Raw genomic sequence first — 57,671 nt, 5'->3', positions numbered from 1 at the left:
GCCCGTGCGGTCACCGGCGTTGTCGGCCGTCAGATAGGACACCGAGTCGATATAGCTGTGCACGGGCAGCGCCCGGACCGTGCCCGGCAGGTGGATGCTCACCAGGAGGTCGGCGCCCTCGGGCACGCGGAATCCCAGCGGGTCGCTGAACTGCTGCGCTCCCGCGGGCAGTTCGGCCCCGGGGCGGCCGCCGAAGGTCAGCGCCCGGGGCGGGCCGGCCGCCGCCGCGCCGCGCTCCTGGAGCGCCACGCTCGCGTGCCCGACGCGCACCGGGCGCGGCGCGAAGGTGTTCTCCAGCCGGATCCTGGTGCGCGGCCCGCCCGCGCTGCCGTGCACGACCAGCCGCAGCGTCCGGTCGGTCCACGGCCCCACCTTGGCGTAACCCGAAGGTGAGGCCGCCCAGCTGCCGGTCCACCCGTTCGTGGGACCCCGCAACGCCATCGAGAAGACGTGCAGGGCGGTGTCCGGATCCGCCTCGTCCGGCAGCACGACCGAGTCGACCTCGCGGTCGCGCGCGACCGGGACCGTCACCGCGTACAGCCGTGTGGTCTCCGCCCGTTGGCCGTCGGGCGCCGCGAGGTGGGGGAGCCCGACGGCCTTCGTCGTGAGGGGGCCGCGCCGCCAGTCGGGCGCGGTCAGCCGGTAGGTGCCGCGGGAGCCGTCGCGGTAGCGGACGGTGCCGGTGCCGGTGACCTCCTGGCCCGGCGCGCCCTTGGTGGTCCCCGCGACAAGGAAGGAGAGCGCCTCCCCGCTGCCGCGGAGCCGGACGGTCTGCCCCGCGGCCCGCACATTGTCCGGCTGACCTGCGGCGGAGCGCGGCCAGCGGAGCGGGGAGCGGTCGATGGCCAGGGCGCGGCCCGGGCTCCAGCCCGCGGCGTCGAGGTCCTCGGCCGGCAGCGCGTTGCCCGCGCCGTCGAAATCGGCGTCGCCCGGACGGGTGTCCCCGCGGACCGCCGTGTTGTCGAAGAGCCGCTCCAAGGGGAGCGGCTCTCTCGCACGTCGCGCGGTGTCGGCGAGCGCCGGGGTGTTCGCTGCGGCAACGGCGCAGACGGCGCCCGCCGCGACGAACCCCGCCGCCGCCCACCGTCTGTGCCGTACCCCGCCGAGCCTCGATGTCCGGAGCATGTGAGTCATGCCTCCCAGCGTTCCCCGCTCTGAATGTGGCGGCATGAAGCTAAGGAGACGCCTGGGGAACGTCAAGGAGGCCAACCGGCCACGTCGGGCGCCGCGCGCCTGTGGTGAGGCCATCCGTGCGAGTGCGATCCTGTCCGGTATGAACATTCCCTTCTTGGACAGTTGGCGCAAGCGGCACGCCCCGGGCCACGGGGTGGCGCTGGCGGACGCGGTCGACCGGGACCCGGAGGGCCTGGCCGAGCTGTTGTCGGAATGCGAACTGCTGCGCGCGCACGCGGAGTCGGCGGGAGCCGTCCTCGACGACTCGCCGATGTCCCTGGGGGCACTGGACCAGCTCCAGCCGCGCTGGCGCGAGGACCCCGAGCTGCTGCCGTGGCTGGGCAACGACGCGGGGCTGTATCTGGGCACGGTCGTCGTGCGCACGGTCGAGGGCGCCGGCTGGTGGATCCGCTCCGACGGGCAGCCGGTCGTCCGGCTCGCCAACGGCCGGGAGATCGACGTGGTCGAGGCGGGCCAGAGCTGGGCGGCCGACGGCGCGCCGGAGCTGTCGCAGATCTACGGGGAGCTCGCGGAGAACTGATCCGCCGCGCCGCGCGATGGCCCGGCGCGGGCCGTCCTGCCGCCCGCGGCGCCGGGCGATCCCGGTCTCCGGCTGCCGCTGGGGGAGGCCCCCACGAGCTTGATCCGTCGCGGGCCGATGACGTGCGGCACATCCAGCCCGTCCGGCGTGTGAGGACACCGCCGCGGCGCGGGGGACGCGGCCGCGCAGTCCACGCGCGGAGTCCGCCCCGCGAGGTCAGCTGATGAAGGGGATGTCGTACTCCAGCCGCCAGCGGTCGGCGCGGACCACGATGTCGGAGGTCTCCACCGCCCGGCCGTCCCCGTCGAAGTGGGTGCGCTCGACGACCGTGACGCACTGCCCGGCCGCGCAGCCGAGTGCCTCCGCCTCCGGTGTCGTCGCCGGGCGCGAGCCCACCAGCTCCTGCGCCCGTACGACCCGGATGCCGATCGCCGCCAGCCTGCCGCGCACGCCGCGCCGGGCGTAGGGCCCGCGCTCGGGGAGCACCACGTCGGTGCCCTCGGTGATGGCGAGTGGTTCCCAGCTGGTGGCGAGCTGCACCGGGTGCCGGTTGGCGAGGTACTCGTACTGCGTGCAGAGCACCCGCTCGCCCGCTCCGATCCGCAGCCGCTGGGCGACCCGGTCCGAGGCGGGCGCCTCGCTGGAGGACGCCTCCCAGGTCAGGGCGGTGTCCCGGGCCGTCATCCGGGCGGCGAAGGGGGAGTCGACGGCGCCCGTCGAGCGCAGCAGACTGCCCAGCGGCACCCGGTCGGTGACGAAGACGCCCCGCCCGAACTGGCCCTCCGCGTATCCCGCCGCCTTCAGGACGCGCACCGCGCGGTCCACCGTCTGGTCGCTGGCCGCGTACGCGCGCTTGAGCTCCGACCGCGAGGGGATGCGGTCCCCCACGGCGAGCCCTCCCTCGTCGATGCGGCGGCGCAGATCGTCCGCGATGCGCAGATAGACGGGCCTGCTGTCGCCCACCCCCGGCTCCTTCCCCCGAGTCTCCCCCAGTTCGACGCTACACAGGCTAGGTACCCAGGCCGGTCTGTGTACCTAGGGCAAATGGCGGGCGTAGCGCGCCGAATCCGTATATATGAGCGTGTCAGCGATGAAGTCCGGTACGGCGCCGGTAGTTTGCGCCGATAGCGTGTGTCGACCGCGGGACAGCTGAGAGTGGGTAGGGCTGGGTATGGCCGTCGATCCTCTGATCGAACTGCGGAATGTCAATAAGCACTACGGAAAGCTGCATGTCCTCAAGGACATCGACCTGACGGTCGGCCGGGGCGAGGTGGTCGTGGTCATCGGCCCCTCCGGCTCCGGGAAGTCCACCCTCTGCCGGACCATCAACCGCCTGGAGCCCGTGGAGTCCGGCACCATCACCCTCGACGGCCACCCGCTGCCCGACGAGGGCCGGGAGCTGGCCCGGCTGCGCGCCGAGGTGGGCATGGTCTTCCAGTCCTTCAACCTCTTCGCCCACAAGACCGTGCTCGCCAATGTCTCCCTGGCCCAGGTCAAGGTCCGCAAGCGCGGCAGGGAGGAGGCCGACAAGCGCTCGCGCGAACTGCTGGAGCGCGTCGGCCTGCTGGCCCACGCGGAGAAGTACCCCGCCCAGCTCTCCGGCGGCCAGCAGCAGCGCGTGGCCATCGCCCGCGCCCTGGCGATGGACCCCAAGGCGCTCCTCTTCGACGAGCCCACCTCGGCGCTCGACCCGGAGATGATCAACGAGGTGCTGGAGGTCATGCAGCAGCTCGCGCGGGACGGCATGACCATGGTCGTCGTCACCCACGAGATGGGCTTCGCCCGCTCCGCCGCCAACCGCGTCGTCTTCATGGCGGACGGCCGCATCGTCGAGGACCGCACCCCGGAGGACTTCTTCACCGCTCCCGAGAGCGACCGGGCCAAGGACTTCCTCTCCAAGATCCTCAAGCACTGAGGGGCGGGTGAAGACGCTGATGACGAGCCGTACGCGCCGCGCGACCGCCGCCCTGGCCCTCGCCGCCCTCGCCCTGCTCGCCGCCGCCTGCGGCAAGGAGGGCAGCCCGCCGGTCAAGGGCCCCCGCGCCGACCAGTTGCCCGTCTACCACGTGGACACCGGCTTCGAGCTGACCGGCTCCGCCACCTGGCGGGCCGCGAGGAGCCGCGGCCACCTCGTCGTCGGCGCCAAGGAGGACCAGCCCTACCTCGGCGAGAAGGACCCCGCGACCGGCGTCTACTCCGGCTACGACATCGAGATCGCCAAGATGATGTCCGCCTCGCTCGGCTTCGACCCGAAGACGATCCGCTTTCGCACCATCGCCTCCGCCAACCGCGAGACGGCCCTCCAGAACGGTCAGATCGACTACTACGTCGGCACCTACACCATCAACGACCTGCGCAAACGCCAGGTCGGCTTCGCGGGCCCCTACTACATCGCCGGGCAGTCGCTGCTGGTGCGCAAGGACGAGACGGGCATCGACGGGCCGCGGGACCTCGCGGGCAGGAAGGTCTGCTCGGCGGCCGGCTCCACCCCGCTCCAGCGCATCGAGCGCGACTACCCCAGGGCGACCGCCGTCGCCTACGACACCTACTCGATCTGCGTGGACAACCTCCTCAGCCTCCAGGTGGACGCCGTCACCACCGACGACACGATCCTCATGGGCTTCGCCGCCAAGGCGCCCGACGAGCTGAGGATGGCGGGCAAGCCCTTCTCCAAGGAGCCCTACGGCATCGGCGTGCCGCGCGGTGACACCGCCCTGCGCCTCGCCCTCGACGACGCCATCGAGGCGCACGAGAGGAACGGCGACTGGAAGAAGGCGTACGACGCCACCCTCGGCCTGTCCGGGGTGCCGGCCCCGCCGCCCCCGGCCGTCGACCGCTACGGGAGCACGTCATGAACGTCCTGACCGACAACTGGTCCCTCTACGGCAAGGGGCTGCTCGGCACCGTCGAACTCACCGTCTACGCCTCCCTGCTCGCGCTCGTCCTCGGCTTCGTGATGGCCTCCTTCCGCGTCGCCCCCGTCGGCTCGCTGCGCGTCCTCGGCACGGTGTGGGTGACGGTGCTGCGCAACACCCCGCTCACCCTGCTGTTCTTCTCGGTGCTGCTCGGCCTGCCGCGGTTCGGCGTGGTGCTGCCCTTCCAGCTCTTCGCGGTGCTCGCCCTCGGCTGCTACACCTCGGCCTTCATCTGCGAGGCCGTGCGCTCCGGCATCAACACCGTGCCGACCGGCCAGGGCGAGGCCGCCCGCAGCCTCGGGATGACCTTCACCCAGACCCTCGGCGCGATCGTGCTGCCGCAGGCGTTCCGCTCGGTCATCCCGCCGGTCGGCTCGACGCTGATCGCCCTCGCCAAGAACTCCGCGATCGCCGGGTCGTTCAGCGTCACCGAGCTGCTCGGCACCTACAAGACCCTCAACGAGCTGGGTTACAGCATCATCTGGTCCTTCGTCTGGATCGCCGTCGGCTATCTGATCGTGACCCTGACCATCAGCGCGGTCTTCAACGTGCTGGAGAAGCGCTGGGGAGTCGCCCGATGACCACGACCGCGCTCTACGACATCCCGGGCCCCCAGGCCCGGCGGCGGCACCTGGTGTACGGCCTCGCGGCGACCGCCGTGATCGTCGGTCTCGTCGTGTGGTTCGTGTATCTCCTCTTCGACACCCACCAGTTCACGGTCCAGAAGTGGGACCCCTTCACCTACAAGGGCATCCAGGAACTGCTGCTGCGCGGGCTCGGCAACACCCTGAAGGCATTCGCCTACGCCGCCGTGCTCTCCCTGGCGCTGGGCGGGGTGCTCGCCACGGCCCGGCTCTCCGAGCACCGGCCCGTGCGCTGGATCGCCACCCTGGTCGTGGAGTTCTTCCGCGCGATGCCGGTGCTGGTCATGATCTTCTTCGTCTTCGTCGCCCTCAAGGTGCAGCCCCTGCCCGCCCTCGTCACCGGACTGACCCTCTACAACGGCTCGGTGCTCGCGGAGGTCTTCCGCACCGGCGTCAACTCCGTCGAGCGCGGCCAGCGGGAGGCGGCCTACTCCCTGGGCATGCACAAGACCCAGGTGATGACGTACGTTCTCGTCCCGCAGGCCCTGCGGGCGATGCTGCCGACGATCATCAGCCAGCTCGTCGTCGCCCTGAAGGACACCTCGCTGGGCTTCCTGATCACCTACGAGGAGTTCCTGCACGCGGGCAAGCTGATCGCCAGCAATCTGGACTACGGGCTCCCGTTCATCCCCGTCGTCATGATCATCTCGCCGATCTACATCGGGATGTGCATGATCCTCTCGTGGCTCGCCCACGTGGCCGCGCGACGCCAGCGGGGCAGCGTCAAGACCGAGGCCGTCGAGGTCGCGGAGCCCGAGCCCGGCACGCTGCTGCCGGGTGCCGGAGCCCACGGGCCGTGAATTCCGCGTTCTGGCGGACCGGCCCAACTCCGTTGCTAATGTGGGCCCATGGATTTCCGTCACCTGGGACGCAGCGGATTGATAGTCAGCCGGGTCGCTTACGGCAACTGGCTCACCCGGAGTTCTTCGAGAAGTGAGGAGACGGAACTCGCCTGTGTGCGGGCCGCGCTCGACTCCGGAATCACCACCTTCGACACCGCGGACGTCTATGCGGACACGCTCGCCGAGGAATCCCTCGGGCGGGCGCTGAAAGGCGAGCGGCGGGAAGGACTGGAGATCCTCACCAAGGTCTTCGCGCCCACCGGCCCCGGCCGCAACGACCTCGGCCTCTCCCGCAAGCACATCTCCGAGTCCATCGACAACTCCCTGCGCCGGCTGGGCACGGACCACGTCGACGTCTATCAGGCCCACCGCTTCGACCCCTCCACCCCGCTGGAGGAGACCATGGAGGCACTCGCCGACGTGGTGCACGCCGGAAAGGCGCACTACATCGGGGTCTCCGAATGGACCGCCGACCAGATCCGGCGCGGGCACGCGCTGGCCCGGGAGCTGCGGATCTCGCTGATCTCCAACCAGCCGCAGTACTCCGCCCTGTGGCGGGTGCCCGAGGGGGAGGTGATGCCCGCCTGTGAGGAGCTCGGCGTCGGGCAGATCGTCTGGTCGCCCCTGGCCCAGGGCGTCCTGTCCGGCAAATACCTGCCCGGCCAGCGGTGGCCGGAGCAGTCCCGGGCCCTGGACTCCAACGACGGCTCGCCGGTGCTGGCGGGCTGGCTCAAGGACGACGTCCTCTCCCGCGTGCAGCAGTTGCGGCCCCTCGCCGCCGACCTCGGCCTGACAGTGGCTCAACTCTCCCTCGCCTGGGTGCTCCAGCACCCGAACGTCGCCTCCGCCGTGCTCGGCGCCTCCCGCCCCGAGCAGATCACCGACAACGCCAAGGCGGCCGAGGTCCGGCTGGAGGCCGACGTCATGGCGGCGATCGACGCGGCCCTCGACCCGGTGGTGAGCCGCGACCCCGGCGCGACCCGGGACAGCAGCCCCACGGCCCCCGACTGGCGCCTCGCCTGAGGCACTTGGCGAAAGGGGGGCCTCCTCGCGTCCGCGAGGAGGCCCCCCTTTTTTCTTTTTACCGCCGGGTCACCAGACGACCGGCAGCTCCAGCAGGCTGCGCACCTGCATGCCGTCCTTCCATTCCAGCGATTCCACGGGAACGGCACACCGCAGCTCCGGCAGCCGCGTCAGCAGCGAATCCAGCGCCACCTGCATTTCCAGCCGGGCGAGCGGGGCGCCGAGGCAGCGGTGGATTCCGTAACCGAATCCCAGATGCGGATTGTGCTCTCGCGTGAGGTCGAACACATCGGCGTTCTCGAAGACCGATTCATCGCGGTTCGCGGACGGAATCGCGGGCAGCACGGATTCCCCCGCGCGCACGAGCGTCCCGCTGAGTTCCACGTCCTCCGTCGCGTAACGCGCGAAGGTCACATGGGAGATGAGCGGTACGTAGCGCATCAGCTCCTCGACCGCGCCCGGCATGAGCTCGGGCTTGCCGCGCAGCATCTCCAGCTGTTCCGGGTGGGTGAACAGCACGTGCAGGGAGTCGATCAGTTGCGAGGAGACCGTCTCGTGACCGGCTATCAGCAGCACGCTGGCCAGCTCGACGAGCTCCTTCTCGGAGAGCTTCTCCTCCTCGTCGCTGGCCTTGACCATGGCGCTGATGAGGTCGTCCTGCGGCCGCGCGCGCCGGCGCACCATCAGCTGCCCGATATAGCCGTGCAGCCGCTGGGTGTCGGCCTCGATCTCCTCCTCCGTCATCACGGTGGTGGCGGAGAAGGCGTCCAGCCAGCCGCGGAACTGCTCCCGGTCCTCGAAGGGCACGCCGAGCAGGTCGCACACCACGGTGCCCGCGAAGGGCACCGCGAAGCCCTCCATCAGGTCACCCGGTGGCCCCGCCGCGACCAGCTCGTCGATCAGCCGGTTCGCCTCCTCCTCGACGCGCGGGCGCAGCAGCTCGACCCGGCGCATCGTGAAGACCTTGGCGAGCAGCCGGCGCAGCCGGGTGTGGTCGGGGGAGTCCATGCCCAGGATGCTGGTGTGGATGGGCAGCGGGGTCATCCGGGACTCGTCGTGCTCGGCGGCCAGTGCCCGGCTGAACCGGGGGTCCCCGAGGATCGTCTTCATGTCCGCGTGCTTGGTGACCAGCCAGGCGTCTTCGCCGAAAGGGCAGCTGACCCGTACGACGGGCTCCTCGGCGCGCAGCTTCGCGTAGAGCGGGTCGACGTCCAGGGCGACCGCTTCACTGAACGGGTAGCTGAGGGGCGCGCGTTCGTCGTTGCTCATGCGGACCGCACCTCCGAGAGCCGCGACTGGTGCTCGACGAGGCTCTTGGGGCGCATGTCGGTCCAGTTCTCCTCGATGTAGGCGAGGCACTCGTCGCGGGTGGCGGGGCCGCGGACGGCGGTCCACCCGGCGGGGACGGTGGTGAAGGACGGCCACAGGGAGTGCTGTCCCTCGTCGTTGACCAGCACGAGGAAGGTGCCCTCGGTGTCGTCCCAGGGATTGCTCACGATGCGTACCTTTCCGTGGAGGGCGTGCCGGGGCCTGGCCCCGGCACGGTGACGGCGCCGCTCAGCGCGTGGCGGGCGGCGGGAAGAAGCCGGACGAGACGAAGAAGTCGGCGTAACGGCGGATCAGTTCTCCGTCGAGCGGCGGGAACTCGTGGCCCGAACCGGCCAGCCCCGCCAGGGTGTTGGTGCGGTCCAGGCGGATCCGGCCCACGCGGGCGAGCGCGGGGAGGGTGTCCGTGAGCAGCACGGCCGCGTCGAGCAGCCCCTCGCCCGCGGCCGGCCCGCCGTCCGCCGCCGTGTCGGCGCGCTCCCGCAGGAGGTGGGTCCAGTCGTCGAGATCCAGGCTCTCCAGGCGGTATCCGTACTCCCGCAGATGGCCGAGTACGGTCTCGAAGGGGACGGGCGACGGGCAGGTGAGGTGGTGCGCGAGGCCCTCCGCGCCCGGGGTGCGGGAGAGGTGGACGATGGCGGCCGCCGTCCAGTCGGCGGGGATCAGGTCGACCACCGGCTCCGTGCCGTCGGCCGCCGGGCGGGGCACGGCGCCGAGGACGAGCATGGCGCGTACGAGCTGCCAGAACACGTCCCGGCTCGAACCGGCGCCGCTGACGGTGTGTCCGCTGACGCGCCCGCACCGGTGGACGGTCACCGGCAGCCCGCGCTCGCCCGCCTGCCGGACGAGCTGCTCGGCCACCCACTTGCTCTCGGTGTAGCCGCCGGGCAGGACGGCTTCCGGCGGCACCCGGTGCGACTCGGGCACCGGGCCGGGGAGTTCGTCGGTGCCCACCGACACGGCGGCGGTGGAGACGTAGTGCACGGGCGTGGCGAACCGGGCCGCCAGCCGCAGCACTTCCTGGGTGCCCGCGACGTTCGCCGCGCGCAGCCGTTCGTACGGGTCGACCGCGCTGACACGCGCGCCGTTGTGGTAGACCGCGTCGACCAGGCCCGCCAGCGCCTCGAAGCGCTCGGGGGTCAGGCCGAGCAGCGGCTTCTCCAGGTCGCCGGGGACGGCCACGATCCGGCTGCGGGAGAACTCGTTCCACAGCCCGTACTCCGCCATGTTCCGCCGGATCCGGCGGTCCGCCTGCGCGGCGCTGTCGGCGCGCACCAGGCAGTGGATGTCCGCGCTCGTCCGGTCCAGGAGCTCACGCAGCAGGAACGCCCCGAGGAAGCCGGTGGCGCCGGTCAGCAGGATCGTCTCCCGGCCCTCCGCCCGCCCGCGCCCAGCCGGCCGGCCCACGGTGATCGCCGGGTCCAGGACGGCCTCCGCGGCGAGGTCCGCCCGCGTCCGCGCGGGCGCCTCGCCGGCCGTGGCCGGGGCGTCGACGGCCTCCAGCAGCGTGGCCACCGTCTGCCGCTCGAAGAGCGTGCGGACGGGCAGTTCGACGCCGAGGCGGCGGCGCACCCCGCTGATCACCCGGGTCACCAGCAGCGAGTGCCCGCCCAGGTCGAAGAAGCTGTCGTCGATGGTCACCCGGGGCACGCCCAGCACCTCGGCGAACAGCTCGCACAGGATCTGCTCGCGCGGGTTGCGGGGCTCCCGGCCCGTGGACAGCGCCCCGAAGTCGGGCTCGGGCAGCGCGGCGCGGTCCACCTTGCCCGTGGCCGTCACCGGCAGGGAGTCGAGGACCACGACCGCGGACGGCACCATATAGCCGGGCAGCAGACCGGCCAGACGGTCGCGCAGCGCGGCCCCGTCCAGCAGGCCCGCCGCGTCACCGGAGGGCACCGCGTACGCCGCCAGATACGTACCGCCGCGGGCGTCCCGGCGCGGGACGACGGCCGCCTGGGCCACGCCCGGCTGGGCGCCCAGCACGGCCTCGACCTCGCCGGGCTCGATACGGAAACCGCGGATCTTGATCTGTCCGTCGGTCCGGCCGATGAACTCCAGCTCGCCGTCGGCCCTCCACCGCACCGTGTCGCCGGTGCGGTACATCCGCTCACCCGGCGCCCCGAACGGGTCGGCCACGAACCGCTCCGCGGTCAGCGCCGGGCGGTGCAGATAGCCGCGGGCCAGCCCGGCGCCCGACACATGGAGCTCCCCGGGCACCCCCGGCGGCACCAGGCACAGGTCGCGGTCCAGGACATAGGCGCGGGCGCCCACGGTGGGCCGCCCGATCGGGGGCGTCCCGCCGCCGGACAGCGGTGCGCTGAGCGTCGCGCACACCGTGGTCTCCGTCGGGCCGTAGCCGTTGAGCAGCCTCCGCCCCGCCGACCAGCGCCGCACCGTCTCGGCGGACGGCGCCTCGCCCGAGGTGATCAGCCAGCGCAGCGACGGCAGATCGTCGGGTTCCATCACCGACAGCGCGGCCGGGGGCAGTGTCGCGTGCGTGATCCGGTGCCGCTCGACCAGCGCGGCCAGCTCCGGGCCGGGCGCGGTGAGCTCCGCGGGCGCCATCACCAGGGTGGCGCCGGTCAGCAGCCCGCCGCACAGCTCCCACACCGCGCCGTCGAAGCTGTGCGAGGCGAACTGCAGGATCCGGCTCGCCGCCGTCACCCCGAACCGCCGCACCTGCGCCTCGACCACGCCGGCGACTCCCGCGTGGGTGACCACGACGCCCTTGGGGCGGCCGGTCGAACCGGAGGTGTAGATGACATAGGCGGGCGACGCGCAGGCCAGCGGCCCGAGCCGCTCGCTGTCGGCGACATCGGACTCCCAGCACAGGGCGACGGCCCGCCGGGTCTCGTCCCGGTCCAGCACGATCGTCCGCGGCCCGGTGCCCTCCGGCAGTGGCAGCGACGTGCCGGAGTCGGTGAGCAGGATCGCGGGCCGGGCGTCCTCGGCCATATACGCCAGCCGGGCCGCCGGATAGCCGGCGTCCAGCGGCAGATAGGCGGCTCCCGCCTTCAGCACCGCGAGCGTCGCGACGACGGACTCGGCCGTACGCGGCAGGGCGATCGCCACGAACCGCTCAGGCCCCGCGCCGCAGCCGATCAGATACCGGGCGAGCTGGTTGGCCCGCGCGTTCAGCTCACGGAACGTCAGCGTCTCCATGACGCCGGTGCCGTCGTCGTGGACCAGCGCGGTCGCGTCCGGCGTCCGCCGCACCTGCGCCTCGAACAGCTCCGGCAGATGCCCGAGGGGTGTCGTGGGGACGTCGTCACCGCTCTGCGCCAGCAGCCGCTCACGCTCGTCGGGCAGCAGCACGTCGAGCGAGCCGAGCCGGCGGCCGGGGTCGGCGGTGACCGCGTCGAGAAGCCGCAGGAAGCGGTGGACGAGGCGCTCGACGGTGGACCGGTCGAAGAGATCGGTGCTGTACTCCGCGACCCCGTCGATGCCCAGCGGCCGCTGGTCCGCGCCGTGCCGCTCCCGCAGGCTCAGCGACAGGTCGAACCGGCACGCCCCGGTGCCGACCGCCCGCTCCGCCACGCTCAGGCCCGGCAGCTCCGCCGCGCCCCGCGGGGCGTTCTGCATCGCCAGCAGCACCTGGAACAGCGGGTGGTGGGCGAGGCCGCGCGCCGGGGCGAGGGCGTCGACCAGCCGCTCGAAGGGCACGTCCTGATGGGCGTACGCGGCCAGGTCCGTCTCCCGGACCCGGGCCAGCAGATCGCGGAACGCGGGGTTCCCGGAGGTGTCCGTGCGCAGCACCAGGGTGTTGACGAAGAACCCGACGAGGCCGTCGAGCGCGTGGTCGGTGCGGCCCGCGACCGGGGTGCCGACCGCGATGTCGGGGCCCGCGCCCAGCTTCGTCAGCAGCGTCACCAGCGCGGCGTGCACGACCATGAAGGGGCTCGCCCCGCAGCCCGCGGCCAGTTCCGTGATCCGCCGGTGCAGATCGGCGTCGACCGTGAAGTGCAGGGTGTCGCCCCGGTGCGAGGCCACCTGCGGGCGGGGCCGGTCCACGGGCAGCTCGGCGCACTCGGGCAGGCCGGTCAACGCCTCGGTCCAGTAGGCGATCTGACGGGACACCAGGCTGTCGGCGTCGTCCTCCTCGCCCAGCAGCCGGCGCTGCCACAGGGTGTAGTCGGCGTACTGCGCCGGCAGCGGCTCGGTGTCGGGCGCGCTCCCGGCGCGACGGGCGGCGTAGGCGGTCGCGAGATCGCGCCACAGCGGCGCCAGCGACCAGCCGTCGCACGCGATGTGGTGAACGACCAGCGCCAGGATGTGCCGGGCGGGGCCGGTGGTGAACAGCCGCGCCCGGACCGGGATCTCGGCCGCCAGGTCGAAGGGGTGCCGGACCGCGGCGGCCACCGCCGCGTCCAGCTCCTCCGGCGCCACCGCGCTCACCTCCAGCCGCGGGCGCGCGGCGGCCGTGTCCAGGACCAGCTGCCGTGGCACCCCGGCGGTCTCCGGGAAGACCGTCCGCAGGCTCTCGTGCCGGGCCAGCACGTCGCCGAGCGCCGCTTCGAGCGCCGCGCGGTCGAGCTCGCCGTCCAGATCGAGCACGAGCGGGACGTTGTAGGCGGCGCCCGGGCCCTGGAGGTGGTCGAGGAACCACAGCCTGCGCTGGGCGAACGACAGCGGCACCTCCTCCGGGCGCGCCGCGGGCTCCAGCGGCGGGCGGTCCCCGGCCGACGCCTGGCGCACGGCCTCGGCCAGCCCGGCGACCGTCGGCGTCTCGAAGACGGCGCGCACCGGCAGCTCCAGGCCGAGGACGGACCGCAGCCGGGTGCTCAGCCGGGTCGCGGACAGCGAGTGCCCGCCCAGCGTGAAGAAGCTGTCGTCGATCGTGACCCCGGAGACCCCCAGGATGTCGGCGAACAGCCCGCACAGCAGCTCTTCGAGCGGATCGCGGGGCGCCCGGCCGCCCTCGGCGGACCCGGTGCCGGGCTCGGGCAGGCGGCGCCGGTCGACCTTGCCGTTCGGGGTCAGCGGCAGGGTCTCCAGCACCACCGTCGCGGCCGGGACGAGATAGTCGGGCAGCCGCTCGCGCAGATACGCCCGGACCGAGGAGACCAGCGCGCCGGTGTCCCGCGCGGACGCGGGGGCGTTGACCAGCGAGGACAGCGGCACGCCCGCCGGCTTCCGCAGCCCGCCCACCGAGCCCGGGCGGCGCGGCGTCAGGAGCACGTCCAGGGTGCCGTCGTCGGCGGCGGACCAGGCGGCCGAGGCCCGCAGGCCCAGCCCGTCGGCCAGCTCGTGGAGGCGCTCAAGGGTGTCGGTGTCGGTGTCGTCACGCGCGCTCAGGGCGCGGACCCGGCCCGTACCGCCCTCCAGGGCGCGCAGCGCGTCGGCCACCGGCGCGAGCCGGCTGTCCGACACGCCCGTCAGCAGAATGTCGCCGGCCGGCGGCTCCGCGCGCAGGACGGCCGCGAGGTCGTCGAGCGTGCAGACGTCCTCGCCCCACGGCAACTGCCGTACGGGAGAGGGGTCCTGCTCCTCGGCGGACAGCTTGCGCAGGACGGCGTCGTAGCGGTAGCGCGTCAGCTCGTTGACCGCCCGCCCGCGCTTCACCCGCACCTCACTGCCCACCCGGTCCGGCAGGCCGGCCGCCAGCTCGGTGAAGAACGCCGGGTCGACCAGCAGTTCCTTCTCCCGCACCATGGCGTGCTCGACGGCCGCGTGGACGGCGCCGGGGTCGGCGGGCAACTCGGGCTGACGCAGCCGGACATCGGTGTGGAAGGCGCGCAGCAGCCGCAGATTGCGGACGTCGCCGACGAACACCGACCCGCCGGGCACCAGCAGGCCCACGGCCTTGGCCAGCACGTCCGCGAGGTATTGGGCGTCGGGGAAATACTGCGTCACGGAGTTGATGATCACGGTGTCGAAGAAACCGGCCGGAAGGCCCGCCGTGTCGTCGGCGGCACCGGCCCGCAGCTCGACCCGGTCCGCCAGCTCGGCGTCCTGCCGCACCAGCTGCCGCAGCGCCTCGATGACCTGGCCGGAGAGGTCCGTGCCCCAGTAGGCGTCGCAGTGCGGGGCCAGCCGGGACATCAGCAGTCCGGTGCCGACGCCGATCTCCAGCACCCGGCGCGGCCGCAGCTCACGGATCCGGGCCACGGTGGCGTCACGCCACTCGCGCATCTGCGCCGGGGGGATCGGCTCGCCGTCGTAGCTGCTGTTCCAGCCGGAGAAGTCCTCGCCGAAGCGCGCCCGCGCGACGTCGCTGTACAGCGAGTCGTAGATCTCCTGCCACTCGCCGACCCGGTCCGCGCCGTCCGCGGGCCCCTCGGCGGCGCTCTCCTCCGCGGGCACGACGTAGCCGACGAGCCGCTTCTGCCCGGGCCTGTCCTCCCGGACGACGACCGCGGCCTGGGCGACCCCGGGGTGCCCGGCGAGTACGGCCTCGACCTCGCCCGGCTCGACCCTGAAGCCGCGTATCTTCACCTGGTCGTCGCTGCGGCCGACGAACTCCAGCAGCCCTTCGGGGCCGCGCCGCACCAGGTCACCGGTGCGGAACAGGCGGGCACCGGGCTCGCCCAGCGGGTCGGCCACGAACCGCTCCGCGGTGAGGCCGGGGCGGTTCCAGTAGCCGCGGGCCAGCCCCGAGCCGCCGACGTAGAGCTCGCCGACCTCGCCGGGCGGCACCGGCGCCAGCTGGCGGTCGAGCACCTCCGCGCGCATCCCGGCCATCGGCGCGCCGATCGGCACGACCGTGCCCAGGCCGCCGGGGTCGGCCACCCGGTGGCAGGTGGCGAAGGTGGTCGTCTCCGTCGGGCCGTAGCCGTTGACGACCGCCGTCTCCGGGCACGCCAGCAGCACCCGCCGCACGGCCGCGGGGGAGACCGCGTCCCCGCCGGTCCACACCTCCCGCACCCCGAGGAAGCACCGGGGAGCCTCCTCGGCCAGCACCGAGAACAGGCCCGCGGTCACCCACAGCCCGGTGATCCCGAAGTCCCGGACGGCGGCGGCGATGCTCCGCGCGTCCAGGTCACCGGGTGGCGCGACGACCACCGCCCCACCGCGCAGCAGCGGCACCCACAGCTCGTAGGTGGAGGCGTCGAAGGCGTGCGGCGAGTGCAGCAGGACCCGGCCGTGCGCACCGCCGCGCCACGCCTGGTCCCGGGCGAGGCCCACCACGTTCTCATGGGTCACGGCGACGCCCTTGGGCGTGCCCGTGGACCCGGAGGTGAACATCACGTACGCCAGCTGGTGCGGGAGCGCGCACGGCGCCTCGCCGACCGCCGGCCGGTCGGCGTCCCGCGCGTCCACGGCCACGGGCAGCACCCTGCGCCCCGCGGTGAGCTGCGCGTCCGGTGCCTGACCCGCCGTCAATACGAGCTCGGCGCCGGTCTGGTCCAGGATCCACCGCAAGCGGGAGACCGGCTGCCGCGGGTCCAACGGGACGTAGCAGCCGCCGGACTTGACGACCGCGAGCAGGGAGATCACGAGCTCGGCCGAGCGGTCCATCAGCACCGCCACGGTGCCGCCCGGCGCCATGCCCTCCGCCGTCAGCCGCCGTGCCAGCCGGTCCGCGACCGCGTCGAGCTGACGGTAGGTCAAGGAGGTGTCCGCACCGCTCACCAGCGCGGTCGCGTCGGGGGTGAGGGCCACTTGCCGGGCGAACGCCTCCGGGAGCGTCGCGGGCAGTGCCTCGTCGGACGGCGCGGTGGTATCGGCGGGGGATGAGGAACGCGGAGCACCGGCGGTGGGCCGGGGTCGGGCGGAGTGGTGCTGTGCGGACACGCGTCAACAACTCCTCTGCACAGGCTTCCCGGAGCACGGCGGCGCCGACAGTCTCCGGTTGGCCGCATGTGGACAGGGCACATCCATTCGCGGGCGGCACGCACCAGCGAACGATGTGTGGCGATCATGTCGCAGAACGTCGTGAAGCGAACCACCGCCGTGCATGATCCGGCCGTCCTTGTGAACCCTTGCCCCAAGCCTGAGCGTAACCGCCGGTAAGGCGCAGGTGTGGGTGGGGGAACCGGGCGTTCCGCCGCCATGGCCCGGCCGGTCCACCGGCCAGGGTCCGGCGCGAGCTGGAGCGGATCGCGCATGCGCGCGAAGGGCGGCAGATTGGCCGGAACATAGACCCGATAACGGGCTCCCGGGCAATTGTCGGGCAAAGCTCTGACAGACCCCGCCGCACGGTGGGACGATCACGCTCGTTTTTGCCGTCACGACGCACAGGGAGACACGATGGAGTCCGCAGGCCCCGGTCCCCAACCGCCGCTCCGGTCAGGTGCTTTCACCCCGGACACCGGAGTCATAGCCGAGATGGTCGGCCGCCCGCTGCGCTTCGACTCCGACCGCTACCCACCCGCCGCCTGCTACGCCGAGGTCGCCTGCGACAAGGTGTGGCGTGCCCGCGAGAGCCTCGGCATCGACGCGGGGAGCAGGGAGTCGCTCCTCGCGTTCCTGCGGGAACTGACCGGCCCCTGGGGCGGGCTCCCCGTCGGCACACCGCCCGAGGACGCCTGCTGGGTCTCCATCGACGGCATGCCCATCGAGACCTCGGTCGCCTGGGCCGGGCGCGAGGCCGGGGTCCGGCTCTCCCTGGAGTCCCCCAGGGGCCCGGCGAAGCGCCGGATGGAGGACGGCATGGAGCTCACCCGCCGCCTCGCCGGCCGCCCGGGTGTCTCCATCGACCCTTATCTCGCGGTCGAGGACCTCTTCACCGCCGACGACCCGCAGGGCTACTTCACCATCGCCCACGCGGTGGCCTGGGTCCCCGGCGGCCACCCCCGCTACAAGATCTTCCTCAACCCCGCCGTCGCCGGCCGGGAACAGGCCGCCGCCCGTACGGAAGAGGCCATGGTCCGCCTCGGTCTGGAACGCCCCTGGCGCGCGCTGACCGAGCACCTCGGCGGCGCCTACGGCCCGGAGCACGAACCCGCCTCCGTGGCCATGGACCTCGTGCCCGGCGACGGCTTCCGCGCGCAGGTCTATCTCGCGCACTCCGGCGTGTCCGCCGACGCCGTCGACGCCAAGTCGGCCGTCGACCCCACCCATGTGCCGGGCTCGTTCGCCCGCGTGCTGCGGAGCGTCAACGGCCCGGACGACAGCCCCGAAGGGAAGCGGAAGCCGCCCGTGACGGCCTTCGCCTTCCAGCCCGGCCGGGATGTGCCGGCGGGGACGCTGTACGTACCGATGATCCCCGTCCACGAGAGCGACGCGGCGGCGCGGGACCGGGTCTCGGCGTTCCTGCGGGCCGAGGGGATGGACGCCACCGGCTACGAGTCCGTGCTGAGCGCGCTGACCGAAGGTCCGCTGGAGCACTCCCGTACGCAGAACTTCATCTCCTACCGGGGCGGTGAGACGCCGAGGTTCTCGGTCTATCTGGCGCCGGGGGTCTACCGCGAGGCGTAGCCCGCCGGACGGATGTGCCGCAGGCCGGCGATCACCCGCGGCACATACCCTGGTACCCGGAACCCCCTAGTCGCGCACCGGGACCGACAGTGTCGGCGCGGTGAAGGACAGCTGGGCCCCCGCGGGGTTGTGCGAGATGTAGAGCGGGTCCACCGAGTCCACGACCAGCGCCAGCCGGTGCCCGGCCGGCACGTCGTAGGCCGTGGAGTAGAGCGACAGGTCCACCCCGAAGCCCCGCCCCGGCACCTGGTCCCGGAAGGTGTACGGCGCGTGGCTGATCAACTTGCCCACGCCCAGCGGCCCCACGTCGTAGAGATAGGCGATCGCCGTGCCCGTCTCCTTGTCGCTCGTCATCGTCGTGTTCACCCGCACGCTGCCCCGGATCTGCTGCCCGGAGCCGTAGGGTCCGGTCTGCCACACGGCGGCGTAGGTCCGGGGCAGCAGGGGCACGGACACCATCGGCGGGATCCTCAGGAACTGGTCGAGCGCGTTGGAGAGGATGACGGTGCCGCCGTTCGCGCCCGAGTCGCCGCCGGTGCGGATGGTCTTCGCACCGTCCATCGCCACCGTGCGCCGGTTCCGCTCGACGTCCGGCCAGTTCGCGTAGGACTCGTAGCCGCCGCCGCTGCGGGAGGAGAGCTGGACGGGCGCCTCGCGGTCGATGCCGTTGGCGTCGCCCTTGAGGTAGCGGTCGAACCAGCGGTGGGCGTGGGTCCAGGTGTCGTTGGGCAGCCCGAGCAGTCCGGTGACCTCGGCGGTGGCGTGGTCGCCGGGGCGGAACTCCAGGCGCTTGGGGCCGGTCAGCCGCTCGTAGAACTTCGCGTACTGGTCGGGGGTGAAGACCGAGTCGCCCCAGGCGTTGCCCAGCATGACGGCGGTGCCCTGGGCGTTGAGGCGGTCGACGTAGGCGGCGGGGGAGCGCCGCGCGCCCCAGGCCAGCATGTCCTTCTCCTTGGAGAGGTCGTTGCCGAGGAAGTCCTCAAGAACGCGCTGGAGTTCGTCGCCCGGTCTGCCGGTGAGCTTGCCCAGGCCGCCGAGGAGCCCGGCGGCCTGCTTGTGCTGGGTGTGCTCGCTGTAGATCGATTCGATGAGGTCGGCCCAGCCGCTCAGCGCGGTGACCGCCTTGACGCGCTTGTCGAAGGCCGCGGTCATCAGGCTGATGCCCGCTCCGTAGGAGACCCCGCCCATGCCGATCTTCGCGGGGTCGGCGGGCGCGTGGGCGAGGGCCCAGTCGATGACCGAGGAGGCGTCGGCGATGTCCTGCGGGCCGGCTGTCTCGATCTTCCCGCCGGAGAGCCAGAAGCCGCGGGCGGCGTAACTGACCACGACATAGCCGGACTCGGCGAGCTGCTTGGCCTGGGCGAGGTATTCGAGCTGGGGCATGGCCCAGCTCGCGGGCAGCACGATCAGGGGGTAGCGGCGGCCGGCGTCCCCGGGGGTGAAGACATTGCCCTTCAGGGTGATGCCGCCGGAGCCGGGGAGGTCGGTGAACCGCACGGACGCGGCGGCGTGGCCCACCGCGGCCGGGCGGTCCGGGGCGGCCTGGGCCGCGGGGGCGAAGCCGAGGGCGGTGCCGGCCAGCAGCGCGGCGGAGGCGGCGCCGACGGCCGTGGCGCGCAGGGCCTTGCGAGGGTGTCGCACGGTCACACTCCTGAGGTCGGTGCCGCGCTTGAGGTGCGGGGGGTGCGGCACTCCGAAGCGAAGTGACCCGACGGTAACCTCGATCACTTACCAGGGGTAATGGTCGCGCGAGTTACGCGTGGGTAACGATCTGCCTCGGGGTGCCGCCGACCGCGGTCCGCCGACGGTCCGTCAGGCGCCCTCGCCCAGCCACAGATCGGGGCCGAAGACCTCGTAGTGGATGTCCGCCGCCGCCACGCCCGCCGCCAGGAGCTGGGTCCGCGCCGAGCGCAGGAAGGGCAGCGGGCCGCAGAGGTAGGCCGTGGTGCCCGCGGGGATGTCGATGAGCGAGAGGTCCGCCCGGCCCGTGCGGTCGGCGGGCCGGGTGTCCTCCGGCTCCTCGTACCAGATGTGCGCGACCGCGTCCGGGAGCTTGTCCGTCAGCTGGCGGAGGTCGGTGCGGAAGGCGTGCGCCGACTCGCTGCGGTCGGCGTGGACGACGATCACCCGGCGGGTGGCGCCGGTGGCGGCCAGGTGGGAGAGCATCCCGATCATCGGGGTGCAGCCGATGCCCGCGGACGCGAGCAGCACGGGCGCGTCGCCCTCCTTCAGGGCGACATCCCCGAACGGGGCGCTGACCAGCAGCGTGTCGCCCACGCCGAGCCGGTCGTGGAGGTGGTTGGAGACCTCGCCCCCGGGGTCGTCCGTCACGCGCTTGACGGAGAACTGGAGCGCGTCGTCGGGGTGGCCGGAGAGGCTGTACTGACGGATCTGCCGGGCGCCGTCGGGGAGTTCGACCTGGACGGAGACGTACTGCCCGGGGCGGGAGGCGGGCAGCGGGCGCCCGTCGAGCGGCCGGACGAGGAAGGTGGTGACCTCGGCGGTCTCCCGGATCCGGCCGGTGATGACGCAGGGGACGCGAGTGTCGCCGTCCGGCGCGCCGGCCTCGGCGTAGAGCCGGGCCTCGATGGCGATCAGCGCGTTGGCCATCAGCCAGTAGACCTCGTCCCAGGCGCCGGCGACCTCGGGGGTGATCGCGTCGCCCAGCACCTCGACGATCGCGCCGAAGAGGTGCTTCTGCACCAGCGGGTACTGCTCCGGCGTGATGCCGAGCGAGGCGTGCTTGTGGGCTATGCGCGAGAGCATCGCGTCGGGGCGCGTTTCCGGGTGCTCGACCAGCGCGGTGGCGAAGGCGGCGACGGCGCCCGCGAGCGCCTGGCGCTGGGAGCCGTTGGCCTGGTTGCCCCGGTTGAACAGGTCGCGCAGCAGCTCCGGGTGGTCGGCGAAGAGTCTGTCGTAGAAGAGTGGGGTGATCTCGCCGATGGCGCCGCCGACGGCGGGGAGGGTGGCGCGGACGATCTCGGTCGACCTGGGGGACAGCATCGGGGCTCCTGACACTCGGCGTGAATTGGTATTCAAGAGTCGCATTTAACGGCGCGGTGCGACCGTGAAGGGAGGCGGCGGGGGTCACCCGCCGGGGCCGGTGCCCAGACTCAGCAGGAGGGGGCCGGTCGGGGGAGCGGTCAGCTCCTCGACGGTGATCGGGTCCAGGGCGGCGAAGAACGCCTCCTGGGCCTCGCGCAGCGCGCCGCGCAGCCGGCACGCGGCGCGCAGCGGGCAGGGCGGGTCGTCCTCGCAGCCGACGACGTCGCCCGCGCCCTCCAGCTCGCGCACCAGGCGGCCGATCGAGGCCGTGCGGCCGGCGGCGGTGAGCGCGAGCCCGCCGCCCCGGCCCCGGCGGGCCTCGACGACCCCCAGGTGCTGAAGCCTGCTGACGACCTTGGCGGCGTGCGTGTACGGCACGCCGACCGCGCCGGCCACCTCGCGGGTGGTCGGCGCTTCCGTGTCGGCGGAGTCCGCCGTCACCGCGAGACGCATGGCGATGCGCAGCGCGATGTCGGTGCCCTTGGTGAGTCGCACGGTACGACTCTAACTAATTGGAATCTGAGGTGCGAATTCAGGGTGGCCGTATCAGCCGGTCACGGCCGCCTCGGCCGCGGCGCGCAGCTCGCCGGAGGCGATGAGCGCGGCGACCCGCTGGATGTCGCCCGCCAGCGGACGGTCGCCCTCCAGCGCCGGGGAGACCGAGCGGATCAGGTCGTACGCGGCCCGCGTCGGGCCGCTGAGCACCTCGGTGCCGCGCAGGTCGGCGGCCTGGGCCAGGGCGAGCAGGTGGATGGCCGCGACCTGGCGGACCAGCTCCACGACCGTACGGGCGTCGCGCGCGGCGATGGTCGCCATGCTGACCTTGTCCTGGTTGTGCGCCTCGGTCGAGCGGGAGAACGAGGTCGCGGGCATGGTGTTCTTCAGTGCCTCGGCGGTGAGGCCGGAGGCGGCGATCTGCATGCCCTTGAAGCCGTGGTGCATGCCCGCGTCCCAGCTGTCCGCCTCGAAGGCGGGGATCAGGTTGGGCGTCAGGCCGTTGTTGAACTTCTCGTCCACGACCAGCTCCAGCTGGCGGTCGAGCAGGTCGGCGACGCTGGCGACCGCGGTCTTCAGCGAATCCATGGCCTGGCCGACGTGGCCGCCGTAGAAGTTGCCGCCGTTGCGGACGACACCGGCGTCGATGTCGAACAGCGGGTTGTCGTTGGTGGAGTTGATCTCGATGTCCACCCAGTTGGTCGCCCAGTCCAGGGTGTCGCGCAGCACGCCGGTCACATGCGGGGCGCAGCGGATGGAGTACCGGTCCTGGATCGGCTCCTCCAGCTCGCGGAAGCCGGCCTCCGACAGCGAGGCGTCGCGCTGCGCGACGCCCGGGTCGCGGTCCTCGGGGTTGCCCAGCAGGTCGCGGATGGTGTGCGCGCTGCGACGGGTGCCCGTGTGCGGCTTCTGGTCGAAGACGAACGGCGCGAAGTGGCCGGGGTTGCCCTGGAGCACCTGCGAGATCAGCGCGGTGGACAGGTCCGCCGCGAAGGCCAGCTCCGCGGCGTCGTGGAGGGCCAGCGCCGCGAACCCGGACATGAAGGACGTGCCGTTGACGAGCGCCAGCCCCTCCTTGGCCTCCAGCACCGCCGGGGTGAGGCCGGCCGCGGCCAGGGCGTCCGCCGAGCTCTTCTCCTCGCCCTCGTGCAGGGCCTGGCCCTGGCCGGTGACGAGCGCCGCGATGTAGCTCAGCGGGACGAGGTCGCCGCTCGCGCCGACCGAGCCCCGCTCGGGGATGGGCGCGAGGATGTCGTGGTTGAGGCACTCCAGGAGCAGCTCGACGACCTCGGGGCGGACCGCGGAGTAGCCGCGCGCCAGGCAGTTGGCGCGGATCACCATCGTGGCGCGGATGACGTCCTCGGCCGCGACCGGGCCGATGCCGCAGGACAGGAAGCGGATGAGGTTCTTCTGGAGGTCCTCCGCCTTCTTCCCGGATATCTGCCGGGTGTTGCTGTCACCGAAGCCCGAGGTCACCCCGTAGACCGGGATACCGGCCTCGATGACCTGCCCCTTCAGCTCGATCGACTTGAGCATGCGGCGCACCGTTTCCTCGGCGAGGGTCACGCGGGGCGCGTCGTCCTTCCCCCGTGCGGCCGCGACGACATCACTCACCGTCAGGGTGTGTCCGTCGATGGCGAGTTCGGCCTTGGACCGGGCGTCTGCTGCCGTGGAGCCATGCATGATGGGCGTAATTCCTTCCGTGGGGGCGGGGTGGAGCGCAGCGCCGGACCGGCGATGTGCGGCGCCGGTCGTTTCGCGTGCCCGTGGGACGCTTATGGCGTGGGATCGGCTTTTTCCGGGGAATGCGGCGCGGAGAGGGTGGGACCGCGTTTCGCGGCTCGCCTCCGCGGCGTGCTGACGGCGGTGCCGTCCACGCGGCTACAGAAGAGCGGAGCAGGAGCGGTGCGCGGCTCCGGCCGCCGGGACGGCGGCGTGCTGAGAAGGCATCAGTTCGTCCCCCCGGTTCGAACTCGGCTGCAATGCAGCGGTATTCGAAAACCTATCAAAAGGGCCTGGAACCACGGCTATGGCCTTGATCACAGGACGGTAATGCCCAGGGAATGGGATCCGGCCGTTCGCCGCGGAACCAGCCATACGCCGCCGCCCGCGGTGCCGCGGCTCAGCTGCCGGAAAGCAGCTCGGGCACCCGGGCCGCCAGCGTCCGCATGCGCCGCCCGAAGCCCTCGACGGGGCCGAAGTGCAGCCCCAGGTCCTCGGCGCCGGCCCGCTCCCACTCCCGTACGCCCCGCGCCACGTCCCCCACCGGACGCGCGTCGTCGTTCCAGTGGTCCCGGGCCCCCGCCGAGACGTGCTCCCCGCCGAGCTCCCGCAGCCGCGCCCGGCGCGCGGTGAACTCCTCGGGGGTCAGGCCGACGCCCTGCCACATCTCCCCGACACGCGCGGCCCGGCGCAGCGCCGCGTCCGAGTTCCCGCCGATCAGGAAGGGGACGGGCGCGGCGGGAACCGGCTGGAAGACGGCGCGTTCGTCGAAGGAGCGGACGTCGTCCGCGTAGGGCCCGCCGCCCCGTGTGTGCAGCCGGCGGACGAGCCGCAGGGCCTCGGTGGTGCGGGCGCCGCGCGCGGCGAAGTCCGCCCCGGCCGCCTCGAACTCGTACGCCTCCCAGCCCGCCCCGACCCCCAGCACGAACCGGCCGCCGCTCAGGTGCGCCAGCGTGGCCGCCTGCTTCGCCAGCACGAGGGGCTCCCGCAGCGGCAGCACAAGCACGGAAGTGCCCAGAGTGACACGGGTGGTGACGGCGGCGAGATGCGCGAGCGTCGTCAGCGGCTCGTACACACCGCCGTAGACGGGACCGTACTCCGCGGGCGGCAGCACATGGTCGGGAAGCCATACTCCGGCGAATCCGAGGGTTTCCGCTTCCTGGGCGAGTTCCACGAGCCGGGACGCGGGCATCGTGGCTGATTCGTCGGGAAGGATGACATGCAGGCGCACAGGGGCTCCTCGGTGAAACGACGGGACCGATGTCAGCGGCAACATCGCCAATTCACCGAAGATTCCGGGTGAACGGGCTTGAATTCGCATCCCGCGGCCGCGAAATCAAGCCCGCCCGGTGGCTGCCCCGGTGCGAATTACCCGGTCAGTTCGCCGCGTACGTGAAACGCGCCGCCGCACCCACCGCGCTCGTGCCGCCCGCCGTCTCCACGGTCACGTCGACCGTTCCCGTGCCGCCCGGGGAGACCGCGCTGCAGTAGTCGGGCCCGCAGGAGGCGTGGTCGGCGGGCCGTCCCCCGAAGCGCACGGTGCCGTGGGCCAGGCCCGTGCCGAGGACGGCCACGGCCGTGCCGCCGGCCGCCGGTCCGCTCCGCGCGGACAGGTGCTGGACGACGGGCTGGGGCGGAGCCGCCGGGCCCGCGCCCGTGTAGGTGAACTGCCCGGCCTCCGCCGCCCCTCCCGGCGTGAGGACGTCGAGGGGAACCGCGCCGGTGCCGCCCGGGGCGACCGCCGTGCACATGGTGTTCGTGCACGACGTCCGCGCCGCGTCGTCCCCGAAGAGCACCACCCCGGAGTCCAGGCCGAAGCCCGTGACCGTGACGGTGGTCCCGCCCGCCCCCGGCCCGGTGACCGTGTCGACCCCGGTCACCACCGGCTCCGGGGCGGCCGCCGGGGGCTCGGAGGCGCCGTTGAGGGTGTAGGTGGAGACGTTGTTCTGCGGATTGACGTCCTCGGCGTTGGCGACGGTCGCCCTGATCACCCCGGACGGTGTGCCGGCCCCGGCGGTGACCTGCACCTTCATGAAGTGGCTCCGGCCGGGCACCATCGTGCCCACGTAGGTGGCGTCCAGGTGCCGCCCGTCCGGCGAGACCGTCTCGGTGAAGGTGTAGTCGTAGGGCGTCGAATACATCAGCGCGCCGCTCGTCCTCAGGCCCGGCGGGAGGTCCACGGTGAGGTGGGTCACCCCCGTGACGTCCTGGGATCCCTCGGACTTCCAGGACACCGAGAAATTGCCGGAGTCCCCGGGTCTCGTCGGATAGTTGCCCGCCTGCCCCACGGAGACATCGGGCCCCTGGACGGGTTCGTCGGCCACCGCGGAGGGCGCCGACACCAGAGCGGTCGTGGCGAGCGCGGCCGCCACACAGGATGCTGCTATGCGAGTCATCACATGGCCCGTCATCGCCCGGTTCGCCCGCCCCGTTACGGCCCCCGCGTCACGACGGCGTCATCGAGCCACATTGACAGACGGTCACCACGCGGCGAGTCTTGCGACGCATTGACGGTCGAACGGACCGTGGAACGACATCGGAGGCACTGGTGGCACAGGTACACAGACGCGGTGGGCAGTACGGAAAGGCCGTGGCGGCGTTCGGCGCGGCCGCGGCCCTGGCGGCCACGGCCGCCACCCCCGCGACGGCCGCCCAGGCCACTCCCGACCGCGGCGGCGAGCGCTATGTCGCTCTCGGTGACTCCTACACCTCCGGCCCCGGCATCCCCGAGCAGACCGGCGGCGACTGCCTCCGCTCCAGCGTCAACTACCCGGCGCTGACCGCCGCGAAGCGGCACGTCGCGACCTTCAAGGACGTCAGCTGCAGCGGAGCGAAGACCGACGACATGTGGCGCGCCCAGGGTGCCAACCCGGCGCAGCTCAACGCCCTGGACAAGCGCACCACGCTCGTCACCGTCGGCATCGGCGGCAACGACATCGGCTTCAGCGACATCATCGGCACCTGCGCCAAGCTGTCCCAGACCGACCCCACCGGCGCGCCCTGCAAGAAGCAGTTCACCGACGCCGACGGCAGCGACCAGCTCACCGCCCGGATCGCGGGCGCCTCGCCGAAGATAGCCGCCGTCCTCAAGGCCGTCCACCAGCGCGCGCCGCGCGCTCGCGTCGCGCTCGTCGGCTACCCCTCGATCATGCCGGACAGCGGCGTCGGCTGCTTCCCGGCGGTGCCGATCGCGGCGGGCGACGTCCCCTACCTCCGGGACACGGAGAAGGCCCTCAACGCGATGCTTCGGAAGGAGGCGGCCCGGGCGCACGTCCGGTACGCCGACACGTACGGACCGACGGTGGGGCATGACACGTGCGCCCCCGCCGCCGACCGGTGGATCGAGGGGGTACGGCCGGAGAGCCCGGCGGCTCCTTTCCACCCCAACGCGAGGGGTGAGTCCGCGATGGCGACGGCGGTGCAGGGAACACTCCGCGGCTGAGACCACGCCTCGGTCCACCGGGCAATTACCGGCCCAGGGATCGGACATGACGACGCGGACGCCCTCTGAGCCGGGGTGATGGGACTTCCTGGGGTTCCGTCAGGCCCTGGCCAGGGGGCGCCCGTTTTTTTGGGGGATGGCCCCTTGGCCCTGTTCCGGCCTCAACTGTGTGCGCGGATCCGCGCTGTTCACCTGTATCACCGGAAGAACGGCGCGGAGGCCCAGCCCATGGTGCGGGCGGTCCGCCAGGCTTTACTTGTCCTGCACACCGATCTACGGGAGATGAGTAAATGACGCGCATGGCAAGAGGGTTCGACGGAGGGCTCGACGCCGGGCTGCTGTCGCCGGTGCGGGTGGGTGCCCCCGTCGAGGAAGCCGTCGCCGAGACGGCGTGGTTGCAGGCCATGCTCGACGCGGAGGCGGCGCTCGCCCGGGCGCAGGCGACGCTGGGCACGGTGCCGGTGGCGGCCGCCGAGGCCATCACGCGCGCCGCTCGGGCCGAGCGGCTCGATCTGCGGTCCCTGGCCCTGGCCGCGCGGGAGACGGCGAACCCGGTCGTGGGTCTCGTGCGCGCGCTGACGGAGGTGGTGGCGGCCGAGGCACCGGAGGCCGCCGAGTATGTGCACCGCGGCTCGACGAGCCAGGACATCCTGGACACCGGCATGATGCTGGTGTGCCGCGAGGCGATGGGCTTGATCGGCGCCGATCTCCTGCGGACCGCCGAAGCGCTGGCCGTGCTCGCCGAGCGGCACCGGGAGACGGTCATGGCGGGCCGTACGCTCGCCCTCCACGCGGTTCCCACCACGTTCGGCCTGAAGGCCGCGGGCTGGCGGCAGCTGGTGCTGGACGCCGAGGCGCGGATCGCCGCCGTGCGGCGATCGCTGCCGGTCTCGCTCGGCGGGGCCGCCGGTACCCTCGCCGGCTATCTGGAGTACGCGCGGCTCGAGGCCGGTGTCACGGACCCCGGCGACTACCAGGACCGGCTCGTCGGGGCGTTCGTGGCCGAGACCGGGCTCGCCCGCCCGGTCCTGCCGTGGCACGCGCTGCGCACACCGATCGCGGATGCCGCGGCGGCGCTCGCCTTCACCTCAGGCGCGCTCGGCAAGTTCGCGGCCGATGTCCAGGTGCTGGCCCGGACGGAGATCGGTGAGGTCGCCGAGCCGGACGTGGCGGGCCGCGGCGGATCGTCCGCGATGCCCCACAAGCGCAACCCGGTGCTCTCCACGCTGATCCGCAGCGCGGCTATCCAAGTACCCCCCCTGGCCACCGGCTTGACGCAGTGCCTGGTCGCCGAGGACGAACGGCCGGCGGGCGCCTGGCACGCCGAGTGGCTGCTGCTGCGCGAATGTCTGCGCCTCGCCGGGGGTGCCGCGTGGACAGCCGCCGAACTCGCCGGCGGGCTGACGCCCCGGCCCGGGCGGATGACGGAGAACCTCGCCCTCACCGGCAGCCAGCTGGTGACCGAGCGGCTGGCCGCCGTCCTCGCCCCGATCCTCGGCAAGGTCCGCGCCAAGGGACTGGTGACCTGGGCATCGCTCACCGCCGAGCGGGGCGGCCTCCCGCTGGGGCAGGTGCTGCTCGATCTGCCGGAGGTGGCCGCGCACTTCACCAAGGAGGCACTCGACGAACTGCTCGATCCCACCGCCTACACCGGCGTCGCGCCCGCGCTGGTCCGCTGCGCGCTCACCGCGGCGCCCGCCGAGGGCCCGGAGGCGCGGTGATGTCCCGGCTGCCCGCGGCCGGTCGGCTACCAGGCCGGAAGGACTGACGGCCCGGCCGGTGCGCGGGGCGTCGGGCCGGACTCCACCTGCCGCGCCGAGGGGCGTCGCACCCCCGCCCGGAACCAGGCCGGTCCGGGAAACGGCCTGCCGCACTCCGCTTCCAGTTCCCGCCGGCGCCGAGGGTACGGGCGGCCGCCGTACGTCCGGGCCGACGGCGACATTATCTATGGAACAACTTGCCCCAGAGTCTGGCTCGGCGGATACTTCGGACCGAGGCCGCTCGCCGCGCGCCCTGTCCGGGCGCGTCGGTCATGCCACTTGGGTGTCCGACCGTGAGGAGTTGACCCATGACTGCCAGTCCGGACCGGCGCGGTCGAGCTGTGGCGACCCTGTACGCGATCCACGACGCCTTCCGGCGCGACGCGGCACGGCTGATGACGGCGGCGAGCGACGAACACGCCTCGCGGAACCCCGCGGTCAGGGCCGGATGGGAGACGCTGAAGCGTTACCTGTCGGTCCAGCACGGTGCCGAGGAGCTCGCGCTGTGGCCCGCCGTACGCACCGGACTGGCGGCCGCCGGCCTGCCACCGGCCCCCCTGGCCACGCTCAAGGGCGAGCGCGCCCGGCTGGACGACCTGGCCGAGGAGATCGAGCGCACGCTCTTTGGTGCGCGCCGGTCGCCCCTGCGTCCGCACCTGGAGGACTTCTGCATCTCTCTGTTGGCGCATATGGGCCACGAGGAAGCGGAATTACTCCCTCCCGCCCTGGCCGTGCTCGATCAGCGCGATTGGCTGGCCTATGACAGGGAACGCCGCCGCCGAGTGGGCCGCGAGGGACTGGCGTCGTTCTATCCGTGGCTGCTGGACGGGGCGCCCGAGACCACCCAACGGCATATGCTGCGATTACTGTCGCCGCCCCAGCGATTCGCCTACCATTTCACCTGGCGGCCACGGTACGAACGCACAGCCCCGTGGCAGTACTCCCCGATGCCGTGACCGGGTCCGAAATCCGTACGACCCTTACCCGGAACGGCGTTCACCGGTTGGCCGGAGCGCGCCGGAGATCATTGAAATGTCGTGGTAACTGGCTTACAGTCCTGCGGAGCCCGCCGGTTCTTTCCTGCCCGTTCACGGCTTCGAGAGCAAAGCTTTTCGGCCCGCTCGCCTTGAAAGGTGTGCGAAGACATCGTGGAATTTTCCATTCTAGGCCCATTGCGCGTGAGCGAGCAGGGGCGTGACTGCACTCCGACCGCGCCTAAACAGCGGCAGCTCCTGGCCCTCTTGCTCCTGAGCGCCAACCAAGTGGTCACGACGAGCACCTGCATTGACGAACTCTGGGATAACTCCCCGCCGAACTCCGCGCTCTCCACCGTCCAGTCGTACATCCTCCAACTGCGCAGGGCACTGAGCGCGATTCCGCGCATCGGGAGCCCGCAGGCGGCACGCCGCGTGCTGGCGACCCGGGACGGCGGCTACATCCTGATCGCCAGGAATGACGAACTCGACATCAACAACTTCACGGCGCTCGTGCGCGAGGGCCGGGCCCGACTGCGCAGGGACGACGCGCAGGCGTCGGCGCTGCTCGGCCGCGCGCTGCGCATGTGGCAGGGCTCGGCGCTCTCCGACGTCCAGGCGGGACCGGTGCTCCGGGCCCACCTCATCGGGCTGGAAGAGGAGCGCATCAGCGTACGGGAGCAGCGCGTCGACGCCGAGCTGCGCCTGGGCCGCCACCGCGAACTGGTCGGCGAACTGAGCTCACTCGCCGCGCAGTACCCCACGCACGAGTACCTGCACGCGCAGCTGATGCTGGCCCTGTACCGGTCGGGGCGCCGCACCCAGGCGCTGAGGGTCGCGCAGAGTCTGCGGCAGGTGATGCACGACGAGCTCGGGCTCGAGCCGTCCCCCGGCATCCACGGTCTCCACCGGGCCATGCTGGTCTGCGACCCGCTGATCGACACGCACGCGGGCACCGATTCGGTCTTCGACTTCACCGGCGCGGCGTCACCGGGGGTGGTGCCGCCGCCCGACAGCGTGCCGGACACCGCTCTGGCGAATTGCGCGCGTACGGACTACTGCTCGGAGCCCTGACCGCATTCGGCCCTGGCCGCGTGGCAGGTAGGGCGCTCCGCCCAGGGCCGTGTCCGACCGGTGGTCCGCCGCCCCGCCCGCGGAGCCGCCTCTGCGGGACCCGGACGACGCCCTTGCGCGGGGCACAAGGGCGATGCCGTGGTCACGGAGACGGTCACAGGGACTCGATGTTCTCTCCCGGCGGGACGCGGCGACGGCAGTCGAACACATACCGTGCCGCGGAGGCGACGGCCGCGTAGTCGACGGCATCGTGGTCGGTGGTGATGAGGACCGCGTGCGCCTCCCTGAGCTCCTCCTCGGTCAGTTCGACCCGGGTGAGCCCCGGTATGCCGACGCTCTCGGTGACGTGCGGATCGGCCACCCGGACCGAGGCGCCCGCCTCGACGAGCATCCGGGCGATGGGCAGCGCCGGGGACTCCCGTACGTCACCGGTGTTCGCCTTGTAGGCGAGCCCGAGCATCAGGATGCGTGCGCCGGTGACGGTCTGCCGCCGCCGGTCGAGCCCGCGCGTGAGCCGGCTGACCACGTACTCCGGCATCTGGCTGTTGAGTTCATGGGCCAGCTCGACCAGCCGGAACCGCTTGCTGAGGGTCCGCTCGACCCGCCAGGACAGATACAGCGGGTCGACCGGCAGGCAGTGGCCGCCGACGCCCGGGCCGGGCGTGAAGCGCATGAAGCCGAACGGTTTGGTCGAGGCGATGTCCAGGGCCTCCCAGACGTTGACGCCGATGCCGGCGGCGTGCGTGGCGAGCTCGTTCACCAGGGCGATGTTCACGTGCCGGAAGGTGTTCTCCAGCACCTTCGCGAGCTCCGCGACCCGCGTGGACGGCGCGGGCACGGTCTCGCGGACGATGGTGGCGTAGAAGGCGGCCACCTCGCGCAGCGACTCCTCGTCCACGCCGGAGACCACCTTGGGCGTGGTCTCGAAGGTCCACTCGGGGTTGCCCGGGTCGATGCGCTCGGGGCTGTAGCCCAGGTGGAAGTCGAGCCCGGGGCTCAGCCCCGAGCCCTTCTGCAGGACGGGCGCGAGGACTTCCTCGGTGGTGCCCGGATAGCTGGTGGACTCCAGGATCACGGTGGACCCGGGCGTCAGCCGTGACGCCAGCGCCTCGCCCGCCGCCTCGACGAAGGAGAGGTCGGGCACCCCTTCCAGCAGCGGGGTGGGCACGGTGATGACGGCGATGTCGAAGCCGTCCAGGTCGTCCGGGTCGATGCTCGGCCGGTACGTGCCCTGGTCGAGCACGGCGCCGAGCCGGTCCGCGCGCACGTCCCCCACGTACGACTCGCCGGCGGCCAGCCGCCTCACCCGGGTCTCGTCGGTGTCGTACCCGACGACGTGGTAACCGTGCTCGGCCGCCGCGACGGACAGCGGCAGACCGACGTACCCCTGCCCCATGACAACCAGTTTGGTGGTCATCCAAAACTCCTCAGTCACTCGGAAGGCGCGTGCGCCGGGGCCGCGCCGTGGGCGGAGAATCCGCTCGGAACGCCCCGTTCAGTCGAAGGCGGCACTGGGTCGAAGGCCGCACCTGGGCGGACGTGCCGAAGTCCGGTGCGCGGCCGCGCCCCGGGAGGGCGCGGGGAACCGCGCGCCCGGCCGCGAACGGCCCGCGGCCGGGGTGCCGGACTTCCGGCGGAGCGCTCAGGCGTAGAACTCGCAGATCGAGTCGGCTACGTACTCCACCTGCGCGTCGGTGAGATGGGGCCAGATCGGGATGGCCAGGTTGTGGTCGCTCGCGTACCGGGCTCCCGGCCACTCCCGGCCCTCGGGGGCGTACCGCGCGAAGGCGGGCTGGCCGGGCAGCGGCACCGGGTAGTAGACGTGGGTGCCGATCTCCCGCTCCGTGAGCCAGGCGCGCAGGTCGCCGCGGCGCCGCGCCAGCAGGGAGTACACGTAGTAGCAGCGGCCGTCGCGCCCGGCGGGCGGCGCCAGGAGCCCGCGCTCGGCCAGCGGCGCGAAGCGCTCCGTGTAGTAGTCGGCGATCCGGGCGCGGCGTTCGAGGCGGTCCTCGAAGCCGGCGTGGCGGTGCAGCTGGAAGGCCGCGAGGATCTCGTCGAAGCGGCTGTTCTGGCCGATGTGGTGGTGCACGAAGCGGTGGACGCCGTCCTGGCCGTGGTTGCGCAGCATCCGCACGCGCTCGGCCAGTCCGGGGTCGTCGGTCAGCACGACGCCGCCTTCCCCGGCGGTGCCGAAGGCCTTCACCTGGAAGAACGAGAAGACGCCGAGGTCACCCCAGCGGCCGGACGGGACGCCGTCGAGCACCGCGCCCTCGGCTACCGCCGCGTCCTCGATGACCTTCACCCCGTGCTCCCGGGCGAGCTTGGTGAGGCGCGGCATGTCCGCCATGATCGAGAACACATGGGCCGGCATGATCGCGCGCGTCCGCTCCGAGATCAGCCTCTCCACGTCGTCCGGGTCGATGACCATGGTGTGCGGATCGACGTCGGCGAAGACCGGCGTCGCCCCGAGGTTGGCCACCGAACTGGCCACCGGCTGGCAGCAGAACGCCGGGACGATCACCTCGTCACCGGGGCGGATCCCCAGTGCCTGGACCGCGAGGTTGAGCCCGCCGGTGCCGCTGGAGCACGCGATGACGTGCTCCGCCCCGGTGGTGAGGCGCAGTTCCGCTTCGAGCGCGGCGGTGCGCCGCCCGAGGATGAAGCGCTGCTCCGGGTCGGTACCCACCTCGTACAGCAGGTCCTTGAAGGCCTGCCGGTCGTGCTCGAAGAGATCCGGGGGAAAGAAGGGGATCGTCATGTCACCGCCTCCCGGCGTAGAAGTCGAAGATCGCGGCGCAGACCGTCTCGAGCCGCTCCTCGGTCAGGTCCGGATACAGGGGGAGCGCCAGGGTCCGTTCACTGGCCGCCTCGGCGTGAGGGAAGCGTCCCGGCCGGTTGCGCTCCTCGTCCGCGTAGCAGGGCTGCAGCGGGAGCGGTCGCGGGTAGTACGTCTCGGTGCCGATGCCGCGCGCCGCCAGATGGGCCGCCAGCTCGTCCCGCCGCTCCACCTCGACGAGGTAGACGTAGAAGACCGGGTCGGCGCGCACCGGGCGGGGGACGGTCCGGGGCAGGGCCAGCACCCCGTCGGTCCCGCGCAGCCGTGCGGTGTAGGCGTCGGCCAGCTCGCGGCGGCGTGCGATGTCCCGGTCGAGGCGGGAGAGTTTGGCCAGCAGCACGGCCGCCTGGACGTCGTCCATCTTGCTGTTGGTGCCGGAGACGCCGGAGAGGTTGGAGATGCCGGCGATGTGGTCGATGGTCTTGCCCATCCGGCCGTGGTGGCGCAGCACCCCGGCCTTCTCGGCGACCTCGTCGTCGTTCGTGAGCACCATCCCCGCGTCCCCCAGCGCGCCGAGGGTCTTGGTCGGGAAGAACGACAGGACGCCGCCGGTGCCGAGCAGTCCCGCGTGGGTGCCGTCCCACCGCATCCCGATGGCTTCGGCGCTGTCCTCGAGCACCATCAGGTCGTGGCGGCGCGCAAGTTCCGTCAGGGCCGTCATGTCCGCGAGCTGGCTGAAGAGGTGCACGGGGAGCACGGCGCGGGTGCGCTCGCCGATCACGGCCTCCACGGAAGCGGCGTCGAGGCCGTAGTCGCCGTCCGTGGTGATGTCGGCGAAGACCGGTGTGGCCCCGGCCAGGCTGACCGAGGACGCCGACGCGAAGAAGGAGAAGGCGGGCACGACGACTTCGTCGCCCGGACCGATGCCTGCCGCGCGCAGCAGAATGACCAGTGCGTCGGTGCCGCTGTTCACCGCCACCGCGTGTTTGGCACCGGTGTATTCGGCGAGGGCCCGCTCCAGTTCGGCCACTTTCCTGCCGTGGGAGAACTTGCCCCGGTCGAAGACGTCGTCGGTGTGCCGGGAGATGAGGGGCCAGAGGGAGGCGAAGGACTCCGTCTGGTCGAAGAACGGAACAGGCGGATCCTGGCGTTGAATTGAGGGGATCGGCATGGGAATGACGCTACGAAGAGGAGAAGTCCGCGCGCTACGGGCAAGAAATTGCCGCCACCGCGGACGGGTTAGCAGGACGGCCGGACTTCCCTGTCATCCGCTCGGGCATGCCGGAGCCCCCGCACGACCGTTCTGTTGTGTCGGGGGCTCCGGCGGGCGGAACGGCATTCCGCTCAGCCGGCGACGACCTGGGGTCCGCCCGGGGGCGCTCCTTCGTCCGCCATGCGCTCGGCGAGCTTGAACGCCTCCTCGATGAGGGTCTCCACGATCCTCGATTCGGGCACGGTCTTGATGACCTCGCCCTTGACGAAGATCTGGCCCTTGCCATTGCCGGAGGCCACCCCCAGATCCGCCTCGCGCGCCTCGCCGGGGCCGTTGACCACACAGCCCATCACCGCGACCCGCAACGGCACTTCCATGCCCTCCAGGCCGGCCGTCACCTGGTTCGCGAGCTTGTAGACGTCCACCTGGGCCCGCCCGCAGGACGGGCACGAGACGATCTCCAGCCGGCGCTGCCGCAGGTTCAGCGACTCCAGGATCTGGATGCCGACCTTGACCTCCTCCGCGGGCGGCGCCGACAGCGAGACCCGGATGGTGTCGCCGATGCCCTCGGAGAGCAGCGCGCCGAAGGCCACCGCCGACTTGACCGTGCCCTGGAACGCCGGGCCCGCCTCCGTCACCCCCAGGTGCAGCGGGTAGTCGCAGCGGGCGGCCAGCTGCCGGTAGGCGTTGACCATCACCACCGGGTCGCTGTGCTTGACCGAGATCTTGATGTCCCGGAAACCGTGCTCCTCGAAGAGGGACGCCTCCCACAGGGCCGACTCCACCAGCGCCTCCGGTGTGGCCTTGCCGTACTTCTCCAGCAGCCGCTTGTCCAGCGATCCGGCGTTGACGCCGATGCGGATCGGGGTGCCCGCCGCGGCGGCCGCCTTCGCGATCTCCTTGACCTTGTCGTCGAACTGCCGGATGTTGCCCGGGTTCACCCGCACCGCCGCACAGCCCGCGTCGATCGCCGCGAACACGTACTTGGGCTGGAAGTGGATGTCCGCGATCACCGGGATCTTGGACTGCCGGGCGATGCGCGGCAGCGCGTCCGCGTCGTCCTGGGACGGGCAGGCGACCCGCACGAGCTGGCAGCCGGCCGCGGTCAGTTCGGCGATCTGCCGCAGGGTCGCGTTCACGTCCGAGGTGAGGGTGGTCGTCATCGACTGCACCGCCACCGGGGCGTCCCCGCCCACGGCCACCGAACCGACCTGGATGCGGCGGCTGGGCCTGCGGACGGCGAGTCTGGACGGCACCGAGGGGGTGCCGAGCGGGACCGCGGTCATGAGACCCCCTTGAGACGCGGCGCGCCGGCCGGGGCCAGGGAGGCGGTGATGTCCCGGACGATGTCGCCGGCGGTCAGGCCCGCCTCGGCCAGCACCTCGCCGCGGCTGCCGTGCTCGTAGAACCGCTGCTCCAGGCCGAACACCCGGACCGGGACCGGCAGCCCCGCGTCGTGGACCGCCTGGGCGACGGCCGAGCCGATCCCACCGGCCCGTCCGCCGTCCTCCACCGTGGCCACGAGGCGGTGTTCGGCGGCGAGCCGGACCAGGGCGGGGTTGACCGGCGCCACCCAGCCCGGGTCCAGCACGGTCACCCCGAGCCCCCGCCCGGACAGCTCCTCGGCGGCCGCGAGGCAGACGGGCGCCATCGCGCCCACCGAGACGAGCAGGACGTCCGCCGTGCCGCGCGGGCGGGCCAGTACGTCCATCCCGGCGAGCACGTCGACCGGCTCCACTTCGGCGGCGGGGACCGGCCCCTTCGGGTAGCGGACCGCGGTGGGGGCGTCCTCGACCTCCAGCGCCTCGCGGAGCTGCCTGCGCAGCCGGGTGGCGTCGCGGGGTGCCGCGATCCGCATTCCGGGGACGATCCGCAGCAGGGACATGTCCCACATGCCGTTGTGGCTGGGCCCGTCGTTCCCCGTGACGCCCGCGCGGTCGAGCACGAAGGTGACCCCGCACCGGTGCAGTGCCACGTCCATGAGCACCTGGTCGAAGGCCCGGTTGAGGAAGGTGGCGTACAGCGCGATCACCGGGTGCAGTCCGCCGAGGGCCAGACCCGCGGCGGCGGTGACCGTGTGCTGTTCGGCGATGCCGGTGTCGAGGACCCGCTCCGGATACGCCGTGGCGAACGCGTCGAGCCCGACCGGCTGGAGCATCGCCGCCGTGAGCGCGACGATGTCCTCCCGCTCCGCCCCGGCCTTGAGGATCTCCTCGGAGAACACGGACGTCCAGCTGGGCCCGGACGCCTCGGCCCCGGCCGCCGGGAGCGCGCCGATGGCGTGAAAGCGGTCCCCCTCGTGCCGCTCGGCGGGCGCGTGGCCCTTGCCCTTGCTCGTGACGCAGTGCACGACGGCCGGCCCGCCGAATCGCTTGGCGTGGCTCAGCGCGGTCTCCAGCGCCGCGATGTCGTGCCCGTCCACCGGGCCGATGTACTTCAGCCCGAGGTCCTCGAAGAGCCCTTGCGGGGCGACGAGGTCCTTCAGCCCCTTCTTGGCGCCGTGCAGGCCCTCGTAGAGGGGCCCGCCGACGACAGGGGCCCGCAGCAGCGCGTCCTTGCCCCAGCGCAGGAACCGCTCGTAGCCCTGGGAGGTGCGCAGGGCGGTGAGGTGCTCGGCGAGGCCGCCCTTGGTGGGCGCGTAGGAGCGGCCGTTGTCGTTGACGACGATGACCAGCGGCAGGTCCTTGCTCACCGCGATGTTGTTCAGCGCTTCCCAGGCCATGCCGCCGGTCAGGGCGCCGTCGCCGATGACCGCGACGACATGGCGGTCGCGCAGGCCGCGCAGCCGGTGCGCGCGGGCGAGTCCGTCCGCGTAGGAGAGCGCGGTGGAGGCGTGGGAGTTCTCGATGACATCGTGTTCCGACTCCTGCCGGGAGGGATAGCCGGACAGGCCGCCGCGTTCGCGCAGCCGGGAGAAGTCCTGGCGGCCGGTGAGCAGCTTGTGGACGTACGCCTGGTGTCCGGTGTCCCACAGCAGGCGGTCGCGCGGGGAGTCGAAGACGCGGTGCAGGGCGATGGTCAGCTCGACGACGCCGAGGTTGGGCCCGAGGTGGCCGCCGGTGCGGGACACCGCCGTGACGAGGAAGCCGCGGATCTCCCGGGCCAGTTCCGCCAGCCGGTCCGGGGCGAGCGCGCGCAGGCTCGCCGGGTCCGTGACGGTGTGGAGCAAGGTGGTCTCCCGCGGCGCTCCCGAGGGGGCGACCGGGTCAAGAACCGGGGTCAAAACGCACCTCCATGCCGGGCCGGAGCCCGAGTTCCGGGCCGGTGGTCGTCGTGTCGACGGCGATCAGCACGTTGTAGTGGTTGGGGAAGTGGCAGGCGTCGAAGCCCAGTACGGTGCCCACCGGGCGGCCGTCGATCCGCACCTCGTCACCGCGGTCGAGCACGCCGCCGGTGCCGACCTCGACGAAGCCGAGGAAGCCGACGCGGTCGACGACCGCGCCGGGCGCCGTGTCGTGCTGGTCCGTGGTCACCAGTTCGTGGATCTCGCCGCGCCGGACGCAGCGGCCGGCGAATTCCTCGAGTCTCATGCCGCGGTCGTCGCGGCGGTGGGTGAGGATCTTCACCAGGCTGCCGTCGACCGGGCGTTTGGCGCCGTCCTCGGCCGGGTTCACCGGCGGCCTCCCGCCAGGGCCGCGCCCGCTGTCGCCGACTCGCGGCGGTAGACCTCGGCGACCAGCTCCAGCGCGGCGAGGCCTCCCTCGGCGCGGTCCTCGCCCGCGCGCACCGCGGCGGCGAAGTCCCGCAGGACTCCGGCGTATTCGTGCCACAGGGACTGCTTGAAGGCGGGGTGGCCGGCCAGCATGTCGGCGGTGTGGACGGTGCCGTCGGCGAGGCGGACCTCGATGTCCTTGCGCTCGCCGGGGTACGCCCAGTCGAGCACCACGCGCGCGGTGGCGCCGGCCGTGGAGCGCAGCAGGACGGTCGCCTGCCGGTCGGTGCCTTCGGCGTCCCGGACGACCACGGCATCGGTGACCTCGGCCGGACCGATGAACTGGCGTACGGTGTCGAACGCGTTGGGGCCGTTGTCGGCCACGCAGCCACCGCCGCAGCGCCCGGGGTCGAGATACCAGCGGTCCGTGCCCGCGTGTTCCTCGATCTGCTCCAGATAGCGCACAGTGAGCGAGACGACGGGTGCCGCGCTGTCGGCGATCCGCCGCAGCAGGTCCAGCGCGTTGTCGTTGTAGCGCCGGTGGAAGGAGGTGAACAGCACCGTGCCACGCTCCCGGGCCGTACGGACCAGGTCGCGCCCGTCCTCGACGCGGGTCGCGAGGGGCTTCTCCACACAGACCGCGAGACCGGCCGCGAGCAGGTCCGCGCAGACACCGGCGTGGGCGTCGTTGGGCACGTTGACGACGACGGCGTCGAGACCGGCTTCGGCGATCATCGTGCGGTGGTCGGTGTAGCACAGGGCGCGGCCCTCGAAGGGGGCCAGCGCCTCGGGGCGCAGGTCGCAGACGGCGGCCAGCCGCAGGTCCGGCAGTTCCTCGAACGCCGCGACGTAGAAGCGCGAGATGACGCCGAGGCCGACGATGCCGATGCGCAGCCGGGCCGGATCGTCCTTCAGCACGGTCATGACGGTTCTCCTTCCGGGGCGTCGATGCCCAGGGCGGCGGCGACGGAGCGGATTTCGGCGTACAGCCCGGGGGTGATCGCGACGCCGTGGGCGAGCGCGCCGGCGCTCAGTTCCGCCTCGCGCGCGCCGGGGTAGCTGACGGGTGCGTTCGCGTCGAGCGGCGGGCAGTCCAGCAGGGCCTGGAAGAGGCCGGCGGCGTCCTGGAGGAAGCCGTCCACCGGACGGAGCGCGCCGGGTGCCACGGCCAGGGCGAGGAAGCCGATGTCGTCGTCGCGCCCGGTGGGTCCGCCGTGGCCGGCGTGGGCCTCCTCGGCGGGGCCGAGCCCGGCGCCGGGTACGAGCGCGGCGAGCACCTCCACGAGCAGGGCCAGCCCGTATCCCTTGTACGCCCCGGTCTCGGGGCGGCCGCCGAGCCACAGCGGGAAGCCCTCGCCCCGGTCGAGGGCGCCCGGGTCGGTGACCGGCCGTCCCCGCTCGTCCTGGAGCCAGCCCTCGGGGATGGACCGGCCGGCTCGCGCGGCCTCGCGGACCTTGCCGGTGGGCACGGCGGTGGTGCTCATGTCCAGGACGAACGGCGGCAGTCCGGGGCCCGCCGGCGCGGCGACGCTCATCGGGTTGGTGCCGAGCATCGCGGCCCGTCCGCCCGGCGGCCGGGCGATCCGCTGGCGTCCGCAGTTGGAGGCGAGGATGCCGATCAGACCGCGTTCGGCCAGCCGCCGGGTGTGGTGGCCCGCGCAGCCGAAGTGGGTGGCGTCGCGGACGGAGACGAGCCCTATCCCGTACTCGGCGGCCCGTTCGGCGGCCAGGTCGAGGGCCTCGCTCGCGGCCCACAGGCCCAGCGCCTTGTGGGCGTCGAGGAGCAGTGCGGCCCCCCGGTCGGCGAGCACTTCGGGTTCGGCGTCCGGCAGCGCCCTGCCGTCGTCGAGGAGCGGGAGGTAGAGGCGGGTGAGGTTGGCGAGGCCGTGGGAGCGCATGCCGCTGAGGTCGCCGTAGACCAGGGCCTCGCCCGCGGTACGGGCCCGCCGGGGTGGCACGCCGCGGCGCTCGAACACCTCGGCCGCGAAGGCGACCAGGGACGCGTGGGGGACGCGCACCGCCCTGTCCGGGCTGCCTCGGCCACCGGCCGTGCGTTCGGTGGGGGCCGGGCATTCCGTGGGGGCCGTGGCGGACGTGGGTGTCATGACGTTTCCTCCGTTGCCTGGGCGAACTGCTTCAGGAGTGAGGTGATGCCGGTGGCGAACACTTCGAGGCTGTGGGCCTCGGCGAACTCCCCGGCCGCGTGGGCGTGGTTGGCGTCGAGGTCGCCGGGGCCGTAGACGGCGGTGTACGCGTCGGGGACGCCCTGCATCCAGATGGCGTCGCAGGTGCAGGCCGGCCAGTCCTGGGGGGCGTACGGGATGCCCGCTTCCCGCCCGAGCAGGCGTTCGGCCCAGGAGGAGCGGGGGGAGTCGCCGTCCAGGGCGGGGAGCCCGCGCTTGAGCCAGCGCAGGGTGGTGACGGCGTGGGCGTCGGCGGCGGTGCGGGCGAAGTCCGGTTGCCCGCCGAAGCGCTGGGCGAAGGCGTCGAGCGCTGCGGGCAGTTCCCGCTCCAGCGCCTCCGTGAGGGTGCGGCCCGCCGCCGTGGTGGCGTAGGCGAGGTTCAGCAGGAGCTGCCCGGTGCCGTACACCTTGTTGTGCATCCGGCCGGTGTGCAGCCCGGCCACGCACACCCGGCCGCCCTCGGCACTGCCGGGCAGCCGCTCGGCGAGGTGCTGGGCCAGGAAGCCCAGCAGGACGCTGGCGTTGTGGCCGCCTTCCGGGCGGTCGTCGATGGAGTCCTCTCCGGTGATCTCGACGAGGGCGGTCGCGGCGGCGGTGGACCGGGGCACGAGGTGGGACCGGGTGGGCTCGCAGAAGATGTTGAGCCTGCCGGTGTAGCCGCTCTCGACCAGCGGGCGGGTGCCGAAGACGCCCATGGCGCCGCCCTCCTCGCCCGCGACCAGCTGGATGAGGACGCCGGTGTCCCGCCCCAGCCCCGGTACGGTCTCCACCGCTCGGCGCAGGCCGGCGAGCAGGGCGACGGCCGGGCCCTTGGCATCGATGGCGCCGCGGCCGTGGAAGCGGCCGTCCTCGTACCGAGGGGGTTCCCAGCCGGCCACCGTGTCCAGGTGCGCGTTGAACATCACGGTGCGCTCGGGCGGCAGGGGCGGGCCCAGGCGGAGCACCATGCTCGGCTGGCAGCGCAGGAAGTCCGGCATCAGCGCGGCGGCTTCGCGCACCGTGGCCGGGACGCCGTCCCGGTCCAGGACCGCGGCCGCGGGGGCCTCGTGGTGGACGACGGTGAGGCCCAGGGCGGCCGCCGCGTCGGCGTAGGCGCGCTGGGCCTCCCACAGCAGCGGGCGCGGCCCGTCCCCGCCGGTCTCCAGTGGCCCGGCGGTGGGGAGTTCGATCAGCCGCAGCAGCAGTTCGCGCTCGGCCGGGAGCAGTCCGACGCGGGTCACGCGGCACCTCGTCCCAGGCCGCCGGCCAGTCGCTCCAGCTCCCGGCCGTAGGCGACGAACGCCTCCACGCCGGAGCGGCCCGTGGTGGTGAGGTACTCGTGCGGACGGACGTTGATGTGCGGCTCGATGGACCAGACGCCGGTGTAGCCGTGGTCGAGCAGCAGGCGCAGCGCGTCGCGGACCCGGCAGCGGCCCCGGCCGGGGAGGGTGTAGCGGGTGTCGTCCGGGGTGCCGAGGGCGTCCTTGACGTGCACGTGCGCGACGTAGGGCGCGATCTCGGGCAGCAGGTCGTACGCCTCGTAGCCGTAGGCGACGCCGTTGCCGGTGTCGAAGAGCAGCCGGAGCGCGGGGCTGTCGACGTGCTCGAGGAGTGCGCGCATGCGGTCCGCGCGGGTCGCCGCCCAGCCGGCGCAGTTCTCGTGCAGCAGCACGAGTCCGGCGTCCTCGGCGCGCGCGGTGAGCTCCCTCATGCGGCGGAGCACCTCGCCGCGCCAGGCGTCCTCGTCCAGCCCGTCGTCGGGGTAGGACATGACGCGGACGAAGCGGGTGCCGAGCCGGGCGCAGCGCTTGCCGAGGATGTCGAGTTCCCGCAGGTCCGCGGCGAAGTCCGCGGTGACCGGCCGGGCCCAGTCGGCGATGCGGGAGTCCACGCAGGCGGCCCCCAGCCCGGCCTCGGCGAGGCGGGCGCAGAGGCGCTCGAAGCCGCTGTCGTCGAGGTCGGCGACGGCGGTGCCGTCCACGGTGCGCAGCTCGACGGTTCCCCAGCCCAGGGCGGAGAGCGCGGCGATCTGCTCGTCGAGTGAGGTGCCCGCCTCGTCGCCGATGCCGGACAGCTCGATCCCGGGCGGGAGCACGGGGGAGGGGCGGGTCTCAGCCGACACGGAGCCCTCGCTCCCCGGTGGGCGTGATCGCGCCCGCCTCCGTCGCGACGTGCTGCTTCGCCTGGTCCAGGGCCTCGACCACCTCGGCCTGGAGGGCGAAGTCCGCGGCGAAGCAGGCGCCTTCGGCGAAGCCCCGGTAGGTCTGGAGGAGGCAGGTGTCCAGGGCCTCGTCCGGGAAGATCTCGTACTGCTCGGGCAGTCCGATGGGCGTCACCCGCAGGTGGGCGTACGCGTCCTCGCCGCTGACCGGGTAGTGGCCGACCGCCGTGCCCGCGTCGAAGCCGAGCACGATGCGGCGCTCCCGCAGGGGCGACGCCAGGTCGGTCGAGATCCGGCTGACCACGCCGCCGGTGTGTTCCAGGGTCAGCCCGGCCGCGCCCATCCTCGGCACCACGGCGCCGCCCACCCTCGCGTCGGTGCAGGACGCCGCCGTCACACGGCCAGCACCGGCGAGGCGCAGCACCACGCCGACGGAGTGCGGGAGTTCGACGTCGAAGGCCGTCGGATGGCTCGGGGTGCTGAGCGATCTGCGCAGCCTCGGTTTGTTCTGGCGCACGGTGATGTGGCGGAGCCGGCCCAGGCTGCCCGAGCGGACGAGCCGCTCCAGCCGTTCGGTGAGCGTGCTGTGCAGCCAGGGCGCGACCACCGCGAGCCGCAGGCCGTACTCGTGCCGCAGCAGGCGCATGGCGTCGACGACGGCGCTGTCGGTGCCGATCGGCTTCTCCACCAGGAAGGAGCGGAAGCCGAGCCGGGCCAGTTCCCGCAGGACCTCGACGCGCTGTGTCGGCGGGCTGCAGAGGTGGACGACGGTGACGGCGGGGTCCAGCCGTGCGCGGGCCTGGGCGAGCGAGGGCACGGTCAGTAGCCCGGGGACGGGTGGCGTCGGCAGGATGTCGTAGCCCAGGGGGTCGTCCGGCGCGAAGAGGCTCCGCGCGCCCGGCGCGGCGGCCTCCTCGCGCAGCCTGCGCAACACGGGCAGGTGGAGTTCCCGCCCCGATCGTCCGAGCCCGACAAGCAGTGTGTGCAACACCGGGAGCTCCTCCCGTAATTCACTGGTTTTGGAGGGCTCACGCTAGGCCGCGAGGGGCCTGCCGGTCCTTAGCAGATATCTGTCTGTGCCCCTGCCTCCGGCGCACTCAATTGCCATAGCCGGTGGGCCTGTCGGCTTCCTAGCGTGGGAGCGCGATTTCCCGGTGGCGAGATTCTCGAGGGAGAGGTCTCCATGACAGAGGGAGAGGTTTCCATGACAGCTGACGCGATTCCGGCCGGTGACGTCAAGGAGTACGTTTTCGATCCGGCGTGGGAGCGGGAGACGGAGCGGCTGCGCACCAACGAGGCGCTGTGGGACCCGGGTACGGTCGAGCGCCTGGAACGGCTGGGCGTCGCCGAGGGCTGGTCGGTGCTCGAGGTGGGCGCGGGGTCCGGGTCCGTCGCCCACTGGCTCGGAGGGCGTGTCGGTCCGTCCGGCCGGGTGGTCGCGGCCGACCTGGCGACCGACCGGCTGGGCTGGATCGAGGCGCCCCACGTCGAGGTCGTCAGGACCGACATCCGTCACGACGAGCTCCCCGCCGCCTCCTTCGACCTGGTCCACTCCCGGATGGTCGTCCAGCACCTCGAGGACCGGCCCGCGGCGGTCGCCGCCCTGGTCCGCGCGCTGAAGCCGGGCGGAACGCTCTTCCTGGAGGACACCGACTCCCTGACGCTGTTCCGCAGTTCGGTCTCGGAGGACTTCCTCCAGGACATCCGCGTGGCCGGCTACGGGCTGATGCGCCGCTCGGGCCACGAGCCGAGGGGCGGCCACTTCGATCTCGAGGCCGTGTTGGAGGCGGGGCTCGAGGACGTCTCGGCGGAGGGCCGCGCGGTGCTGGTGCACGGCGGTTCTGAGCAGGCCAGGCACTACCAGCTGTGGCTGGAGTTCCTGCGCCCGCGCCTCGTCGCCGAGGGCCTCGTGGACGGTGCCCGTATCGACGAGGCGCTGCGCGAGATGGCCGATCCTGCGCACCGCTGGCTGTCGCAGGTGCTCATCTCCACCTACGGGCGCAGGCCGCTCTGAGCCGCCCGCCCTCCTCCACGACGAAAGGCGGCCGATCGATGTCCGCGGTCAGCACGGTGTCACCGGCAGGCGTCACGGGGCGTCTGAGGGTCTACGCGAAGCTGGGAAAACTCTCCTTCTACGACTACTACTTGGCCGCCTTCGTCGTCTGGACGGCGTTGCCCGGTCCGCTCCTGTGGGACGGCCGCACCTGGTCGGTCCTGCTGCTCCACACGGCCGGCTATGTCGGCGTGGTGGCCGCCACGGTCGCCCTCGACGACGTGACCGGCATCCGGGACGGCAGTGACGCGCGCAACTACTCTCCCGAGGACGGGGCGCTGCGGGACCGTTCACGCAAGCCACTGCTGAGCGGTGCGCTGACGGTGCGCCAGGCCGAGCTGTTCGGCTGGGGCGCGGCCGTGTGGGGCGCGGTCTTCTGGGGGATCGCCCTGGCCGTGGCGCCGGAGCGGCCGCTGTGGGCGTGCGTGACGCTGGCGGCGGTGCTCGCCAGCAATGTGCAGTACTCCTACGGACTCAAGATCAGCTACCGCGGCGGGCAGGAGCTGATCCTGCTCACTCCGGGCCTCGCCGTGCTCGTCCCCTATGTGCTGCTGACCGGCGAGGTGACCGGCCTGGTCGTCCTGGAGACATGCCTCGTCGGGCTGTGGAGCCTGCTCGTGTCGCTCTACTCCAACATGAACGACGTCGAGGGGGACCGGCTCGCCGGCCGCCGGAACCTGGCCACGCTCAGCTCGGCCGCCGGTTACCGGCGGATCGTCGCGGCGATCCATCTGCTGGAGCCCGCCGCGCTCGTGGCGGCCATCGCCCTGGATGCCGTACCGGTGTGGTTCGCGGCGCTCGCGCTGCCGCTGTGGGCCGTACGGGCGCGTCAGGCGCACGCGGGGCTCGTGCGCGGCGATGTCCTGGTCGCCCGTGTCCTCGGTATGAAGCTGCACCGCTGGGGCGTGCCCGTCCTGGTGGCCGCCAACCTGCTGGCCCTGCACACGTGGTGACCGGCGCAGCTATGAAACACCTTGCACCGGAACCAACTTCGGTGCAGACTGTCCCACAACTCTGAAACACCCTGTTCCATAAAATGTGAGCGCGCATCACCCCTGACGGCGCGCCGCCTGACAGGAGATTACCGACATGCTCGACAGGCTAGCGAGGCTGATCCTTCCCCGGCCAAAGAAGATCTTGTTGGCCGTGCTGGTCATCGTCCTCTGCGTGGGCGGCGGTTCCATGGGGCTCAACGGCCGTCTGACCATGGGCGGTTACGAGAACAACGGCACCGAGTCCGCCAGGACCCAGGCCGCCCTGGAGAAGGACTTCAAGCAGGGCCGGACCAATCTGACCATCCTGGTCAAGGCCGACCGCGGCGTCGACGACCCCGCCGTCACCGAGGCCGGGCTCAAGCTGACCCGGCGGCTCCAGGAGAACAAGGACCTCAGTAATGTGACCTCGTACTGGTCGGCTGGCAAGTCGCCCTCGCTGCGCGGCGCGTCGGGAAACCAGGCGCTGGTCAGCGGCACCATCCTCGGCGACTTCGACACGGTCAACGACCGCGTCAAGGACCTGAAGGACGAGTACACCGGCACGGTCGACGGCCTGGACGTCAAGCTCGGCGGCCTGGCCCTGATGAACTACGAGAACACCCAGCAGGCCGCCAAGGACGCCGGGCGCGCCGAGGGCATGGTCTTCCCGCTGGTGCTCATCGTCCTCGTGATCATCTTCGGTTCGCTGGTGGCTGCGTTCCTCCCGCTCGCGGTCGCCCTCGGCACGCTGATGCTGGTCTTCGGGCTGTTGTTCGCGCTGACCTTCGTGTTCGACGCGAACAACCTGCTCATGAACATCACCACCTTCCTCGGCCTCGGCCTCGCGATCGACTACAGCCTGCTGTTCATCACCCGCTACCGCGAGGAACTGGGGAAGAACGGCGGGCAGACCTCGGAGGCCATCCGGGCCACCATGCGCACCGTCGGCCGCACCGTGACGTTCTCCGCGGTCACCCTGGCCATCGCGTTCCTGTCCCTGATGGTCATTCCGTTCGGCATGTTCCAGTCGATCGCCGTGGGCGGCACGCTGACCACCCTGGTCGCCGCGGTCGCCACGCTGGTCATCGTGCCCGCGCTGCTGGCCTGGGCCGGCCCCCGCATCGACAGACTGCGCCTGATCCGGCGCAAGCCGCGCCCGGCCGCCGAGGAGGGCCAGGGCTTCTGGCACCGGCTGGCGGTCGTCGTCATGCGGCGCCCCGTGCCGCTCGCCATCGGGGTCCTCGCGGTCATGGCGTTCCTGGCCTCACCGGCCGTCGACCTCAACATGCGGCTGCCGGACGAGCAGATCCTGCCGAAGAGCGCCCAGTCGGCCCAGGTGGCCAAGTCCGTGCAGCAGGACTTCAACAGCCGTGAGGCCCAGGCGATCCAGGTCGTCGGCCGCGGCATCGGCTCGCCCGCGGGGCGCACCGGCGACATCGCCGCCTACGCCACGAAACTCTCGGGCCTGCCCGACGTCGCCCGGGTCGACGCGCTGACCGGCTCGTACGCCGACGGCAAGCAGGTCGCCCCCGCGACCGACGCCTCCCGGCGCTTCGCGAGCGACGGCTCCACCTACCTGTCGGTGGTCCCGGCGGTGGACGGGCTGTCGACCGCCGGCAAGGACATCGTCACCCACGTCCGCGACACCGGCTCGCCCTTCCCGGTCACCGTCGGCGGCCAGCCCGCCATCTCCGTCGACACCTTCGACATCCTCAAGGACAAGCTCCCCTACGCCCTGGGCATCGTCGGACTCGGCACGTACATCCTGCTGTTCCTGCTCACCGGAAGCCTCCTGCTGCCGCTCCTGGCGATGCTGCTGAGCGCGCTGAGCCTCAGCGCCACCTTCGGTTCGCTGGTCTACGTCTTCCAGGACGGCCATCTGCGCGGCCTGGTCGGCGACTTCATCAACACCGGCGCCATCACCTGGACCACCCCCATCCTGGTCGCCGCGATCGGCTTCGGCCTGTCGATGGACTACGCGGTGTTCATCCTGTCCCGCGTCAAGGAGGAGTACGACCGCACCGGGGACAACCAACTGGCCGTGGCGACGGGCCTGGAGCGTGTCGGCAAGGTGGTCACCTACGCGGCCGTCCTGCTGTCCCTGGTCTTCATCGTGATGATCACCTCCGGGATCAGTTACCTGAAGGCGCTCGGCCTGGGCCTGCCCCTGGCCATCCTGCTGGACGCCACGCTCATCCGGGGCATCCTGCTCCCGGCCGCCATGCGACTGCTGGGCGACCGCGGCTGGTGGGCACCCGGCCCGCTGCGCCGCTTCCACGCCCGCTACGGCATCAGCGAGGAGGGCACGGCGCAGACCCCCGTCCCCGTCGCCGCGGCGCGGGTGGACACCGGCGCCGCCACCAGCCGGCTGTGAGTTCCCCCGGCTCACAGCGGGAGGGGGCCCGTACACCGACCGGTGTACGGGCCCCCTGCGCGCGGCGTCAGTTGCCGGCGAGCCAGGCGTGCACGCGCTCCACCGCGAGGGCGGAGGAGGCGACCGCCGCCTCACTGCTCGGCCGCAGATACAGCCAGTCCCCGGCGTACTCGACGGGCTGGGCGGCCCTGGAGACGAACGCCTTGCGCAGGGCCAGCGCGGCGGGCGGCGCCTCCGGCAGGCCGTGCCGCCAGCGGATCACCCGGTGGCCCACATACGCCGCCCGCATACCGTCGATGAAGCGCTCGCTCTCGTCGAGCGCCCGTTCCAGGACCTGGTCGTCGGGCAGGTCGTAGACCTCGCGGGCCCTGCGCGGCGAGACGAGCAGGGTGACCAGGCCGCGCCCGGCGGGCACACGGTGCGAGCACTTGTTGTGCTCGACCGTGCCACCGGACAGCAGCGAGTCCTCGCCCGCCGCCATCACGAACGCGTACAGGCGCGGCTGCGATCCGCCGCGCCGGGGCTCCAGCGGCCGGTCCAGCATCACGGCCACCCGGATCATGGAGGTGAACGTCGACGCCTCCAGGAAGGCCCGCTCCTCCTCCGGCAGATCCGGGCGCACCGAGGCCACGTCCGGCGACGGCAGCGTGAGCACGGCCGCGCGGGCGGTCAGTTCGGTGCCGTCCGCGAACGCCAGCCGCGCGCCCCTGCCGTCGCGCTCCACCCGGGCCACGGGCCTGGACAGGTGCACCTTCAGCCGCTCGGCGAGGGCCCGGGCCATGGTGTCCTGGCCGTCCCGGTAGGTCTGCCAGTGGTAGATGCCCCTGGTGCCCTGCATGATGGCCAGCAGCGGGGCCACGGCACTGCGCTCGGGCCGCCAGCCGAAGGCCGCGGACGCCACCGGGCCCAGGCACCGGTCGACCAGCTCCCCGCCGTGACGGGCACCGTACCCGGCGAGCGTCAGCTCACCGTAGGGGGAGTCCTCCGGCCGGTCGGGGTCGACCCGGCCCGCACGCCGGCCGCCCGCCGCCATCATCCGCACCAGCTGGAGCCGCCCCCGCCAGGACATCCCGGCACCGCTCAGCAGCGACTTCGGATGCCCCACCCAGGGGTGGGTACGGCCCTCGCGCCACAGGCCCACGGGGTGCTGGATGCGGTGCAGCGCACCGTCCCGCTCCAGGCCCAGCTCCCGGATGAACTCCCAGGTGGCCGGGTAGCCGTTCGGGGCGATCGTCTCGGCCCCGCAGTCGATCGTGTAGCCGTCGACGCGGGCGGAGCGCATGCGCCCGCCGGGCTCGTCCGCGGCCTCGAACACCTCGACCCGGTGGCCCTCCCTGGCCAGCCGGTAGGCGGTGGTCAGTCCGGCGATGCCGGCGCCGATCACGGCGATGTCGATGTCGGTCACTGCTGTACCTCCCGGAGAACGGCCGCGCTCCCGGAGCCGCGCGGCTCCGGGAGCGCGGGGAGACGGTCAGGTCCAACGGCCGGTGCCGAGGGACTCCTTGGTGCCGAGCACCTGCTCGCGCAGGTCGTGGCGGCGTACCTTCCAGGTGGCCGTGCGGGGCACGTCCTCGAACGCGACGAGCCGCGGCTCACCGAGCGGTGGCAGACCCTCGCAGGCGGCACGCCACTCGTCCGGGTCCAGCCGTCCGTCGGCCGTGCACAGGACGGGCACGGGCAGTTCGCCGGGCACGCCGAGGACGGTCACGTCGGACACCCGGGGCAGCCGGTCCAGCAGGACGCTCTCCAGCTCGATGCCGCTCGTGCCGGGGATGGTGTCCACTTCGCGGTCGACCAGCCGCAGCCGCCCGAACCGCCCGGCCTCGCCGACGTCGCCGGTGTTCCACCAGGTGCCACGGGCCTTGTCCCGCCAGCGGTCGGACTCCCCGAGGTAGTCCAGGCAGCGCGCCTTGGTGGCGACCATCATGATGCCGGGCCTGTCCCGGGGCACCGGGCGGCCGGTCTCCACGTCGACGACGCGCACCTTGTTGAAGCCCGGGGACGGCCAGCCGATGTCGCTGGTCACGGCGGTCCCGGCGCGCCGGGACCGCATCCGGCCGCGGGTGAACAGCGTGAAGCACACCGGCCCCACCTCGCTCTGGCCCCAGCCCTGGAGCCACACCGGGAAACGCCTGCCGGACGCCCCCAGGAACGTGCGGACCGTACGCGGGTGCACCGCGTCGAAGGTGCCCACGTACAGCCGGACCCGGCGGAACAGCTCCGGCCTGGCGAGGGCCAGTTCCTCCCACTTCTGGAAGATGTTGGGGCATGCCTCCAGCGTGGTCGGCCGGTGCTCGTCGAGCATCCGCTCGGCGACATCGGTGCCGTGCCGCGAAATGATCACGATCTTCTCGGGGGCCAGCACGAACTGCCCCAGCACCCAGGAGACGATCCTGCCGTGGGCGAAGGAGACCGATGTGGCGGCCACGTCCCGGTGCTTGCTCGCCAGCACGGGGAAGCGGATCCGCTCCATCCGGGCGATCCCGCCGAGCATCGTCCCGGCGGAGTGGACGACCAGCTTGGGTACCCCCGTCGTCCCCGAGCTGTGCATGATGAGCATCGGGTCGTCCCGGCCGGCCAGGCGCACGGACGGCGCCCGCGCCCCGTCCAGATCGGCCAGGGTCAGCGCGCCGGGCGGCGCGCCCTCGCCGAGCTCGCCCAGCACCACCACCCGTGTGCCGGGGCCCGCCAGTTCGACGCCGGCGGCGGCGGCGCGGGCGAGCGGCCCCGGCGAGACGACCAGGACCGTCGGGGCGAGCCGGTCGATCATCACCCGGTGCGCCTCGGGCGTGTTGACGGCGGAGATCGTCGCGGGAACCGCGCCGAACCGGGCCGCCGCCGCGGCGGCCAGCGTCATGTCCAGATGGTTGTCCTTGACGATGGCCACCCTGTCCCCGCGCCGCGCCCCGGCCGCGTACAGCCGGGCGGAGAAGTCCCGCACGATGTCGGCGAGTTGCCCGGCCGACAGGCGTGTCCCCCGGTCCGGGGCGATGTCGAAGGGCCGGTCGAGGCAGGCGACGGTCTGGCGATCCGCCTCCGCGTGCCAGTCGAACAGCACTCCCAGGTTTGTCGGATGTTTACGGAACCGCATTTTCAGCACTCCCCATCAGGAATGACTTTCGTGAGCCGGCAATGGCTCGGAATGCCAAGGGGGCTCACCGCTGAAAGAGTTCACCAAATTAGGGAACGAACCGGGCGCACGGCCATGGCAAGCCGCCTGACAAGTTCCGCCCGGAGGGCTAGCAATAATCAGCCGCTTATGGGCCCTCGGCCGGACCGGCAGAATCCGTCCTGATCCCGGTCCTGATGACACCTGATCCCAGCGATAAGGGGTTCGGGGAATGGAGACCTGACATGAGCGGCACACGCCTGGACCTGTGCCTCATCGGGGCGGGCCCCCGCGGCCTCTCCGCCCTGGAGCGCATCTGCGCCAACGCCCGGCTCCCGGCGGCGCCCCGCCCCCTCGCCGTGCACGTCGTCGACCCCTACGCGCCCGGCCCCGGCCGCGTCTGGCGGACCGGCCAGCCCCGCGATCTGCTGATGAACACCGTGGCCTGCCAGGTCACCGTCTTCACCGACGAGAGCGTCGGGATGGCGGGCCCCCGGGAGAGCGGCCCGAGCCTGTACGCATGGGCGCGGCGCCTGGCGCGGTACGCGGACGGACAGGCCGGGCCGCACGACGCGCCCGTCCTCGCGGAGGCCCGGTCGCTGGGCCCCGACTCCTATCCCACCCGCGCCCTGTACGGCGCCTATCTGGACTGGGTGTTCCACCGCGTGTCGGCCCACGCCCCGGCGGGCGTCGCCGTCCATGTGCACCGGCGAACGGCCGTGGCACTCGACGACGGCCCCGCGGGCACCCAGACCGTGACCCTCGACGACGGCACCCGGATCACCGGACTGCACGCGGTCGTCCTGGCCCAGGGCCACCTGCCGCTCCAGCCCTCGAAGACGGAGGCCGCGTTCGGCGCGTTCGCCGCCGGGCACGGCCTCACGTACCTGCCGCCCGCCAACCCCGCCGACGTCGACCTCACCGCCGTCGCCCCCGGCGAGCCCGTGCTGCTGCGCGGCCTCGGACTCAACTTCTTCGATCATATGGCCCTGTTGACCAGCGGCCGCGGCGGCCGCTTCGTACGGAGAGCGGGGCGGCTGGTCTATCTGCCCTCCGGCCAAGAGCCCCGGCTGCTGGCCGGATCCCGGCGCGGGGTGCCCTACCACGCGCGCGGCGAGAACGAGAAGGGCGCCTCGGGCCGGTGCGCCCCCCGGCTGCTCACCGCCGAACTGATCGCCAAGCTGCGGGCCCAGACGGCGGGCGGCGCGGGGCTGGACTTCCGCACGGACCTGTGGCCGCTCGTCGCCAGAGAAGTCGAGACGGTCTACTACACGACGCTGCTGACGGCCCGCGGACAGGGCGCGGACGCCGATGAGTTCCGCGAGCTCTATCTCGCCTCCGAGGACGCGGACGGACAGCAGGAACGCCTGCTGAGCCGCTTCGGCCTCCTCCCGCACGACCGCTGGGACTGGCACACCCTCGAACAGCCCTACCGCGGCCTGGAGTTCAGCGGACCGGAGCACTTCCACGGCTGGCTGACGGACCATCTGCGCGCGGACGTCGCCGCGGCACGGGCCGGAAACGTCACCGATCCGCTCAAGGCGGCCCTGGATCTGCTGCGCGACCTGCGCAACGAGATACGCCTCGCCGTCGACCACGGCGGCCTGGACGGCGATTCCCACCGCCGCGACCTCGACGGCTGGTACACCCCCCTCAACGCCTATCTGTCCATCGGCCCGCCCGCCCGGCGCACCGAGGAACTGCTCGCCCTGGTCGAGGCGGGCCTCGTCCGGATCGTCGGCCCCCGCATGCGGGTGTGGTCCGACCGGTCCTCGGGCCTCTTCGCCGCCGAGTCGCCGGCCGTCCCGTCGTCCCGCGTCCACGCCCGCGCGCTCATCGAGGCCAGGCTGCCGGAGACGGATCTGCGCCGCACGGCGGACCCGCTGCTGCGCCATCTGCTCGCCACCGGCCAATGCCGCCCGTACCGCATCCCGTCCGCGCGCGGCGACGGCTACGAGACCGGCGGTCTGGCCGTCACCGGGCGCCCCTACCGGGTCGTGGACGCCTCCGGCCGCGCGCACCCCCGGCGGTTCGCCTTCGGGGTGCCCACCGAGGCCGTGCACTGGGTGACCGCCGCGGGCATCCGGCCCGGCGCCGACTCGGTCACCCTGGCCGACTCCGACGCCATGGCGCGCGCCGTCCTCGCCCTGGACGCCCCGCCCCGCACCGACGCGGCACCGCCGCCGACGGGCCGCGCCCGCGGCCGTTCCCACAGCCGCCCTCGCCACCTTGTCCGCAACCGCACCAACCCCGGGAGTGGCCAGTGAACGCCATCAGTACCCCCGCACCCACCCGCAAACGGATCGTCCTGGCCGAGCCCCGGGGATTCTGCGCGGGCGTGCGGCGCGCCATCGGCATGGTCGAGCGGGCGCTCGAGATCCACGGTGCCCCGGTCTACGTCCGCAAGCAGATCATCCACAACCAGTACGTGGTGAACGGGCTGGCACAGCGCGGAGCGGTGTTCGTGGACTCCGAGGAGGACGTCCCCGAGGGCGCGGTCTGCGTCTTCTCCGCGCACGGCGTGTCCCCCGAGGTACGGGCGAACTCCGCCGCCCGGCGGCTGGACGTCATCGACGCGACCTGCCCCCTGGTGTCCAAAGTGCACCAGGAGGCGAAGCGCTTCGCGGCCACGGGCCACACCATCCTGCTCATCGGCCACGCGCGGCACGAGGAGGTGGAGGGCACGGTCGGCGAGGCCCCGGAGCGCATCATCGTGGTGGAGACCGTCGACGACGCCAGGGCCCTGGAGCTGGAGGACGGCGCCTCGGTCAGCTATCTGACGCAGACCACGCTGTCGCTCGACGAGACCCGCGAGATCACCGAGGAGCTCGTCCGCCGCTTCCCCCGGATCACCGGGCCGGGCACGGACGACATCTGCTACGCGAGCCAGAACCGGCAGAACGCGGTCAAGGCGCTGGCGGCCCGGTCCCAGCTCGTCCTGGTCGTCGGCTCGGAGAACTCCAGCAACTCGGTCCGGATGGTCGAGGTGGCGATCCGGCACGGCGCGCGGTCCCATCTGGTCGACGACGTGTCCGAGCTCGACGAGTCATGGCTGTCCGGCGTGGACTCGGTCGGCGTCACCGCGGGTGCCAGCGCCCCGGAGGTGCTGGTCGAGGAGCTGGTCGCGCGCCTGGGCGAGCTGGGGTACGGGCGGATCGACACCCTCACGACCGTCACCGAGGACGTCGTCTTCACCCTGCCGGGCAGCCTGTCGGCGCCCTGACCGGACCGGACCCCGGGTGGCCGGGTGGCCGGGGAACCGTGGGATCGGGTCGCCCCGGCCCCAGCCGTCGTTCCCCGGCTCCGTCAGCCCGCCCGCTGCCGCATGACGCGGGCCACGTGCACCCGGGACGGGCACTCCAGCTTGTTCATGACCTGCCGCAGATGGTTGACCACCGTCCACTCGGACAGCTCGAGCGTGCGGGCGATCTGACGGTTCGTCATCCCTTCGGCCACCAGCTCGGCGATCTGGTACTGGCGCGGCGTGAGCCCGGCCGGGCGGACGGCGTCCGCCCCGGGCTCGTCGGCGGCCTCGGGCGCGGACGGCACGGACAGGGCGAGCGTGAGCGCGGCCTCCAGCGAGAGGCAGCCGGCCGGCGGTTCCCCCTCGGACACCGGCACCGGGTCGCCGCCCGGCGGCACGCCGTGCCGCTCGCGCAACGCGCGGGCCGCTCCGAGCACCTGCCGGACGAGCTGTCGTTCGGCGTCGCTCCGGTCGGGCGCCGCCCGGGCCGTGGTCTCCAGTGCCAGGACCACGTCCGCGGGGCCTCCGCTGTGCAGCAGAAGCAGTTCCATCGCCTCGCGGACCGCGCCGTGCGCCGCCGCGCACCGGCCCCGCAGCAGCCTGACCCTGGCCAGGTCGACGAGCGCGAGGGCACGGGCGTACGGATCGTCGAGGGAGCACAGATCGTCGAGGGCCCGGAGCAGCGGCTCCTCCGCCCCGGCGTCACCCAGGCCGGCCAGGGCCAGCGCGAGCAGCCGCCGGGCGGCGGCGGCGCCTCTTACCTCCCGCCGCGCGTCGAGCGTCGCCACGGCGCCCTCCGCCAGGGCCACCGCGCCGCGCAGGTCGCCCGCCCGCCGCGCCAGCTCGCCCAGGAACACGGCGGCCTTGGCGCTGCCGCCGGGGACCCCGGCGCGTTCGTACAGCTCGCCGGCGCGGGTGAGCAGTTCGCCGGCACGCTCCCGGTCCCCGGCTACCATCGCCCAGCGTCCGGCCGTCCTGAACGCGTCGGCCAGGAGCGGGGTGAGCCCGTCGTCCCGCGGGCCGGCCGCCCGGAGCGCGGCGAGCGAACGCTCCAGCACCACGGCCGCCTCGGGCAGCAGATGGTGGACGGTCAGGGCGTCGTCGAGCGCGAGCAGGAGGCGCAGCACTTCGGCATGGGCACCTCTGGCCTGTAGTCCGTGCACGGCCGTGCGGATGTCCGGCAGCCGGGTCAGGACGAGGTCCAGCCAGCGCGACCGCCGGTCGGCCGCGCGCAGCCCGCTCTTCGCGACGGCGGCGAACCGTATGTAGTGGTCCATGTGCCGGGCGCGGGCCTCGGCCGACTCCTCGGGGCACCGCGCGAGCTGCTTGCGGTAGTGGCTGCGCACCACGGCGAGCATCCGGAACTCCGGCTCGCCGCCCGCGCGTTTCGCGCTCACCAGCAGGCTCTTGTGCACGAGCGAGTCCAGCCGACCCGCGGCCTGCATCCGGCTGAGGCCCCCCAGGCACTGCACCGTCAGCAGATCGACCGAGGACTCGCAGACCGCCAGCCGCCGCATCAGGGACCGCTCGTCCGGGGTCAGCGCCCGGTCCCCCCAGGAGAGCGCCCCCGGGACCGACTGATGGCGGGTGGGCACATCGAGTAATTGGCTGCGGTACGGGAACTCCCCGCTCCGCAGCGCCTGGAGCAGCTCCGCCGTGCCCATCGTGCCGACGGCCCGCGCCGTCACCTCGATGGCGAGCGGCAGGCCGTCCAGCGCCTCACAGATCTCGCTGATGTTCCGCAGGTCGCCGCCCTGGAGGACGTCCCTGCGGTAGTGCGCCCCGACCCGGTCCAGGAACAGCCGCGCCGCGACGGAGATGCCCGTTCCCCGGCCGTGCGGCCGCACCGGCAACGGCGCGACGGGGAAGAGGTGTTCCGCGTAGACGTTGAGGGAGGAGCGGCTGGTGAGCAGGACGCGCAGCCGGGGGCAGCGGCCCAGCAGGGCGCCGATGCCGGGGGCGAGCAGTGGTGCCACCAAGTCGCCGTTGTCCAGGGCGAGAAACACCCTGCGGTCCCCGATCCAGGCCCCGATCCGGTCCGGGGTCGGTACGGCCGCGCCGGATATCCCGAGCCCCGAGGCGACCTTGCGCCAGGCGGCCAGCGGATCGCCGGTCGAGGCGAGGTCCACCCCGACGACCGCGTCGGCGGCGGACGGCACGATGGTGGCCAGCACCGCCGTCGCCAGCGCGCTCTTCCCCACCCCCGCCGGCCCGGTGACGGTCAGCAGCCGGACTTCCGGCAGGTGCAGCAGCCGGGAGAGTTCCGCGAATTCCCCCTCCCTGCCGTACAGCCGTGCCCCATGGTGCACACGCACTTCTCCACGAACACCGCAGTCCATGAGCTGGCTCACGATTTACTCCCATCAGCAAACATTTTTGCCTAAAGCGGGTAATAACGTGCAGCTGACAGCCCGACGGAGGCGTCCCCCACCCCCGGGCATCACGAAGAAACACCTGCGCCCCCCACTTCGTGGCACAAGATGTTCCATAGATGATGCCCGAGGATTCGCGGGGCACTTCGTGCCCCGCAGGTGTTCCACTGGAGAACCAATCAAGATCACGGAACGGCGCCTTCAGGTTCCGGCGCCCGGCCTCAGGCCGCCGATCCGTGCGCCTTCAGGAAGTCGTCGACCAGCTCGGGGACATAGCCCTCGCCGAAGGTGCCTCCCTCGACCAGCCTCCGGAAGACCAGCGGCCCGATGAGCCGGTCGACCGCCACATCGGTGTCCAGCTTCCCGACGATCTCCCCCCTGGACTTGGCCTCGTCGATGATCTCGCGCAGCATCCCCGTCCCCTTGCGGCTGCAGGACTCCAGGACCGCCGCGTACCGGGGGTCGAGGGGCGCCTGATCGATGATGACCCGGAGCACCCGCTCCCCCTTCGGGTTGCACAACACGTCCAGGAACGCGTTCAGTTCTCCGATCAGGTCGTGGCGCAGATCGGCCGTGCGAGCGCCGTGCTCCACCTGGAACAGGTCGGCCAGGAGCTCCTGGATGAGCAGCGCCGGCTCCGGCCAGTGCCGGTACAGCGTCGTCCGTCCGACACCACTGCGCGCGGCGACGGACACATGCGTCACCTCGGCCCAGCCGCCCTCGATCAGCAGGTCACCCGCGGCGGCGAGCGCCGCCGCCCTGTTGCGTTCCGCCCGCGGGTCGGGCCCCCGGCCCACCCTGCCCTTCTCCTTGGTGCTGCTCCCGGTCATGGGTCACGCCTCCGTTCACCGACTACTTCTATGGAACAGCTTGCACCACAAATGGTCTGAGCGAAACGACCTTGGCGGCCGGGCTGCGTGGGGGCCGGCCCCGGGCTTCTGGGTGGCGGGTCCGTTGCCGCCTGCGGCGGGAGCGGCCTGCGGCCGCGTCCTCAGGCTCCCTCAGCTACCGCTGGGAGGTGCCCTCACGGGCTGGTTTGTTCCCCAGCCCCGCCCCTTCCCGAAACCGGGGGCAAGCCCCCAGCCCCCAGCAACGCGGCTTCGCCGCGTTGTCCTCAATCGCCGGACGGGCTGAAATACAGCCCGCACTCGCTCTCCGGTGGGAGGGGGTGGGGCTGGAGGGTGGGGTTCTGGAACGCGGTGCGTCGGTACGGCACTCCATACGAAGCACGGTGCCCGCACCGCG

Annotated in this window: 42 protein-coding genes (1 of these 42 running past the window's edge); 16 read left to right on the top strand and 26 right to left on the bottom strand. The window is 72.6% G+C overall.

Going from position 1 to position 57,671, the window contains the following annotated elements; genetic code table 11:
• On the bottom strand, nucleotides 1-1,125 hold the 5' portion of the coding sequence (locus tag ACZ4A5_RS13085) for an SGNH/GDSL hydrolase family protein (protein WP_467582221.1). It extends 711 nt beyond the left edge of the window; 1,125 of the gene's 1,836 nt are visible here — the first part of the coding sequence; it begins with the start codon at nucleotides 1,123-1,125; its stop codon lies beyond the left edge, outside the window.
• Nucleotides 1,126-1,273: 148 nt separating this feature from the next.
• Here ACZ4A5_RS13085 and ACZ4A5_RS13080 point away from each other — a divergent pair, with 148 nt between their 5' ends.
• A complete protein-coding gene (locus ACZ4A5_RS13080; RefSeq protein ID WP_467582068.1) occupies nucleotides 1,274-1,714 on the top strand; it encodes a DUF6278 family protein in 441 nt (146 codons plus the stop codon).
• Between the two features lie 216 nt (nucleotides 1,715-1,930).
• Here ACZ4A5_RS13080 and ACZ4A5_RS13075 read toward each other — a convergent pair whose 3' ends face one another.
• Nucleotides 1,931-2,677 (bottom strand): GntR family transcriptional regulator, encoded by a 747-nt coding sequence (locus ACZ4A5_RS13075; RefSeq protein WP_467582066.1) that lies wholly within the window; start codon nucleotides 2,675-2,677, stop codon nucleotides 1,931-1,933.
• 208 nt (nucleotides 2,678-2,885) lie between these two features.
• Here ACZ4A5_RS13075 and ACZ4A5_RS13070 point away from each other — a divergent pair, with 208 nt between their 5' ends.
• From ACZ4A5_RS13070 to ACZ4A5_RS13050, 5 genes are read left to right on the top strand one after another with little or no spacing between them, the layout of a single operon-like run.
• Nucleotides 2,886-3,629, top strand: a complete 744-nt coding sequence (locus tag ACZ4A5_RS13070; RefSeq protein WP_467582064.1) for an amino acid ABC transporter ATP-binding protein — start codon at nucleotides 2,886-2,888, stop codon at nucleotides 3,627-3,629.
• 19 nt (nucleotides 3,630-3,648) lie between these two features.
• Nucleotides 3,649-4,569 carry a glutamate ABC transporter substrate-binding protein gene (locus ACZ4A5_RS13065; protein WP_467582062.1) on the top strand — a complete coding sequence of 307 codons (921 nt, stop codon included), beginning with the start codon at nucleotides 3,649-3,651 and terminating at the stop codon, nucleotides 4,567-4,569.
• Nucleotides 4,566-5,210 (top strand): amino acid ABC transporter permease, encoded by a 645-nt coding sequence (locus ACZ4A5_RS13060; protein ID WP_467582060.1) that lies wholly within the window; start codon nucleotides 4,566-4,568, stop codon nucleotides 5,208-5,210. The genes ACZ4A5_RS13065 and ACZ4A5_RS13060 overlap by 4 nt, the downstream gene beginning before the upstream one ends.
• Nucleotides 5,207-6,073 carry an amino acid ABC transporter permease gene (locus ACZ4A5_RS13055; RefSeq protein WP_467582058.1) on the top strand — a complete coding sequence of 289 codons (867 nt, stop codon included), beginning with the start codon at nucleotides 5,207-5,209 and terminating at the stop codon, nucleotides 6,071-6,073. Before ACZ4A5_RS13060 ends, ACZ4A5_RS13055 begins: the two co-directional genes overlap by 4 nt.
• Before the next feature lie 48 nt (nucleotides 6,074-6,121).
• Complete coding sequence (locus tag ACZ4A5_RS13050; RefSeq protein ID WP_467582057.1) at nucleotides 6,122-7,138, top strand: aldo/keto reductase family protein; 1,017 nt, start codon at nucleotides 6,122-6,124, stop codon at nucleotides 7,136-7,138.
• Nucleotides 7,139-7,207: 69 nt separating this feature from the next.
• Here the strand turns inward: ACZ4A5_RS13050 and ACZ4A5_RS13045 are convergent, their stop codons facing one another.
• The 3 genes from ACZ4A5_RS13045 to ACZ4A5_RS13035 form a co-directional block, all read right to left on the bottom strand.
• Entirely contained in the window at nucleotides 7,208-8,407 is a 1,200-nt protein-coding gene (locus ACZ4A5_RS13045) for a cytochrome P450 (protein WP_467582056.1), read from the bottom strand.
• Entirely contained in the window at nucleotides 8,404-8,634 is a 231-nt protein-coding gene (locus tag ACZ4A5_RS13040) for an MbtH family protein (RefSeq protein WP_361525978.1), read from the bottom strand. Before ACZ4A5_RS13040 ends, ACZ4A5_RS13045 begins: the two co-directional genes overlap by 4 nt.
• A 61-nt stretch (nucleotides 8,635-8,695) precedes the next feature.
• Nucleotides 8,696-16,198, bottom strand: coding sequence for an amino acid adenylation domain-containing protein (locus ACZ4A5_RS13035; RefSeq protein ID WP_467582055.1), 7,503 nt, complete (start codon nucleotides 16,196-16,198; stop codon nucleotides 8,696-8,698).
• 456 nt (nucleotides 16,199-16,654) lie between these two features.
• Between ACZ4A5_RS13035 and ACZ4A5_RS13030 the strand changes: the two genes are divergently transcribed.
• Nucleotides 16,655-17,824: a tryptophan dimethylallyltransferase family protein gene (locus tag ACZ4A5_RS13030; protein ID WP_467582053.1), complete on the top strand. Its 1,170-nt coding sequence runs from the start codon at nucleotides 16,655-16,657 to the stop codon at nucleotides 17,822-17,824.
• Between the two features lie 66 nt (nucleotides 17,825-17,890).
• On the opposite strand, the gene ACZ4A5_RS13025 is transcribed toward ACZ4A5_RS13030, so the two are convergent.
• From ACZ4A5_RS13025 to ACZ4A5_RS13000, 6 genes are all read right to left on the bottom strand, one after another.
• Nucleotides 17,891-19,465, bottom strand: coding sequence for a CocE/NonD family hydrolase (locus tag ACZ4A5_RS13025; RefSeq protein ID WP_467582051.1), 1,575 nt, complete (start codon nucleotides 19,463-19,465; stop codon nucleotides 17,891-17,893).
• Between the two features lie 171 nt (nucleotides 19,466-19,636).
• Complete coding sequence (locus tag ACZ4A5_RS13020) at nucleotides 19,637-20,827, bottom strand: globin domain-containing protein (protein WP_467582049.1); 1,191 nt, start codon at nucleotides 20,825-20,827, stop codon at nucleotides 19,637-19,639.
• Between the two features lie 84 nt (nucleotides 20,828-20,911).
• Nucleotides 20,912-21,364: an RrF2 family transcriptional regulator gene (locus ACZ4A5_RS13015; RefSeq protein WP_467582047.1), complete on the bottom strand. Its 453-nt coding sequence runs from the start codon at nucleotides 21,362-21,364 to the stop codon at nucleotides 20,912-20,914.
• Nucleotides 21,365-21,415: 51 nt separating this feature from the next.
• A complete protein-coding gene (locus ACZ4A5_RS13010) occupies nucleotides 21,416-23,047 on the bottom strand; it encodes an aromatic amino acid lyase (RefSeq protein ID WP_467582045.1) in 1,632 nt (543 codons plus the stop codon).
• 439 nt (nucleotides 23,048-23,486) lie between these two features.
• Nucleotides 23,487-24,317 (bottom strand): TIGR03619 family F420-dependent LLM class oxidoreductase, encoded by an 831-nt coding sequence (locus ACZ4A5_RS13005; RefSeq protein ID WP_467582043.1) that lies wholly within the window; start codon nucleotides 24,315-24,317, stop codon nucleotides 23,487-23,489.
• Nucleotides 24,318-24,462: 145 nt separating this feature from the next.
• On the bottom strand, nucleotides 24,463-25,482 hold the full coding sequence (locus ACZ4A5_RS13000; protein ID WP_467582042.1) for an IPT/TIG domain-containing protein: 1,020 nt from the start codon (nucleotides 25,480-25,482) through the stop codon (nucleotides 24,463-24,465).
• A 152-nt stretch (nucleotides 25,483-25,634) separates the two neighbouring features.
• Between ACZ4A5_RS13000 and ACZ4A5_RS12995 the strand changes: the two genes are divergently transcribed.
• From ACZ4A5_RS12995 to ACZ4A5_RS12980, 4 genes are all read left to right on the top strand, one after another.
• Nucleotides 25,635-26,528: an SGNH/GDSL hydrolase family protein gene (locus ACZ4A5_RS12995; RefSeq protein ID WP_467582040.1), complete on the top strand. Its 894-nt coding sequence runs from the start codon at nucleotides 25,635-25,637 to the stop codon at nucleotides 26,526-26,528.
• A gap of 299 nt (nucleotides 26,529-26,827) precedes the next feature.
• On the top strand, nucleotides 26,828-28,249 hold the full coding sequence (locus tag ACZ4A5_RS12990; RefSeq protein ID WP_467582219.1) for a nitrosuccinate lyase: 1,422 nt from the start codon (nucleotides 26,828-26,830) through the stop codon (nucleotides 28,247-28,249).
• Nucleotides 28,250-28,596: 347 nt separating this feature from the next.
• The gene (locus ACZ4A5_RS12985; RefSeq protein ID WP_467582038.1) at nucleotides 28,597-29,244 is read left to right on the top strand and encodes a hemerythrin domain-containing protein; all 648 of its coding nucleotides are present in this window, start codon (nucleotides 28,597-28,599) and stop codon (nucleotides 29,242-29,244) included.
• Between the two features lie 222 nt (nucleotides 29,245-29,466).
• Nucleotides 29,467-30,336 (top strand): AfsR/SARP family transcriptional regulator, encoded by an 870-nt coding sequence (locus ACZ4A5_RS12980; protein ID WP_467582037.1) that lies wholly within the window; start codon nucleotides 29,467-29,469, stop codon nucleotides 30,334-30,336.
• Nucleotides 30,337-30,490: 154 nt separating this feature from the next.
• Here ACZ4A5_RS12980 and ACZ4A5_RS12975 read toward each other — a convergent pair whose 3' ends face one another.
• From ACZ4A5_RS12975 to ACZ4A5_RS12925, 11 genes are all read right to left on the bottom strand, one after another.
• Nucleotides 30,491-31,753: a nucleotide sugar dehydrogenase gene (locus tag ACZ4A5_RS12975; RefSeq protein ID WP_467582035.1), complete on the bottom strand. Its 1,263-nt coding sequence runs from the start codon at nucleotides 31,751-31,753 to the stop codon at nucleotides 30,491-30,493.
• A gap of 225 nt (nucleotides 31,754-31,978) precedes the next feature.
• Entirely contained in the window at nucleotides 31,979-33,094 is a 1,116-nt protein-coding gene (locus ACZ4A5_RS12970; RefSeq protein WP_467582033.1) for a DegT/DnrJ/EryC1/StrS family aminotransferase, read from the bottom strand.
• A 1-nt stretch (nucleotide 33,095) separates the two neighbouring features.
• Nucleotides 33,096-34,283, bottom strand: coding sequence for a DegT/DnrJ/EryC1/StrS family aminotransferase (locus ACZ4A5_RS12965; protein ID WP_467582031.1), 1,188 nt, complete (start codon nucleotides 34,281-34,283; stop codon nucleotides 33,096-33,098).
• A 173-nt stretch (nucleotides 34,284-34,456) separates the two neighbouring features.
• Nucleotides 34,457-35,611, bottom strand: coding sequence for a flavodoxin-dependent (E)-4-hydroxy-3-methylbut-2-enyl-diphosphate synthase (ispG, locus tag ACZ4A5_RS12960; RefSeq protein ID WP_467582029.1), 1,155 nt, complete (start codon nucleotides 35,609-35,611; stop codon nucleotides 34,457-34,459).
• The gene (gene dxs, locus ACZ4A5_RS12955) at nucleotides 35,608-37,494 is read right to left on the bottom strand and encodes a 1-deoxy-D-xylulose-5-phosphate synthase (RefSeq protein WP_467582027.1); all 1,887 of its coding nucleotides are present in this window, start codon (nucleotides 37,492-37,494) and stop codon (nucleotides 35,608-35,610) included. The genes ispG and dxs overlap by 4 nt, the downstream gene beginning before the upstream one ends.
• 37 nt (nucleotides 37,495-37,531) lie before the next feature.
• A complete protein-coding gene (locus ACZ4A5_RS12950; protein ID WP_467582025.1) occupies nucleotides 37,532-37,939 on the bottom strand; it encodes a DUF6917 domain-containing protein in 408 nt (135 codons plus the stop codon).
• Nucleotides 37,936-38,901, bottom strand: a complete 966-nt coding sequence (locus tag ACZ4A5_RS12945; protein WP_467582023.1) for a Gfo/Idh/MocA family protein — start codon at nucleotides 38,899-38,901, stop codon at nucleotides 37,936-37,938. The genes ACZ4A5_RS12950 and ACZ4A5_RS12945 overlap by 4 nt, the downstream gene beginning before the upstream one ends.
• Nucleotides 38,898-40,082: an Ldh family oxidoreductase gene (locus ACZ4A5_RS12940; RefSeq protein WP_467582021.1), complete on the bottom strand. Its 1,185-nt coding sequence runs from the start codon at nucleotides 40,080-40,082 to the stop codon at nucleotides 38,898-38,900. Before ACZ4A5_RS12940 ends, ACZ4A5_RS12945 begins: the two co-directional genes overlap by 4 nt.
• Nucleotides 40,079-41,380, bottom strand: coding sequence for a M20/M25/M40 family metallo-hydrolase (locus tag ACZ4A5_RS12935; RefSeq protein WP_467582019.1), 1,302 nt, complete (start codon nucleotides 41,378-41,380; stop codon nucleotides 40,079-40,081). Before ACZ4A5_RS12935 ends, ACZ4A5_RS12940 begins: the two co-directional genes overlap by 4 nt.
• Nucleotides 41,377-42,261, bottom strand: a complete 885-nt coding sequence (locus ACZ4A5_RS12930) for a sugar phosphate isomerase/epimerase family protein (protein WP_467582017.1) — start codon at nucleotides 42,259-42,261, stop codon at nucleotides 41,377-41,379. Before ACZ4A5_RS12930 ends, ACZ4A5_RS12935 begins: the two co-directional genes overlap by 4 nt.
• Nucleotides 42,251-43,291: a Gfo/Idh/MocA family protein gene (locus tag ACZ4A5_RS12925; RefSeq protein ID WP_467582015.1), complete on the bottom strand. Its 1,041-nt coding sequence runs from the start codon at nucleotides 43,289-43,291 to the stop codon at nucleotides 42,251-42,253. Before ACZ4A5_RS12925 ends, ACZ4A5_RS12930 begins: the two co-directional genes overlap by 11 nt.
• Before the next feature lie 213 nt (nucleotides 43,292-43,504).
• On the opposite strand from ACZ4A5_RS12925, the gene ACZ4A5_RS12920 reads away from it, so the two are divergent.
• The 3 genes from ACZ4A5_RS12920 to ACZ4A5_RS12910 all read left to right on the top strand — a co-directional run bounded on the left by ACZ4A5_RS12920 (nucleotide 43,505) and on the right by ACZ4A5_RS12910 (nucleotide 47,701).
• Nucleotides 43,505-44,314, top strand: a complete 810-nt coding sequence (locus ACZ4A5_RS12920; protein WP_467582013.1) for a methyltransferase domain-containing protein — start codon at nucleotides 43,505-43,507, stop codon at nucleotides 44,312-44,314.
• Nucleotides 44,315-44,352: 38 nt separating this feature from the next.
• Nucleotides 44,353-45,306, top strand: coding sequence for a UbiA family prenyltransferase (locus ACZ4A5_RS12915; RefSeq protein WP_467582011.1), 954 nt, complete (start codon nucleotides 44,353-44,355; stop codon nucleotides 45,304-45,306).
• 136 nt (nucleotides 45,307-45,442) lie between these two features.
• A complete protein-coding gene (locus tag ACZ4A5_RS12910) occupies nucleotides 45,443-47,701 on the top strand; it encodes an MMPL family transporter (protein ID WP_467582009.1) in 2,259 nt (752 codons plus the stop codon).
• A 67-nt stretch (nucleotides 47,702-47,768) separates the two neighbouring features.
• On the opposite strand, the gene ACZ4A5_RS12905 is transcribed toward ACZ4A5_RS12910, so the two are convergent.
• Together ACZ4A5_RS12905 and ACZ4A5_RS12900 are read right to left on the bottom strand one after the other, a co-directional pair.
• On the bottom strand, nucleotides 47,769-49,106 hold the full coding sequence (locus ACZ4A5_RS12905; RefSeq protein ID WP_467582007.1) for a protoporphyrinogen/coproporphyrinogen oxidase: 1,338 nt from the start codon (nucleotides 49,104-49,106) through the stop codon (nucleotides 47,769-47,771).
• 66 nt (nucleotides 49,107-49,172) lie between these two features.
• On the bottom strand, nucleotides 49,173-50,759 hold the full coding sequence (locus ACZ4A5_RS12900) for a class I adenylate-forming enzyme family protein (protein ID WP_467582005.1): 1,587 nt from the start codon (nucleotides 50,757-50,759) through the stop codon (nucleotides 49,173-49,175).
• A gap of 296 nt (nucleotides 50,760-51,055) precedes the next feature.
• Between ACZ4A5_RS12900 and ACZ4A5_RS12895 the strand changes: the two genes are divergently transcribed.
• Together ACZ4A5_RS12895 and ACZ4A5_RS12890 are read left to right on the top strand one after the other, a co-directional pair.
• Nucleotides 51,056-53,077: an FAD/NAD(P)-binding protein gene (locus ACZ4A5_RS12895; RefSeq protein WP_467582003.1), complete on the top strand. Its 2,022-nt coding sequence runs from the start codon at nucleotides 51,056-51,058 to the stop codon at nucleotides 53,075-53,077.
• Nucleotides 53,074-54,033, top strand: a complete 960-nt coding sequence (locus ACZ4A5_RS12890) for a 4-hydroxy-3-methylbut-2-enyl diphosphate reductase (RefSeq protein WP_467582001.1) — start codon at nucleotides 53,074-53,076, stop codon at nucleotides 54,031-54,033. Before ACZ4A5_RS12895 ends, ACZ4A5_RS12890 begins: the two co-directional genes overlap by 4 nt.
• Before the next feature lie 83 nt (nucleotides 54,034-54,116).
• Here the strand turns inward: ACZ4A5_RS12890 and ACZ4A5_RS12885 are convergent, their stop codons facing one another.
• The gene (locus ACZ4A5_RS12885; RefSeq protein WP_467581999.1) at nucleotides 54,117-56,363 is read right to left on the bottom strand and encodes a winged helix-turn-helix domain-containing protein; all 2,247 of its coding nucleotides are present in this window, start codon (nucleotides 56,361-56,363) and stop codon (nucleotides 54,117-54,119) included.
• Nucleotides 56,364-56,647: 284 nt separating this feature from the next.
• Complete coding sequence (locus tag ACZ4A5_RS12880; protein WP_467581997.1) at nucleotides 56,648-57,256, bottom strand: TetR-like C-terminal domain-containing protein; 609 nt, start codon at nucleotides 57,254-57,256, stop codon at nucleotides 56,648-56,650.
• Between the last annotated feature and the right edge of the window lie 415 nt (nucleotides 57,257-57,671).

This window comes from Streptomyces sp. NPDC025618 (genome assembly GCF_055558795.1).
This window is presented reverse-complemented; position numbering and strand designations above follow the sequence as displayed.

Bases quoted from the DNA above. Each gene is read 5' to 3' on its own strand.
- ispG (WP_467582029.1), bottom strand. From the start codon at position 35,611: ATGACCGCGGTCCCGCTCGGCACCCCCTCGGTGCCGTCCAGACTCGCC.
- ACZ4A5_RS13080 (WP_467582068.1), top strand. From the start codon at position 1,274: ATGAACATTCCCTTCTTGGACAGTTGGCGCAAGCGGCACGCCCCGGGC.
- ACZ4A5_RS13045 (WP_467582056.1), bottom strand. From the start codon at position 8,407: ATGAGCAACGACGAACGCGCGCCCCTCAGCTACCCGTTCAGTGAAGCG.
- ACZ4A5_RS13070 (WP_467582064.1), top strand. From the start codon at position 2,886: ATGGCCGTCGATCCTCTGATCGAACTGCGGAATGTCAATAAGCACTAC.
- ACZ4A5_RS12895 (WP_467582003.1), top strand. From the start codon at position 51,056: ATGAGCGGCACACGCCTGGACCTGTGCCTCATCGGGGCGGGCCCCCGC.
- ACZ4A5_RS13055 (WP_467582058.1), top strand. From the start codon at position 5,207: ATGACCACGACCGCGCTCTACGACATCCCGGGCCCCCAGGCCCGGCGG.
- ACZ4A5_RS13060 (WP_467582060.1), top strand. From the start codon at position 4,566: ATGAACGTCCTGACCGACAACTGGTCCCTCTACGGCAAGGGGCTGCTC.
- ACZ4A5_RS13010 (WP_467582045.1), bottom strand. From the start codon at position 23,047: ATGCATGGCTCCACGGCAGCAGACGCCCGGTCCAAGGCCGAACTCGCC.
- ACZ4A5_RS13000 (WP_467582042.1), bottom strand. From the start codon at position 25,482: ATGACTCGCATAGCAGCATCCTGTGTGGCGGCCGCGCTCGCCACGACC.
- ACZ4A5_RS13030 (WP_467582053.1), top strand. From the start codon at position 16,655: ATGGAGTCCGCAGGCCCCGGTCCCCAACCGCCGCTCCGGTCAGGTGCT.
- ACZ4A5_RS12880 (WP_467581997.1), bottom strand. From the start codon at position 57,256: ATGACCGGGAGCAGCACCAAGGAGAAGGGCAGGGTGGGCCGGGGGCCC.
- ACZ4A5_RS13050 (WP_467582057.1), top strand. From the start codon at position 6,122: ATGGATTTCCGTCACCTGGGACGCAGCGGATTGATAGTCAGCCGGGTC.
- ACZ4A5_RS12975 (WP_467582035.1), bottom strand. From the start codon at position 31,753: ATGACCACCAAACTGGTTGTCATGGGGCAGGGGTACGTCGGTCTGCCG.
- ACZ4A5_RS12915 (WP_467582011.1), top strand. From the start codon at position 44,353: ATGTCCGCGGTCAGCACGGTGTCACCGGCAGGCGTCACGGGGCGTCTG.
- ACZ4A5_RS12940 (WP_467582021.1), bottom strand. From the start codon at position 40,082: ATGACACCCACGTCCGCCACGGCCCCCACGGAATGCCCGGCCCCCACC.
- ACZ4A5_RS12920 (WP_467582013.1), top strand. From the start codon at position 43,505: ATGACAGCTGACGCGATTCCGGCCGGTGACGTCAAGGAGTACGTTTTC.
- ACZ4A5_RS12985 (WP_467582038.1), top strand. From the start codon at position 28,597: ATGACTGCCAGTCCGGACCGGCGCGGTCGAGCTGTGGCGACCCTGTAC.
- ACZ4A5_RS12910 (WP_467582009.1), top strand. From the start codon at position 45,443: ATGCTCGACAGGCTAGCGAGGCTGATCCTTCCCCGGCCAAAGAAGATC.
- ACZ4A5_RS12945 (WP_467582023.1), bottom strand. From the start codon at position 38,901: ATGACCGTGCTGAAGGACGATCCGGCCCGGCTGCGCATCGGCATCGTC.
- ACZ4A5_RS13020 (WP_467582049.1), bottom strand. From the start codon at position 20,827: ATGCTGTCCCCCAGGTCGACCGAGATCGTCCGCGCCACCCTCCCCGCC.
- ACZ4A5_RS13065 (WP_467582062.1), top strand. From the start codon at position 3,649: ATGACGAGCCGTACGCGCCGCGCGACCGCCGCCCTGGCCCTCGCCGCC.
- ACZ4A5_RS12970 (WP_467582033.1), bottom strand. From the start codon at position 33,094: ATGACGATCCCCTTCTTTCCCCCGGATCTCTTCGAGCACGACCGGCAG.
- ACZ4A5_RS12965 (WP_467582031.1), bottom strand. From the start codon at position 34,283: ATGCCGATCCCCTCAATTCAACGCCAGGATCCGCCTGTTCCGTTCTTC.
- ACZ4A5_RS12990 (WP_467582219.1), top strand. From the start codon at position 26,828: ATGGCAAGAGGGTTCGACGGAGGGCTCGACGCCGGGCTGCTGTCGCCG.